Origin of the sequence: Paenibacillus sp. FSL K6-3182, assembly GCF_037976325.1 — a bacterium.
Classification (GTDB): domain Bacteria; phylum Bacillota; class Bacilli; order Paenibacillales; family Paenibacillaceae; genus Pristimantibacillus.
On record NZ_CP150265.1, the window covers coordinates 5,180,011 to 5,237,681 of the forward strand.

The following is a 57,671-nucleotide window of genomic DNA, read 5'->3' on the forward strand; positions in this document are numbered from 1 at the left end:
ATTTCAAGTCCTGCGGAGGCATATGCCGTTTCAAATGCGCCTAACGCCGACATATCCTTTAATCTGAATTCAATCAGATACTCTATGTTTCCAAGGCTTTTTATTTCCGCATAGTCATTGCTGCTTACAAGAAATCGCTTTGATGCGGAAAGCGAAGAATTCATTGTCGAATCGCGGAGAAATCCCTTAACGGTAAATTCTTTTCCACTTATTACGGCCTTGTCACTAATCTTTGCAGTGTTATCCTTCAAATAGCTTACCGGAACATAAATCTCACCGTCAGATACGTTGATGACGTTCCCGTCCAGATCTAGAAGATAATCGAATTTTCCGCTCTGTACGCTTAAACCGTTGTCCTGAACGCTGTTCGCAAGCGAATTATCGCCCAATATAATCTCCGCTCCGTCAATGTTCAGAAATTCCGCCACTTGAAATTCATCGACGCTGCTGTTTTGTTCCGCAAAAGCCGTAAGCCTCGCAGTATCAATCTCACCCGAATGCATCTGCATAAAATGTGGAGTTTTAGCTTGTGTCATTAGCGTATCCAGCGCGCCAGAGAGATTGACAACGAGTATCGCCGCGAGTGAAACAAGCATAGCTGAGGCAGCGACAAATACCATTGTTGTCACCGTTATCGCTTTGCTCTTAAAAATGTCATTGCGGATTATTCTGCTAAACATAAGTCACCTCTGTATTATTTCCCTAGGGATTTTCCAGATTTATTCGTCGCTTCCTCTATCCACCGTCAAACATCTGCATTACATCTATAAGGCCTCCGCTTTTGACACCAAGCAGCCTTTCTACATTAAAAACAAAGGCTTGTATGCGTGAAGCACGCTCCTCGTTCGTCATTTGAACCATATCATCATCAAAAACGGTATTCGCATAAATCACGACCATTTCCATGCATTCATACGGGTATGGCGTGTGGAACAGTCCCTGCTGGATGCCCTCGTGGATGATTCCCGTCAGTATCGGCGTAACGCCATTGATAATGACCTTTTCTATTTTCTGATGCATAAGCGCGTTCTGCGGCTTGTGAATATGCTCCATAATTTCCTTGCTGCTTCCGCCGCTTAAGTTCAGTGCCATAACAACGCGAATAATGCGCTCGACTACAGGTATGCTATTGTCTGTTGCAATTTCCTGCGCCGTGCCTAAAAGACGGACACTATACCGCTCAATCAGCGCGTCCATAATATCCACCTTCGACTTAAAGTGATGATATAATGTTCCTCGCGCAATGCCGACCTTTTCGAGAATATCGTTTGTACTTGTGCCGTCAAAGCCCTTCTGGCCGAAAAGCTCATCAGCTGCGTCAATGATTTCGTTCCTGCGTTCCTGAGCTTCTTTTACAACTCTCATCTTTACATCTCCTCAACAAACCGACCGACTGCCTGTCTATAAATCTTTCTTTTAAAGAATAACATATTATTCTATGATGTTGTCAAGCAGATTCATTAAATAAGGCACGGACTGAACCCCTGACAAAAGCGATCCCGTGTCTCGTCTCTACACAACGCAAAAAAGACACCTAACACGGTGTCTTCTCTGATGGTATTGGTGGAGACGAGGGGATTTGAACTCTCATCGCCTCCACTATGCTGAATTCTTCACATGTGTCGAGGCAATAACATTACTGAATCTGTCACTTTTCATTCTTTCATTTTCGTACCATCAATCATTCCACATGTCTGGTGTGTTGCAACAAAATCAAATCAATACAAAAAAAAAAAAAACGGCATCTCTGCCGTTTAAGTTTAAAGTGTTGGTGGAGAATAGGGGGCTCGAACCCCTGACCTCTTCGCTGCCAGCGAAGCGCTCTCCCAGACTGAGCTAATTCCCCGTGATCATTCTTATGCAGTTCTTTATGGTAGTGTAACCAACCATAAGTGGACTCCCAGCTGAGCTAAGGCCCCAAATGACGACAAGATAGATCTTAGCACAGGGTCGTCAAAACTGTCAATCTTTATCTATCATACCATTGAGCGGGTGTTTGGACAGCAAGTTATTGAGCTCCTTCATGAACATATCGATGTCCTTGAATTGGCGATAAACAGATGCGAACCTGACATAAGCTACCTCATCAACAGGATAAAGCTCGTTCATAACGATTCCACCAATATCGCTGCTATCAACCTCGGCATGTGCCGTTGTGCGCAGCTCCTTCTCAACCTCGGATACGATTACCTCTAGGCGCTCCACTGGTACCGGACGCTTCTCGCAGGCGCGGATAAGACCCCGCAATATTTTGTCACGGCTGAACTCTTCACGGCTGCCATCTTTTTTGATGACGATCAGAGGCGTCTCTTCAATCATTTCGAATGTCGTGAAGCGGCGGCTGCACTTTTCGCATTCACGGCGGCGACGAATGGATTTGTTTTCGTTGGCCGGTCTGGAATCTAATACTTTCGTTCCGGCATAGTCGCAGTATGGGCATTTCATGATGCGTATTGCCTCCTTTCTTAGTCGCTTGAGCCTCAAAAATGGACTCTTCGAAAAAAAATTTTAATTTCCATGTAATTCCTGTAATGAAGTTCAGATTTTTGCACATAATACTTTTACCAACCGCAAGGAGGTGAACATACATGAGCGCATCCCGCAGCAGTAACCAATTGGTAGTGCCACAAGCGACAGCTGCCCTTGACCAAATGAAATATGAAGTTGCTCAAGAGCTAGGCATCGCAATTCCGCAAGACGGATACTACGGCAACATGGCTACAAAAGACGCAGGCTCCATCGGGGGATACATTACCCGTCGCCTAGTGCAAATTGCCGAGCAATCCCTTGCTGGTCAATACAAATAATGATTCATTAAAAGTTGTATGAATAACCGAAGCTTTGGCAGGGCTTGTCCATGAAGAGACGAGCCTCCAAGGCTTCATTTATTTTCGTTATCGTTAAGGATCATCCATTAAAGACTCGGATATAGGTCCTTATACTTATTATAATAGTAAATGACTCGCTGCACATAGTGTCTAGTTTCTCCAAACGGAATTTCTTTAACCGATTCGATCGTTCCATCCCAAGTCCCCGAGTCAAGCCACTTGCGAACATTTCCTGGACCTGCGTTGTATGCAGCAATTGCAGCTATCTTATTTTGATCAAATTGTTGACTAAGAGATCTTAAATACCACGCGCCAACCTCAATGCTAACGTCTGCACGATTCATAAGCATATCATCCGTTACGGCTTGAAATCCTGCTTTTTGAACGACCCATGCAGCCGTATCAGGCATAATTTGCATTAAGCCCAGTGCACCCTTCTTCGATTCCTTGCCTGTCTGAAAATTGCTTTCACTGCGAATAATCGCGGCCACTAAATGCGACTCAACGCCATAGTTAGAAGCACTTGCACGAATGTCTTCTTTGTAATGAACCGGATACATCCACTCCGCAAGCCAATCTGATTTGAGAAATAAAATCGTCAATAAACCAAGCAGCAGGACGAGCAGCACCCTTTTCTTTTGGAATACCCTCATGACAAACACTTACTTTTCCAAAATTCATCCAGCTGACGCTTCGTCTCCTCCAGCGATCCGCTGTTATCGATGACCCAATCCGCTTTCAGTCTCTTTTGCTCAATATCCATTTGCAATGCGATGCGCCGGCTTGCTTCTTCTTCAGGCAATTGGTTTCGTTCCATTAAGCGTTTTTTCTGAAGCTCAGCGGGTACATATACGACCAAAATACCTTCGTACAGATTCTCCTGCTTCGTCTCGTATAGCAGCGGCACGTCAGCTACTACTAATCGTTCTGGATACTGCTCTGCGTAAGTATGTATGGTTTGCTGCATCCGCGCCCGTATAGCTGGATGGGTTATGGATTCAAGCTTTGCTAGTGATTGTTTATCGCGAAACACAATTTCGCCGAGAGCTTTGCGGTTAAGAGAACCGTCCGTTTCAAGGACAGCTTGTCCAAACGTAGAGGCGATTGCCTCTAATGCTGGTTCCCCGGGAAGTACAACCTCCCTTGCGACTTGATCGGCATCGACCAGCAGCGCACCGCGTTCGACGAGCATGTTTGCGATTGTGCTTTTGCCGCTGGCAATACCGCCGGTTAATCCGATTATCATCCTTTTCACCTCAAATTATAACAGCTTCATGATTCCGATTATGATTAATAATATGCCTGGCAGCATAGCTAATGTCTGCATGCCTTTCCAAGCGGAGAAACGAAAGCCAAAACGGATGCCGCCTACAAGAAAAAGCGCACTCGCCGCCGCTATGGTTAAAGCCGTAAGTAAGGAAGGCAATCCGATCAACGCAGCCCCAAGTCCTGCTCCAAATGCATCAAGTGATAATGCAAAGCCAAGCATGACGGCCTCCGATGCAGAGATGGTGCCTGATTTATCGACGTCAGCCGACTGTGGCGTGCGCAAAATCTGAATAACGAGCCCTAGACGCTTCAGCTCTACCATAACGACAAGCGCAGCGCTCGCGATCTCACCGGCATGTGTTTTTGCGCCAGCTTCTGCCGAAGCAGCACTTTCTTGTACTGCGGTTTCTACGTGCTCATGCCTCACATCATCCTGCTGCTGTTTGTTTCGTCTAAGCTGCAATAGCGCCCAGACACCAATCAGCATGAGGACACATGCGCCAATGAGACGCGCAACGAATTCAGACAGGAACGTGGTTATCAATCCGCCAACCTGCATGGACAAATAAATAATAATACCAGAGCAGCAAGCAATAATTAGTATTGACACGATCGGTATGCGGATCCTCCGCAAACCGTAAGTAACGCCAACACCAAAACCGTCTACGCTAACAGCAACAGCAAGAACTAATAGTGAAACTACATGCGCGAACAATGTTTTAGTCCCTCCCCGCACAGCGGCGATCCGGCTTACAAGAAGCTGTAAGTAGACATCCGCCTATTGTTCGTAACACACTTATCATATGCGGGGAGTATTTGACTGTGCATGCTGGTTAACATTTGCTGCGAATCGTATTATTTTGCTGATGCTTGCAGTGTCTGGCATTTATTGCAAATATGTGTACCTCGGCCGCCAACAACAAATTTATGGATCGGTCTTGAACAAGTTGGACAAGGCTCATCCTTCTTGCCGTATACAAGCAGCTGATGCTGAAACATTCCCATCTCGCCTTGTCCATTAACGTACGATTTAATGGACGAACCGCCTGCTTCAACCGCATTTCCCAGTGTCGAGCGTATCGCTTCATAAAGTCGCTTCCATTCGGCCGGCTTCAATGTGTTAGGTGTTCGCTCCGGATGTATGCGTGCTTGAAATAAAGCTTCGTCTACATAAATGTTGCCCAAACCGACAATATGCTCTTGATTAAGCAATAGCGGCTTAATCTTAGTCGCGCGTTTCTCGAGTATTCCGCGAAGCGCTTCAAGCGTAAAGGCTGGCTCAAGCGGCTCTATACCAAGCTTGTTTAGCGGCGGAAGCTCAAGCTCCTGCCCTTCTTGGAATAAATGCATCGTACCGAACTGGCGAACGTCCTTATAACGCAAATCCGTGCCATCTTCGAAATGAAAGATGACATGGGTATGCAGCTCAATCGGCTCTTCAGATGGGAAAACCCCATATCGGCCTTCCATTCGCAAATGCGATACAAGTACGAGCCCGTCCAAGATGATCCGCAAAAACTTGCCGCGTCTCTCAACCGTCTGGATCGTATGTCCGACAAGCGCATCCGCGAACTGTTCAGGTTCTGCTGGACGCTGTATAATACGCGGGAGTCTAACGGTTACTGATTGGATTCGTTTTCCCGCTACAAGTTCAATTAATGTTCTTCTAACTGTTTCTACCTCTGGCAATTCAGGCATTTCTCCTCACCTCAACAACCATTATACCCGAAACTGCCCGCCAGTGGGTTACTTTGCTTCATACCAATTGTCACCGAAACTCATATCGGCCTTCAAAGGAACATCAAGTTTGAGCGCTCCAGCCATCACTTCAGGCACAAGCGTCTTCATCAGCTCCAGCTCCTCTTGCGGCACTTCGAACACGAGCTCATCGTGCACCTGCAGCAGCATGCGGCTCTTCAGCTTGCGTTCGCGCAGCGCAGCGTCCATATGGACCATGGCCAGCTTAATAATATCTGCCGCAGTACCTTGAATCGGTGTATTCATCGCCGTACGTTCAGCAAAGGATCGCAAGTTGAAATTAGAAGCATTGATGTCATTCAGATAACGCCTGCGCTCAAGCAGTGTGGCCACATACCCGTCGCGCTTCGCTTGCTGAACGATATCGTGCATATATTGGCGAACGCCTTTGAAAACCTCCTTGTAATCCGCAATAAACTTTCCAGCTTCATTACGGGAAATGCCAAGGTTTTGCGATAAGCCAAAATCGCTGATGCCATACACGATGCCGAAGTTGACCGCTTTTGCCGAACGACGCATGTTGGAATCAACCTCCTCGGCAGTTACGCCGAATACATCCATCGCTGTTTTGGTGTGAATATCCATGTCCTTAATGAACGCTTCCTTCATATTCTCATCATCAGCAATATGTGCGAGCACACGAAGCTCAATTTGTGAATAGTCCGCTGCTACGATGGACCAGCCCGGCTCGGACGGCACAAAGGCTTTCCTAATTTGGCGTCCTTCCTCAAGACGAATCGGAATGTTCTGCAAGTTAGGGAACTGACTGCTTAGACGACCGGTAGCTGCAATGGTCTGGCGATAATACGTGTGTATTTTGCCTGTTTCCTTGCGCACCTCTTTAAGCAAGCCCTCTACATAAGTAGATTGCAGCTTCGAGAGCTGACGATAATGCAGGATAAGCGGAATTATCTCGTGATAAGGCGCAAGCTCCTCCAGCACCTCAGCATCCGTCGAATAACCTGTTTTCGTCTTTTTCTTAGCAGGCAGACCAAGCTTCTCGAATAAAATCTCACCCAACTGCTTTGGCGATCCGATATTAAATTCCGTACCAGCAAGCTTGTACACGCTGCTAATGATTGTTGTCAGCTTACTCTCCAAATTACGACCAAGCGCCTCCAGCTCCTCGGACTTTACTTTAATGCCCTGAAACTCCATCCCTGCAAGAATGCGGGACAATGGATGCTCCATGTCAAAATAAAGCTTGCTCATGCCCGTATTGCTTAGCTCTTCGGTTAACAAAGGCACGAGCTTCCGAACCGCTTCCGCTTTCAGCGATAAATGGCGGTAAAGCGTATCGGCATCAGGCACTCTGAATTTCGCGCCTTTGCCATAAACAGCTTCATCCGGCGGCAGTGTCGACAGCCCCTGCTTCTCATTAATTCCGCTTAGCGTCTGGCTCGCTTCTGTAGGATCGAGCAAATATGCTGCCAGCTGCACATCAAAAGCAGAGCCCTCAAAGCTGATTCCGCTCCATTTGAGTGCGAGCTCCACCTTATGGAGATCAAAGCCGTATTTCGGCTTGTCCGCTTGTTCGAGCCAGTCGCGAAGCTTCGCTGCAAAAGGCTGCTTAAGCACTGAATATGGCATTACAAACACTGCTTCATCGCTGGCGATAGCAAGGCCAATCAGCTCGGCATGATGCGGATTCTCTCCAATGGCTTCGATATACAAGCCATTTTTGTCCGACTTCTGGAGCAGCTGAATAAGCTTCTCCAGCATCTCTGCGTCTTTTTCTGATTCGATCACATTAATATTCAAATCAGCAGCAGCAGCTTCGGCTTCCTTATCCATATCACCTGCTTCAGCACCTAGCTCCAAGCGATCAATTAATGATTTGAATTCCAGCTTGCGGAACGCCTCAGCCAGCTTCGAACCATCATACCCAGCATAACGAATGTCATCGATAGACTTTTCTATAGGCACTTCTCGGAAGATCGTCGCCAAGCGCTTGCTCATCGTAGCATCATCTTTATGGCTCTCAATGTTTTCCTTCAGCTTGCCCTTCAGCTTGTCCAAGTTATCAAGCACGCTTTCAACCGATCCATGCTCATGAAGCAGCTTAAGCGCCGTTTTCTCGCCTACGCCTGGAACACCAGGGATGTTGTCAGAGGTATCCCCCATGAGCCCCTTAAGATCGATAATTTGCATCGGCACAAGGCCGTATTTCTCTTGAATTGTCTCTGGTGTGTAAAGTTCAACATCACTAACGCCTTTGCGTGTTACCGCAATGGTTACTTTGTCTGAAGCAAGCTGCAGCATATCTTTATCTCCAGTAACGACAAAAGCTTCTACACCTTTCTCGTCAGCTGCCTTCGTTAGTGTACCGATAATATCATCGGCTTCATAACCGGACAGCTCAAACTGCGAAATGCTGAAGGCTTGAAGCAGCTCCTTAAGCACTGGAAATTGCTCTGACAGCTCTGGCGGTGTCTTTTGTCTTCCGCCTTTATATTCCGCATAACCTTCATGGCGAAAAGTGACCTTGCCAGCATCAAATGCAACCAGCACATGAGTCGGCTTTTCTTGTTCAAGCAGCTTAAGCAGCATCGTTGTAAACCCAAAAATCGCATTCGTGTGATTGCCCGCCGAATTCGTAAGCGGCGGCAAAGCAAAAAACGCACGGTAGATTATACTGTTTCCGTCAATTAGCATCCATTTTTCCATAAGGAATCAACACCTTCTTTATGTAACATTCATACCTTTAAGTATACCACAAAAAGGGCTATTCCCAAGCATCGCTGCTATAGGATAGCCCTTTTTTGTATCGGTTACATCATCATGGAATGAAATGGAGCAGGCCTGCCTAATAAATAACCTTGAGCATATTCAATCCCCATCTCACGCACCTTCGCAAGCTCCGCTTCAAGTTCTATGCCTTCGGCAATTATGGAAATATCCATTTTTGCTGCAATCTGAACCAGCGTGTACAAAATATGCTCTTTCATCTCATCCAAGTGGATATTCTGAATAATTGACCGATCCACCTTCAAATAATCAGGACGCAGCTCAGCGATTGATTGCAAGGACGAATAACCCGCTCCAACATCATCAATTGCAATTTGATAACCTTGGCTCCGGTAATGCTCCAGCGCCTTCTTCACAGAGCCAAAATCTGCGATTGAGCTTCGTTCAGTAATTTCAAATACGACATGATGAGGCGATAGCTTATGCTGCTCCAGCAGACTGAGCGTTTGGCCAGGCGAGAAGCTTGGATCCTCCATAATTTGCGCCATCACATTAATGAATAGCTTTTGCCCTGGCATGAGCCGCAGACAGCCATCTATCGCCTTTTCTCTAGCCAGTCTATCCAAGCTATAAGTCAAATTCTCCTGCTCAGCACACTGAAAGAGCTCCATAGGTCCGGCAAACCAAGTTTGATCCTGCGTACGCGATAGCGCTTCGAAGCCAAATACCTCTCCTTCGCGCAGCAGCGATACGATAGGCTGATATACTGGCTGAATAAGCCGCTTGCTAATGACTCGTTCCAGAGCTCGGCGCTTCAAGCTTCGTTCCATCGATCCGGCGGATTGCCCGTGCAAAATTGCTTTTTTCATCGCATCATACCAGACAAGTCCATCCACAGGGTCATTGTCATTGGGTACGACAGATACACCAATATGGAGCTTCCCAAGCACATCAGCTAGCCCCTCATAGCAAATCTCCTCTGCAAATTGTTTCTCCCAATCAGCGGTATGCTTATAAGCCAGCTCAAGCAGCCAGTCCTCCTGCAGCAGTTGATGCCCGGCCGGCAAACGCATATGGATAAATAAATCCTCCTTCATCCATTGCAGCCCTTCAAATAGTAAAGAGCTTCCAAATGCAGCCTTCACCTCATTCTCAGCAAAAACACGCCATTTCTCATGCTGCGCGGATAAGTGATTTTTCCGAACATCCGTAGGAAACTGCCATGATAAATAAATAATACCAAGATGACCCGAGCTCACGTTTTCCGTATCGTTTAGCCGCCATATGTCCCGTAGTTGTCTCAATTTCCGTTCCGTTCCTCTCCATGATGCATTCCTATAATTTGATCCATGACATAGACGCTGCCTTTAAGAGCTTTCGCTTGTTTCTTCAGCTTTGCCGCAATCCTCGGAATATCATCTGCCGCAAGCGCTACTCTGCCATCCCATAACATGAGTGACAAAGAAAGCGTTACACCCTCCTGATCAATGAGATTGCCCTCTCGATCCTCAACCGTCGTTACTTCAACGCCGCCGTAAAATGCTTTAATCCCGCTATCGAAACGCTTTATCATAGCCTGGCATAATTGCTCCGCCGAATCTGCTCTCATCACCACGATGAAATCATCTCCGCCTATATGTCCGACAAAATCGTCGCCTGCTCCGAGCTGATCAAGCTCCATGCGCAGAATATCTCCTAAATAGCGAATCAAATTATCACCGAGCCCAAAACCAAAGGAATCGTTATACCATTTAAAATAGTCCAAGTCCGCATAAACGACAGCAAACGGCTCACCTTGTCCGATCCGCTGGCTCAGTTCAAGCTGAATTTCCTCGTTCCCCGGCAGCCCCGTAAGCGGATTAGCTGTTCGTGCTGCCTCCGTGCGAAGCGCCGTCATGCATTCCAAGATAGACCTGATCGTAGCTGCTCCTGCCATCTGTCCATCCTTCGTAATGAGAACGACATCGTAGAGCTGCGAGAAATCCCTTGCCATTGCCAGCTGAGATACATGCTCGACAGTAAGCTGCTCATCCACAATAAGCGGTTGATTGTTCATAATCCGCTCAATCGGTCTGTTCCAATAAAGAGGCAGCCCGAATTGGCCGGCTAACATTTGATGCAGCTTCTCTTTCATTAAGATGCCAATTGGTCTGCCTTTATCGACAATGACCGCGCCTTGCGCCTTCGCATTCGTATCGAAAAAATAAGCAACTTCGGACACCCTGGCCCGGGCAGGAAATATCGGAAAAGGTGCAGCAAGCCCGCCAATTCGAACGGTTCGGCTATGGTTCCCCGGCAAATGCAGCTGCTGCACTGGCTCGCCTGCTCCGATGATCTGACCGTAGTTTTCTATTTTCGGTTTGCCTTCGGATAGAGATTCTTGGCGGTTCCTTCCGAGAGTAACGTTATATGCGCTTTGCTCCATCGCATCAAGAATCATCCGATAAACAACCGACTCCGAGGAACGGCCGGTTGCTGGAGGGTATGCAGTTGAAAGACCTATGCTTACCTCCAGATCGGTGTCTGAGAAAGCCCCGTCTTCTTTTTTTGCATCAGACTTCCTTAGCCTATCAATAAGCCGCTCCATCGCTTTCTCGACCACTCGAATGATCGGTTCATCCTTCTGCTGCCGATCAAATAAATAAAAGTAATCCCATTCAAGGCGCTGACGCCAGAAAAGCCTTGCCTCCGTGCCCTCCCATAGCTGCAATACTGATTCTGCTGCTGTGTTCCCGAGGCGAAAACGGACGTAAATGACACCAATTCCGCCTTCATGCCAGCGCTCTTTTATGCTGCGGAGCATATCTCGATTGAATAAACCAACCCCGACTCCATTCATGCCAATCCCCTCAATCGACTATCGTCTATTTCAGTTCCTTTATGTATTACTTTACCAGCCAATTGTGAATGGAGATGCATAAAAGGATTAACTTGCGGTAAAATTCGACATTTTTCTTAGTTCTTTTCTCCTAAATAAAAAAACCGTCCAGCAGCTAAGCGTGGGCGGTCTTAAGTATGTTTTAAGTAGGTTATACGTTCAAATCCGGACGATTGCCCGTTACGAGATAAACGACGCTCTCACCGATGTTCGTCGCGTGATCACCGAATCTTTCGAGGTAACGTCCGACGAGAGTAAGAAGCGATGACTGTGTAATGTTGCGAGGATTTTCCATCATAAGGGAATAAAGCTCGCGCGTAATTTGTCCATACAGGGCATCAACCTGATCGTCGTCCTTCGCCATTTTGTAAGCAAGGTCCACGTTTTCTTGAATAAACGATTGAATGGACTCGTATGTCATAAGCTGAACAATTTCTGCCATACGCGGCAAATCGATTAACGGTTTTATTAGCTCCTGACCCTCTAAACGCAATACAACCTTAGCAATATCAACGGAGAGATCGCCCATACGCTCCAAATCGCTTGCAATCTTAAACGAGGACAGAATTCTTCTCAAATCCTTGGCAACAGGCTGCTGCGTAGCGATCAGCTTCGAGCCGATTTCCGTAATCTTTTCTTCCATTTGGTTAAGCGACGGGTCCAGCTTTATGACCTGCTTCGCACGGTCAACATCAACGGTTTTTAATGCTTCCATCGATTCTACGAGCGCTTTTTCAACAAAAGTACCCATATCAATCAGCAAATTATGAAGATGCTCTAGTCCTTGGTCAAACTCTTTACGCGTGGTCATCATGAACGGCATTCCCCCTACAAGGTTTGTAAAACAACATCATTCGCAAGGACAAAATCATATGATTCAACCTCTTGAATAAAAGCTCTCTCCCACGATCCGTTTGGCTTAGCCGAAACGTCCGCTTATATAATCTTCTGTGCGCTGATCGGTTGGATTGGAGAACAGCTTCTCCGTATCCGAGTATTCAACGACCTCGCCATTCAAGAAAAACACCGTTTGATTGGATACGCGGGCTGCCTGATGCATGTTGTGAGTAACCATCACGATTGTGTATTTATCTTTCAATTCTTGAGCAAGCTCTTCAATTTTCAGCGTGGAAATCGGGTCAAGCGCTGATGTAGCCTCATCCATAAGCAAAATATTTGGGTTTACTGCAAGTGCGCGGGCAATACAAAGGCGCTGCTGCTGTCCACCAGATAAACCGAACGCAGAACGTTTCAAGTGATCCTTTACTTCATCCCACAATACCGCGGATTTCAAGCTTGTTTCTACAATTTCATCGAGCTCGCGCTTGCTAGTAATACCATGCAGGCGAGGACCGTATGCCACGTTATCATAGATTGATTTCGGGAATGGGTTCGGCTGTTGGAATACCATGCCGACCTTTTTGCGCAGTGTTTCAACATCCACTTCATTCGAGTAAATTTCAGTACCGCCAATGGCGATACCTCCCTCAATCCGAGTGCCCGGAATCATATCGTTCATACGGTTTAGTGTACGAAGCAAAGTTGACTTTCCGCAGCCGGATGGACCGATGAATGCAGTGATTGCTTTCTCAGGTATCGTTAGTGTTACATCCTTCAAAGCGTGGAAAGCGCCGTAAAACAAATTCAGCTTGTTAATATTAATAAGTGCTTCCATATCGTTTTCCTCCTAAATATTCTTCTGATACTTGTTGCGAAGCAAAATAGCCGAAAAGTTCATTAGCAACAACAGCGCTAGTAAAACGATAATACCGCTGGCCGCAAGCTCCTTGAATTCAAGCTGTGGCTTAGACAACCAGTTGTACACTTGAATAGGAATAACCGTAAACGAATCCTTAAGACCTTCTGGCAAAAAGGCAACATACGTTAATGCTCCGATCATAACTAGCGGTGCCGTTTCTCCAATTGCACGAGACATAGCAAGAATGACGCCAGTTAGTACGCCAGGAAGAGCTGAGGGCATAACAGAGCGAGAAACGGTCTGCCACTTGGTCGCGCCTAGAGCGAACGAAGCATCACGGCGTGATTTCGGAACGGCACGAATCGCTTCTTGTGCAGATACGATAATAATAGGAAGCACAAGCAGCGTCATCGTGAGCGCCCCTGCAATGAGGCTGCGATCAAGAGCGAGCAGTCGTACGAACAAGGTTAAGCCCAAAATACCGTATACGATGGACGGAACGCCCGCTAGTGTACTGATATTAAGCTGAATCATCCGGGTAATCCGGCCCTTTTTCGCATATTCCTCCAAGAAAATCGCAGCTCCTACTCCAAAAATAAAGGAAATAGGCGCCATAATAAGCAGCATGTAAATCGTACCAACCAGCGCCGACTTCATTCCGGAACCGTCCGCTTTGCGAGACGGGAAGTTCGTGAATAGATCAGGCTGGAGCCTTGCAATACCGTCGATCAAAATATCTACGATTAACGCGCAAAGCGCGAGAACGCCGATGGAAGTGGCGGCGACGAATAGGATATGAAGCATCCAATCTTTTTTCCGCCGATTAGCAATTTGTTTGCGGTTTGCATCTAGAAATATGTTCATCTTAGTACTCCTCTCTGAATCTTCTTGCAATGTACTGGGCAAGAATATTGAGTAGGAATGTAATGACGAACAACGTCATGCCGACCGCGAAGATCGATCCATACTCAACCGTTCCATGCGGCGTATCCCCAAGGCTGACCTGAACGATATAAGCGGTCATCGTCTGGATGCTCTCAAGCGGATTAGCCGTCATATTAGGTGTAGAGCCTGCCGCTACCGTAACGATCATCGTCTCGCCGATCGCCCTTGAGAAAGCAAGTACGGCAGAAGCCACGATACCCGAGAAGGCTGCTGGCACAACGATTTTCAAAGCAACCTCGAACCGTGTTGCGCCAAGCGCATAAGCGCCGTCACGCAAGCTGCGCGGTACAGAGGACATCGCATCCTCACTTAGCGAGCAAACCATAGGAATAATCATAATACCGACAACAATACCGGCACTTAATGCATTGAACACGCCGGCGCTATGAAAAATACTTTGAATAAGCGGTGTAACCAAGCTAAGAGCAAAGTAACCATATACGATGGTTGGAACTCCTGCGAGTACCTCCAATATCGGTTTAATTACTTTACGAACCCGCTTCGGTGCATATTCTGATAAGTAAATGGCACTTGCAAGCCCTAGAGGGATAGCGACTAAACAAGCGATAAACGTAATCATGAGCGTGCCTGACAGGAGCGGCAAAACGCCGAAGCTTTTGGGCGGAATTAACGGTGACCATTTGGTCCCAAACAAGAAATCAAAAATCGGTATTTTTTGAAAAAACTGATAGGTCTCTGAGATGAGTGTGACGACAATACCTATTGTAGTTAGAACAGATACGGATGCACACAGGAACAATAGGATTGGCATCAATTTGTTCATGATGCTTACGCGTTTATTTTTGAAATCATAGACTTCCTTGCTGTTTGTTTGAGCCTTACTGACCGTTTGCAGCCCTTGGCTTGGCATTGCAGCGTCCTCCTTCTTGCCTTTACAATTCGTTTACATTTGTGCCGATAAAAAGGTGATGTCCCTCGAGACACCACACATTTTCATCAGGTCGTTTGTTACTTATTTAATTTTTGCTGCTTCTGTTGCGTATTGCTCATCTGGAAGTGATACATAACCAACTTCGCCAGCAAAAGTACCGATGTTGTTGATATAGTATTTAACGAATGCGTTCACTTCTGGACGCTCAAGCTCTTTATTGTTTGCATAGATGAAGAGTGGACGGGACAATGGAGCATAAGTGCCGTCTTTAATTGTGTCATAAGTTGGTGTAATAGCGCCTTTGCCGCCGTCTACAGGAACAACTTTCAATTTATCTTGGTTTTCTTCAAAGTAAGCAAAACCGAAGTAGCCAATGCCGTATTTGCTGCCTGCTACGCCTTGAACAAGTGCGTTGTCGTCTTCAGAGAAGCTGATTGCTTTATCATTGCGAATGCCTGCTTTTTCAAGAATAGCTTCATTAAAGTAGTCATAAGTTCCGGAATCAGCGCCTGGTGAGAACATTACGATCGGCTCAGCAGGGAAAGTGTCGCGAACGTCTTTCCAAGTTGTTACTGTGCTGCCAGTTGTAAAGATTTTGTTCAGCTCTTCAACTGTCAAGTGGTCGATGAAGTCATTGTCTTTGCTTACAACAACAGACAAACCGTCAAATGCTACAGAAAGCTCTGTATATTCGATGCCAGCTGCTTTACAAGCTGCTGCTTCTTCATCCTTGATGTGACGGGAAGCATCTGCAATGGCAATCTCGCCTGCGCAAAATTGTTTAAAGCCGCCGCCTGTGCCAGATACGCCAACCGGTACTCGTACATCTTTGTGCTCTTTGTTGAATTCTTCAGCTGCTGCTTCTGTAAGTGGGAACACTGTGCTTGAACCATCAATTTTAATCTCGCCTGACAATTTCACATCTTCACCAGCTGGTGCGTTAGTTGCAGTGTTATTCTTAGATCCTGTATTTTCAGAACCTTTATTTCCGCTATTATTACCACATGCAGCTGCGAATACGAGCAGCGTCACCATCGACAACATTAGAATTCCTTTAAACCCTTTTTTCTTTAACAACTCTACCACTCCTCTTATTATGTCTGTAAGGGTTCATCCCCGTGCCTCTTATACTACTAGCCGTTTGTAAACCTCGTATTCTGTTTTTGTAAACTCCATGTTAAAAATAAGATTGCTGTAATTTTTTCATTTCGACTGCGATATGAACGGCTTGCTGATGTGCCTGCTCCGATAAAACGCCAATTTGCTTCGCGCTATTGCGATTATCAGCTGCCGCTCGGAAAAGATGATTAAACACCTCCACGGCTTCATTGATATTCGCTTCGCTTGCGATCGTCTCCATTCGTCCCGAATGAGCAAGACTTGTCGTTTGCGTAATGGCATCAACGATCGTTTTCGTTAACGTCGTAATTTCGTTCGCAAATTGCTTCGTTTGGCCTGCCAGCTTCATCACTTCACCAGCTACTACCGCAAACCCGCGCCCATGCTCCCCTGCACGGGCTGCTTCTATAGAAGCATTCAGCGCGAGTAGATTACTCATCTCTGCCAGTTCTTTTATTAATAAAGAAACTTTGCTGATTGACCCCGCCTCAGATTGAAGCTCATTCATCCGTTTCTCCTGAAGCTCAGAATTCAGCGTCATGGCGTTAAAAGCTTTTGTTACTTTATCCAGCTCGTTTTTGCCGGTTAGGGTCAAATCGACCATATCTACAGACATTGACTCGCCATGTTCAGTTGACTTGCGAACGCTGCTGACGGCTTGTTCGATCTCTCTCACCCGCTGCTCTGCTGAGCGAATCGTACTCATTTGCGCATCAACGGCTTCCTGCTGCAGCAGCCGGGAAATCTTGAGCATGTCCGACACAGTCAATATACCTGCAAGCTTATTTTTTAACGTAACGATGACACAATCATAAAGCACACTCTCGTGGCGGCTTAATGCGCTGTCAATGAGCTGCTGCGGTGCATAATCATAATCGACTACGAGCGGACTCGCATCCATAAGCTTTGTAATTGGTTTGTCATCATACAAATCTGCGCTAAAGCGATGGCCCAGCTTCAGGAAGAATCGATTGCGCATCATCAGACCGATAGGAGCCCCTTGCTCCCCAGTTACGATAATGCACTCACTTTCCGGATGCTTCTTAAACACAGCAATCGTCTGCCGGCATGTATGCTCTGCGTCTATTGTTGGAGCCTGACGTAAAAAATGATGCAGTCGCGTTGCTTCTGCTTTTACCGGATGCATTGTTATTTCATCAGCACGCTGCTCCGATTGCTTAACAGTCCTTTCATCGGTTCCTTTTACCTCAATCGGTTGTTGTACGTTTCCGTTAAGTGGTGTGTTTGGAGCAGTACGCTCATTTTTCTCGATAGCTGATTGTTTTTCTTTATCTAGAACAGTCGCTGTCACTTCACCCTCACCCTTCCTTCTTTTTCCTTATGCACTCACTATAGGTCGTAAGCATCAATTGAATTAGGTAGAAATGTTATCGGAATGTTAAATTCGACAATATATTTTTTAATTTCCGTAAAAACATACCTATTGAATTTTCCAATAAGAGAGTCTTTATGACTAAACAACAAAAAAGCTGTGATCCACGTACAGTTTCCTGTACGCTTCACACAGCTTTTCTATAAGACTAGTATTATTTCGAAGCTCGTTTCAAGATCCGGCAGCCGTAAGCCTTCAATTCAACACTGTTGTTTAGAGCCGCACCCGTCAACAAATCTGTATACTGCTGAGCATCTAAAGCAACCGAAGCCTCATTTGCACTGAAATTGGATACAAATACGTAGTCGTTCACACCATCCGTTCTTAATTGTGCAGTTACGCCATGCGGCAGCTCGGAATCAAGAACTCGCTTGATCCCCTCTTGCTCTATAATTCGAGTCAGAAAATCGTTTGTAAAAGCTGCTTCGTTGCGCGATGCAACATAGTAGGCTTTGCCTGCACCCAAATGATTTACCGTTAAGGCAGGGCGACCCGCATAGAAATCCTCTCCATATACAGCAAGTGCCTCCGCACCTTCAAGATGGATAAGATCACACAGCTCGCGTGCTGTATATTGGCCGCTCAGTCCAAGCTTATTTCCGTCCTTCAGCACGACCTGATTGGAATCATGATCATGCAGCGAATCGATCTCCTCGGACCAGATCCCAAGCGTCTTGCGCAGTGGTCCTGGGAAGCCTGTTAGGAAGCATAGGTCATTCTCATCAACGATACCTGTCCAATAAGTAGCGATGAAAGTACCGCCATTTTCAACAAAACGTTCAATGCGCTCGCCTACACCCGGACGCACCATATATAACATAGGAGCAATAAGAAGCTTGTACGAATCAAAGCTGCATTCCGAATCAATAATATCCACTGGAACACCCAGATCCCAGAACGGACGATAATGGCGTTTAGCCGTTTCCTCATAATGAAGACCGCTATTGCGCGGGCCTTGCGAATCCTTTACTGCCCAGCGGTTTTCCCAATCATAGATAAGCGCTACCTCTGGCTTCACAGTTGTACCTACTACTTCAGTGAGTTTCTCCAAAGCTTCGCCAAGCTCAGCCACATCACGGAAAACGCGAGTATGCTCATGGCCGACATGGTCCACTACTGCACCGTGCAGCTTCTCGCTTGAGCCTCTGCTCTTGCGCCACTGGAAATACTGAACAGTATCTGAGCCATGTGCAACCGCTTGAAGCGATGACAGCATATGCATGCCTGGACGCTTTACTTTGCTGATCGGCTGCCAGTTCGTCATACTCGGCGTGCTTTCCATCAGCATGAACGGCTTTCCGCCACCAAGCGAACGAAACACATCATGGTTAAAGCCGATCCATGCCGCTTGCTCGCTGTCGTCTCCACCATTGTCGTGCCAAGTTGGGTAAGCATCCCACGAAATCATATCGAGCAGCTCTGTAAACTTCCAATAGTTAAGCGGCTCAAAATCAAGCATAAAGTTCGTCGTAATCGGTAGCTCACTGTTAGCAGCGCGCAGCGGAGCAATTTCGTTGCGGCAGAAATCAACCGTTTGATCCGTAACGAATCTTCTCCAGTCAACATTCTGGCCGTGAACCGCTTTCTCGCCACGCTCGGTTGGCGACTCGACTTGGCTCCAATCGGTATACGTATGGCTCCAGAACGTCGTCCACCAAGCATCGTTAAGCGCTTCTAGCGTACCGTATTTATTTTTCAGCCAGTCGCGGAAAGCGTCTTCACAATACGAGCAGTGACATTCGCCGCCATATTCATTTGATATATGCCAGCCGATGACCGCAGGATGATCCGAATAACGTTCAGCCAGCTTCGAGTTCATGATCGTTACCTTCTCGCGATATACAGGTGAGCTGAAGCAGTGGTTGTGACGCGCACCATGCAAATTACGAATTCCGTTAGGTGCTACGCGCAGCACTTCCGGATATTTTTGAGACATCCATACCGGGCGTGCACCGCTTGGTGTAGCAAGCAAGGCATAGATGCCGTTAGCAGCAAATTTATCAAGCAACGTGTCCAGCCATTCAAATGTAAATACGCCTTCCTCAGGCTCGATCGCCATCCATGCAAAAATGCCTACAGACATCACATTGCAATGTGCAAGCTTCATGAGGCGGATGTCTTCCTCCAGCACCTCAGGATACTTCTGCCATTGATCTGGATTATAATCTGCACCATGCAGCATTTGCGGAATTTTTGCGCTTATCGGGGGAAATTTCATACTCATCTCATCTGCCTCCATTTTCGTCTTGCTTGCAGCTATTATTGGTTATACTATAATGATATTCATATTATAGCTTGTTCATCGAACCAACTATATAACAGTATTTTCGCATCATTATAAAAATATGAAACAGGAGGCCACCGCTATCAACACGATGGTTTTTCCGATTTTGACAGAGACAGACAAGACACTCCCGGTTTATCTCACGAGTATCGGGCATTGGAGCGATCAAGAGCCGATTGACCGTCCAAACGGCTATCCTCATTTTCAATGGCTGCAAGTCATTAGCGGCTCGGGCGAGCTTCATGTTGGCGATCAACAAATGACCGTTCGAGCTGGGCAAGGGTTCTGCCTGTTTCCGAATGAGCAGCATCAATATTTTTCAATACAAGCGCCTTGGGAAATCATTTGGATGAGCTTTAGAGGCGATTTGTCGGACAAGCTGTTTAGGCAGGCTGGAATTACACAATCCGGTGTCTATTCAACTGCTGATCATGATATGATTGTTACCCACATGAAAAACATTTACGCAATGACGCAATCCGGCCGATCCTTTCTCGGTCTCGAATGCTCTAAGCTGGTTTACATGTTTTTACTTGATTTAATGAAGGTTATTCTTGTAAGCTCACACTCGGTAGAACAAAACTACTTAAAGCTGCAGCCTGTTCTTCATTATATTGAAGCTAATTACAGCAAGCTGATTACGATAAAGGATTTAGCAGGCTGTATCGATGTAACGCCGCAGTACCTATGCTTGCTTTTTAAGAAAGCATTGAAAATGCGACCAATGGCATACGTAAACCGGGAGCGCGTCAATCGGAGCAAGGAGCTTATGTTCCGCGAAAGCGAGATCAAGATGCACGAAATCTCCCAGCGCGTCGGCTTCGACTCCCCCAGCTACTTCAGCTCCGTCTTTAGGCGGCTTGAAGGGTTAAGCCCGGAGCAGTTTAAAAAAATTCACGGCATGCGTTGATGTGGGGGCAGTTGTGTGGATCGGAGTTGGCTCCGTAAGAACACATAGATGCTAACAGCAGACTTTCCGTTGCTGGCAGCACGCCTGACGGGCTACTTAAGAACCTATAGGTTCTTACAGGCACATAGCTAGGTTACTTTGGAGGCTGTAAGAACACATACGTGCTAACAGCAGACTTTCCGCTGTTGGCAGCACGCCTGACAGGCTCCATAAGAACCTATAGGTTCTTACAGACGCTCAGCTAGGTTACTTTGAAGACTGTAAGATACATACGTGCTAAAAGCAGACTTTCCGCTGTTGGCAGCACGCTTGACGAGCTCCATAAGAACCTATAGGTTCTTACAGGCACATAGCTAGGTTACTTTGGAGGCTGTAAGAACACATACGTGCTAACAGCAGACTTTCCGCTGCTGGCAGCACGCCTGACGGGCTCCATAAGAACCTATAGGTTCTTACAGGCACATAGCTAGGTTAATTTGGAGGCTGTAAGAACATATACGTGCTAACAGCAGACTTTCCGATGTTGGCAGCACGCCTGACGGGCTCCATAAGAACCTATAGGTTCTTACAGACGCTCAGCTTGGTTACTTAGGAGGCTGTAAGAACACATACGTGCTGCCAGCAGACTTTCCGCTGCTGGCAGCACGCCTGACGGACTCTGTAAGAACCTATAGGTTCTTACAGACGCTTAGCTAGGTTACTTCGGAGGTTGTAAGAACACATACGTGCTAAAAGCAGACTTTCCGCTGTTAGCAGCCGACCTACTACGAACATACAGCCGAATTCATAGATTTCACTTCATTTCAGGAGGCAAAAAAATATAATGACCGATAAAAATCTTATATTTAATGAAATTGATAAATATGCGGAAGCTTTTCGCACGGTATCACGATCGGTGGGCAGTCGGCCAGAGCTTGGACATGAGGAGTTTTTTGCTTCGGAGCTGCTTTGTACGGAGCTTGCAAAATACGGGTTTGAGGTTGAACGTGGTATTTTAGGCATTGAGACATCTTTTATCGGTGTTTATGATACAGGAAGCCCTGGACCGACAGTTGGCTTCTTATGCGAGTATGATGCTCTGCCAGAAATCGGACATGCTTGTGGACATCATCTCATCTGCGCTATGAGCATGGCAGCAGCTGTCGGACTTAAAGCGGCTTTGATAAACAGCGGCATTGGCGGAAAAATTCGCATCTATGGTACGCCAGCTGAGGAAACACGCGGAGCGAAAGTACCAATGGCAGAGGCAGGTTTATTCGATGACTGCGACTTCGCTTTAATGGCGCATCCATACTATACGTTTGAACGTTCAGGCGAATCACTAGCGCTGGATGCTGTGCAGTTTGAATTTCATGGTCTAGCCGCGCATGCAGCTGCAAGTCCATATGAAGGAATTAATGCGCTGGATGCTGTGCTTCAGCTATTCAACAGCGTTAATGCGCTGCGCCAACAAACACGCAGCGATGCGCGCATTCATGGTATTATTGACAACGGCGGCAAGGCGCCGAACATCATTCCTGATTATGCATCGGCCAAATTTTATGTCCGCTCGGCTTCACGTACTTATACAAACGAGCTCACTGCGAAAGTGCTGCGCTGTGCAGAAGGGGCCGCATTGCAGACGGGCTGCACCGTTACAACAAATCGTTTCGAATACTCTTATGATGAGCTGCTTACTAATGAAGCATTGTCCGAGCAGTTCAATACGAATCTGATCGAGGCAGGCATTCGCCCTGAGGATATGGAAATCGGCAAGGATCATGGCTCGCTTGATTTAGGCAACGTCTCCGTTCGCTGTCCAGCTATTCATCCTTACGTCAAGGTGGTACAAGATCGTTTGCTGCTTCATACGGAGGCGTTTCGTGATGCGGCAATGACCGAATATGCGCTGGACGGCATGTTATTTGGTGCCAAAATGCTAGCTGCAACCGCATACGACGTATTTGCCTATCCTGCGCTGCTCGCACGAATTCGCGCTGAATTCGAGCATCAAACCAAAAGCAGCAAGTAAGAACAGGATAAAGAACAACTTCGCTCGGAATGGGGAGGCAGGCCGCAATGGATAAAAGCATCATCAATAGCCACGAGATTACACAAATTTGTTTATTGGCCGGCAAAATCATTTTGCAAAACGGCGGCGAAACCTATCGTGTCGAAGATACGATGTCCCGAATTGCAGCTGCTTACGGCATAGAGAACTCCCATAGCTTCGTCACGCCGACCGGTATTATATTTGCCATTGACGGTTCATCCCAAATGACGAAGCTCATTCGTATTTCCGAGCGTTCGACGAATTTGCTTAAGGTATCCTTAGTCAACGATATTTCCAGAAAAATTAGCACCGGTACGCTGGCTGCTGGCGATGCACACCGACTTTTACAGGAAATAGACTCTAACGCCTTCGTTTATCCGGTTTGGATGAAAATCATTGCTGCTGCGATAGCGAGCGGCTGTTTTCTTATCATGTTCCAAGGCAGCTGGCGCGACTTCATCCCTGTTGTGCTCATCAGCGGCATTAGTTTCGCTTTTTCAGTTAAGCTGCATCGAATCGTGCCGATCAAGTTTTTCTCCGAGTTCATTACGGCTTTGCTGATCGGCACCTTGTCCGTGCTGTTTGTACATAAAGGATATGGATTTGACCTCGATAAAATTATTATTGGCTCAGTTATGCCTCTTGTGCCCGGCTTGCATATTACAGCAGCAGTCAGAGACCTGATGGCTGGCCACCTTGTATCAGGGCTTTCGAAGGGAGCAGAAGCTTTTCTCACAGCATTCGCTGTGGGTGCAGGAATCGCCGCGGTGCTCTCGTTTTATTAATCAAGCAAAAACGCCTTCGGCGTACTTTAGACGCTGAAGTAGCTTTGACGGTGAAATATAAGATAAGTAATAGAAAATGATATACTTTCTTATATTTCGCAAAATTCGGAGGTGTATTACGTTGTCGATATTAGAACAGCTAGTCACTAGCTTTATAGCTTCAGCAGCCTTCGGCCTCATCTTCAACGTACCGAAGCGAACGCTTGTGCACTGCGGCGTTGTTGGCATGATAGGCTGGTTCATTTATATTTCCTGCACAGAGCTGTCGCTGGATACCATTCCTGCGACGTTAATTGCTGCTTTTATCGTAACCGTAGTGAGCCAGCTATTCTCAAAGCTATACAAAACGCCCATCATCGTCTTCAGCGTATCCGGCATTATTCCATTAGTTCCCGGCGGACTCGCCTACGATGCTATGAGAAACGTCGTGGAAGACAATTATGACATTGCCGTGCAGCTAGCCGTAAAAGCATTCATGCTCTCAGGAGCCATTGCAATTGGCCTTATTTTCTCAGAGGTCGTCAATCAGCTCATCCGTAAAACGGAACGTTAGCATAATTTATTGAGATGGAATCGAATACCTGGAACGCAATATATTAGCCATTTCTATGATTTGTTCTTTTGTCGGCATTACAAGCTTCGACTCTGCTTCTCTCATACCCGCTTCCGTCTGCTGCGAAGCTATGACTCGTTTGACCGCTTTGACAAAAGCATCTCCGGCTCCTGCGCCAAGCGGTGTCAATTGCTCCAAACTAGCCGTGCTTTCAGCAGCCACAAGCGGATAATCGTTTTCGTTTTCCCCCTGCGCAGCTTTATCATAGAAGGATCGAACGAAGCTGGCCCGCTCCTGGCCAGATCCATCCGCTACAATAAAAGCTTGTACAATAAAGGCATGCGTCTGCCGACGCTGTGCGATTCCGCAAAACTTATACCCGCCAATGCTCAAATCAAATTCGCCAGGACAATAAGCGCCTTTGATTTCCCCTTTATCTACCTTGCAGCTCGTCTCCTGTAATGCATGACGAATCAGCCCATACATTTTTTCAAAATCATCATGAAAATGAAAGGAGTCCAACGCCTTTTTCGGCATGATCAGCGATATATTAATGACCCCCAAATCAAGCGGTACCGCAGCTCCTCCCGAATTGCGCACAGCAGTAGACCAGCCTTCCGATTGAAGAGCCATTTCAGCGTTGGCAGCGCCTGGCAATCGGCTGTCGCGCAGTCCCATAACAAATGCTCTTGGGTGTCGCCAAATATGGCAAATGGCTGGACCTCCCTGCCCTGTTTTTCTGCAAAGCAGCTCATCCAGCGCAAATGGATATAACACATCTAATTCATCCAGCTCATTCATGCGGTCGAGCAGCAGCACATTTTCCAAACCATAATCCCTTATTGAATCCCGTTCCATATGTCGTCCAACCCTCTCTGCTAATCCCTTACTCCGTATACTTGCTAAGTTATATCTATTTTAACGATAAATGAGCAATCGCGCATCATTTATACCGCTCCCTTATTGCTAATGGTGAAAGCATTCACTACAATAAGGATATTGTCATGCAGCGCCAAGGGGGTAACATTAGATTTGGAAGCAATAAATGAAAAAGTCGCATACGAAAACCCATTGCTGTCGCTGCGCGTTTTTCGCCCCATTCGCAGTCTGGACGGTTATACAAACTGGCATTATCATAAACAGGTTGAGCTGCTGCTCATTCTTGAGGGTGAGCTGGACGTTTACGTCGATGAAGAAAGCTTTCACCTGACGTCTGGCGACATCGTGCTTATCGGAGCTTCGGAGCTGCACTCCGATCGCAGCCATAACTTGCTCGATTATATTGTGCTTCAATTCGATCTGGAACCGTTTTTTGATCAAAGCACGATTCCCTATATGCGGTACTTCTCAGAAACCCAAACACCGCTCAGTAAAGCGAATTATATTTTCCAAGAAAACAACACGGCAAAGCAGCAAGCTGTCTCTTACATTCATCAGCTATTGCACGAGACGACTCATAAGGAAACTGGCTACGAGCTGGCAGTCAGCGTTTTAGTCAAGCAAATATTGCTGCTTTTGCTTCGCAACGACAGCCGCAAAGTGTTGATTGAGCAAGATAACTTTGAGCGCATTCGCCTGAAACCGGTGCTCGATTATATCGAAAATCATCTGACGGATCGTATCCAAGTTGAAGAGGTTTGCAAGATCGCCAATATGAGCTATTATTACTTCGTAAAATATTTCAAAAAAACGATCGGGCTTTCCTTTACGGAATATGTGAATTATCGCAAGGTGAAATGGGCTGAACGAATATTGCTGACGAAGGATTTGAGCATTTCGGAGGTTGGTGAGCGAATCGGGATGCCGAATATGGCACATTTTTATAAAATGTTTAAAAAATACAACGACTGCTCGCCTAAGCAATTCCAGCGTAAGATGCTTGTGCTTAACCGGCAATAGTCTGCTTATCAAGCAAAAATGCCTTTAGCGTCCTTTGGATGCTGAAGCAGCTTTGAGGGAGAAATATAAGATAAGTAGGAGAAAATGAATACTTCCATTAGAAAAAGCTCGTCCACCCTATAATTTCGGGGTAACGAGCTTTTTTGGCATAACGAGTTTATAACCTACACCACGGATCGATTCGATTTGTACAGATTGCTGACCAAGCTCCAGCTTCTTCCGCAATGAGCTCACATGAACATCAACCGTACGCTGGCCGCCGATATAATCGAAGCCCCACACGACATTCATAAGATCATCCCGCGTAATTACCATGCCTGGACGCTGTACTAAATAAAGCAGAACCTCGAACTCCTTCGGTCTAAGCGGAATCGTATCGCCGTTTAAGATGACCTCATACTTCTCGGGGTAGATGGACAAATCACCAGCTGTGATGACTTTCTCTGAAGACTCGATCGGCTTGCTATCATCAAGCTGTGTCCGACGAAGCACCGCGGATACGCGTGCTAGAAGCTCAGCCACGCCAAACGGCTTCGTAATATAATCATCAGCACCATGCTTCAGTCCTTGCACAACCTCTTCTTCCGCATTGCGAGCTGTTAAAATAATGACCGGTGTTCTTACGCCATTTTGGCGAAGACGGTTTAATATTTCAAAGCCGTTCATGCCAGGAAGCATGATATCTAAGATGACCAAATCGAAATTGCGCTGCAAAGCCGTCTGCAAGCCTTCCCCGCCATGATCGATAACGGTCGTTTCATAGCCCTCTTGGGTCAAATTGTACGACAAAAGCCTTGCTAATGTCGGTTCATCTTCAATGACGAGCACTTTATGCGACATGTTACCTCCAACCTGGCGAATGGCGGCGCCAAAGACGCCGCATCCGCATATTTAGAACGTTTAGCTTTAGTTTATCACGGATTCATGAAGAATAGGTAAATCTTTTTTTCTATTGCAGTACAGGCAGCTCGATCGTGAATGTAGATCCTACACCAACGTCACTTGTTACAGTAATTGTACCTTTATGAAGCTCAACGAGATGCTTAACGATCGATAATCCAAGCCCCGTACCGCCTGAGCTGCGCGAACGTGCTTTGTCTACGCGATAAAACCGTTCAAATATACGCGGCAGATCCTTTTTCGGAATACCGATGCCGGAATCGCTAATTTGAATGCGAATATGATCATCGCCCAAACCTTCAACCTTTAAGGATACTCTGCCCCCTTCAGGCGTATAGTTAATCCCGTTCGATAACAAATTCATAATGATTTGACGCAAACGATCCTCATCGGCTTCAACATAAAGACCCGGCTCGATGTTCATGCTGAGCTCAATTCTTTTGCGTACCGCTTCTGATTCCATCAGCTTAATCGATTTGTGAACGAACGTATCCACTTCTACAGGCGAGAACACAAGCGGCACTCGCCGTGACTCGATTTTGGACAGCTCCAATATATCTCCGATCAATCGGTTAAGCCGATCTGACTCATCAAATATAATTTGCAAGAAAGAACGTGCTGTTTCCTCATCGTTAACCGCGCCGCCAAGCAGCGTCTCAGCAAAACCTTTTACTGCAGTAATCGGCGTTTTCAGCTCATGGGAGACGTTTGCGACAAATTCACTGCGCATCCTCTCCAATCTGCGAATAGCGGAAACGTCCTGCAATACGAGCAGCACTCCAGAGAAATCATTCCCCTCCGGATGAATCGGCACCAGATTAAGCTCCAGCAGCCTCTCCTCTGGAAAATAAAACGTAATTTCCTCACGCAGATGCTGTTTGCTTTTAAGACCCTCTTGAATCATTTGCGACAGCTCGTATTGCTGCTTCGCTTCTGCATAATGACGGCCAACGAGCTCACGAGCGGAGAAGCCGAGCACTTCCTCTGCACGTCTGTTCATCAATACGATTTTTCCATTTAGGTCAATCATGACGATTCCATTAATCATATTATCAAGAACACTCTCAAGCTGATTCTCATTTTGTTGGATACGCGTCATTTGAACTTGCAAGCTGTCTGCCATAGCATTAATAGCATTTCCAAGCTCACCAATTTCATCTTGCTTCATCACTTTTACTCTTGCCAAATAATCCATATTTTTGATGCGTTTAGCAACCTTCGTAATTTGCTCCAGCGGTTTTGTCAGACCAAGTGCCAGGCGGTAGCTAATAAAAGCTGCAATAAGGAAAAGTACAAGCAAGCCTAAGAACAGCATCATCGTCAATTGACGTATGCTTTCATCAACTTCCTTCAAACTCATCGCAAGGCGAATCACATCAGGCGCTTGACCCGGCACCACCGTTACAGGAATAGCAACATACATCATATTTTGTCTAACCGTTTCACTAGCCCGAATCGATCTTCCTGTTCCTGTAGCCAATGCTTCCTTAATTTCGGTACGGTTTAGATGATTGTCCATATCCCGAGGATCTCCATTTGAATCACCTAACACGACACCGTCATTGCGAATAAAGGTTACTCGAGCACCCGCATAACGCTGGAGCTCCTTTGCCTCATTTGTATAATAGTCATATAAGGAGGAAATTTCACCTGATTTCCAATTCATTTTTGCCGAGATGATCTGCATCTCACGAACCATATTGTCTTCAAGCGCTTTGATATGGTTTTCTTTGAACGTTTTGACCATAAATAATCCTGCTGCACTGACCGATAATGCGATCATCGCAATCATGATGAGCGTCAGCCTAGTGCGGAAGCTGTTCATTAACATTCACTCCTTATGTTTAATCATGCACACATCGTTTATGGTACATGCGTCGCAGTACTTTCGCTACCCTTGTGATTATTAAGTTTTTGTAAAACATAATGGTACACTGTTGCTAAAGGCTGCTGAATAAGAATCGACAACACAACAGGCACAACAGCTATTGGACTGAAATAACCGAGCGCCAGCACAATGCCAAGAGAAATGTTGCGCATTCCTGTTGCATAGGAAACGGTCACCTGCTGCTCGTGTTTGCGAAGCGGCGCCGTTCCAATGTAGCCGAAGGCGTAACAAGCACTAACCAGCAGCACAACAATCGGAACGAGCAGCAGCATATCCTGCTTCAGCTCTCCTAAATGAGGCGCAATAGCCGATGCATTTAACGCGACAACACCGACGAAACAAAGCTTGGAAAGCGGTGCTGTAAAGGGCTGCACGATACTTTGAATACGTCCTCGACTCATTTGATTAAGGGCGACGCCAATGATCGTAGGAAGTACAATAATAACGAGTAAATCAACAATAATAGGTCCTGCCTTCACTTCAACAGCGGAGTCAAAAAACAGATGGATACCCGCCGGCACTACCAGTGGACTAAGCGCTGAATCGAGCACAACCATGGCTAGCATAAGCGGAACGCTGCCTCCTGACATGCCAACCCATAGCACGGTAGACACTCCGATTGGTATAAGCGTAAACAAAACGAGGCCCACCACATAGGGCGAATCTGCACCAAATGCGAGTGCCCCAAGTCCATAGGCTACCAGCGGAGATACGACATGAGCAATCAAAAAGGTAAGCCCCATAATGCCCGGCCGCTTCAATACCTCTCGCAATTGTCCTAATCCGCAGCCAATAGCCATCGTTAGCGTGACATAGGCAAATAAGTAAGGAACCATTTCAATTAAAGGCTGAAGCTGTGTTGCAAATAGAAAGCCAAGTATCAACGATCCTGGAATAATGATGAACATCCATCTCTCAAATTGCTGGTTAAAAGCTAAACCCCATTCACGCATGATCTTTCCCTCATTTACCTCTTCTAGTCGATTTTGTACATAAGCTATATAATAACATAGACACTCCGCACATGAACGGAAACTCTTGAACTTCGACAAAAAAGGAGCCCGATTTATGAAAAACGGTAAATTCACCAATACAATTATTCGGATGCAATATGTACCAAGATGGAGCGAATATGCTCCACGATTTGAGGATAACGCCTCCGCTCATAGCTTTAGATGCGCTGCATTGTCTATTTTGATTGGTATTATTGAAGAAAAAATATTCAAGCAGCCGTTAGATAAGCTGAAGCTTGTAGGAAGATGCTTATGGGGTGATCTCAAAAACACGGGCACCGGCTCCATTAAACATGTCACCAAAAAAGAATCGCTCGTTATGAATCATATCCGAGACTTCGAGATGGAACTTAGCAAGGAGATTGTCTCGTACCTATCCAAGTCTCTACAGGCAAAAGCTTTCGATTTTATCGTCCATGCACAAGATGATTCACCTATTGGACGATTAGTTGATGCCATCGATACGCTGGATGCCTATTTGTATTGCCACAGAGAATCCCGGTATGACACGAATCCTTTCTTTCATGCCAAATATAAGGAGCTCGAACAAGTGCTGCGAAGCACAGAGCTTCCATCCATACACTGGCTGCTCGATGAATACGATAAACATGATGGCTTTTATGAATTTATCCAATACATTATGAATCTCGATACCGTAAAAAGATGGAACGGCAGCTATAATCTCGTTCCTGACAATGATGCGACACATTCCTTCCGAGTCGCTTCACTTGCTTTGTTTAATGGGCTGCTTGAAATCGAGCGCTTCGGCAATAAAAATATCGATCTCTTTAAGCTGCTCGCCAAAGCTGCCCTTCATGATTTGCCTGAAGCTTTATCCGGCGATGTCGTATCAAATTTCAAGCACAATAATCCAGACATCAAACACGCTTTCGAGCAATACGAGAAAGAAACCGCTCAGTTCATGATTAATAAGCTTCCATCGTTTTTTCATGAAGATATGACCGAATTCATAGTACACAGCAAGTCAGCAGATGCAAATGGCGAGCTCGTTGATATTTCCGACAAGCTGGACGCCTTAATCAAAGCAAGCCTTGAGATGCGAAATAACCCTCATTACGCTGATACTTATTATAACCAGCTGGTGAAGGTTCAGCATCGCTATGAGAATGACTGTGTTGTTTTTTTCCTGGCTTATATTTTGCATGATTTAACCTATTCCAATTTAATTGGACAATAAATGTTCCATACAAAATGGCCGCGAGATATATCTCGCGGCCCAGCTTTGGTTTATATTAGCTATGAATAGCAGCACTCCAGCCGAATGGGTACGCAGCCGAAATTTCTAACGGCAGCTTGCCTTGCGGCTTAAGATCACCTAACAATACTCTCGCAGCAGCAGCTAGCGCGAGTGGACGACACTCATACACTGCCATGTACGTTTTTACTTCCGGGTATAGCAATAGATCAAGCGGGTTCCGAACCGACACAGCTATCGTACGCTCCGGTGCCAATTTTACGACCTCGCGTGCAATATCGCGCTCTACGGGATGCTTGGAAGCGTCGTAAGTGACAACGACGATTTGTGAGAATGTTTCCAAATCAGCGAGTGGATGATCATCATCCATTTGACGCTCGACGATATTAGCTCCATACTCTCCAAGAAAGTGACCTAATGAGCCGTCACCTGAAAGCATTTCGTCAGCCACCGAAACAGGGACAATTTTGGGCCACAATACGAGCGTGCTTTTCTCGCGGCTTAATGGCAGCAATGGCCCATCGTCTTTTACTAATGTAACTGAAGCCTCGCTCCATTTAATTGCAACAGCTCGATTTACTTCCGTACCAATTTCCCACTCCACTTGTGACCACGGCAGCAATGGCTCCTCAAGCACAAGCTTCTCCTTAAGTGTCATGATCCGATTAAGCGCCTCGTTAATACGAGCTTCTGCAAGCTCACCGTTCTCAACAGCACGCACAACGGCTTCAAGGGCAGCCCATTGTTTATCAAATGTATGGCTGATCAGCACCATATCGGCTCCCGCTTGCAGCGCTTTAATAGCGCCCTGCTCTGGACCATAGGTTTTATCAATCGCATCCATCTCTAAACAATCTGTCACAACAATCCCGTCATAACCAAGCTCTTTGCGCAGTAAACCCGTGATGACAGGCTCAGACAAAGTCGATGGCACGCCTGATGGATCAAGCGCCGGCAAGCAAACATGTGCTGTCATAATGCAATCCGTGCCTGCTTCAATTGCAGCCAGGAACGGCTTCAACTCAATCGCGTCTAACCGATCACGCCCATGCAGCAATATCGGCAGCGCATGATGGGAATCCACCGCCGTATCGCCATGCCCTGGAAAATGTTTAACAGTCGCTGCAACTCGTGCAGCTTGATAGCCTGCTACTGCGGCTGCTCCGAGTTCCGCAACGACATCAGAGCGGTCGCTATACGAACGTACATTAATAACAGGATTATCCGGATTATTATTAACATCAATACAAGGCGCATAATTCATCGTAACACCCAATTGACGAAGCTCTTCACCACATACAAATGCTGTCTCTCTAGCGCTCTCCTTATCGCCGGTTGCACCAAGTGCCATGTTGCCCGGCATAAGTGTTACACCGTCAACTAGTCTTGCAACCATGCCGCCTTCTTGATCAATCGCTACGAATAGAGGCGGATTGCCAGCTTTTCTTGCGATGCTTTGAAGCTCGCCGCTAAGCTTGTGCACCTGCTTAGCATCCTTCACATTGCGGGAAAAATAGATCGTTCCGCCAATGCCGCTCGTTTCAATTAACTGCTTAATTTGCGCCGTTGGCTCAAAGCCATGAAAGCCAAATACAAATAATTGTCCAACCTTCTTCTTCAAGCTCCAGTTATCCCACTCACGCGTTGTCGTCAATGCTTCCCCATCCCTTCACTTATCAACCCTATTACGACGGCTCATTCAAAGCCTCGTTATGTTGTCCACCCTCTTGCCGTCTCGTACGATAATCGGTAGGATTCTCACCTGTATATTTCATAAATACTTTTGTAAAATATCGCCGCTCCGCATAACCGACTTCCTTCGCGATTTGTGCAACGCTCTTGAGTGATTCCCCAAGCATTGCCTTCGCGCGCTCCATCCGTTGCCGCGTTACATATTCGATAAACGTTTCGCCAAAAGTCTGCTTGAACAATAAACTAAAATAAGAGGTGCTTAAACCGACATGAGTTGCCGTTTCTTCAACACTTAGATCGCGATAAAGATTGCGGTCCAAAAAGGCTTTCGCTTCAGCCATTGAACGTTCCGATTGCTTTTTCTTATCCATAGATTTCTCCGAAACCGTATTCGTAACTTGACGAATAACTGATAATAAATCCTTAATGCCAAAGCGGCGATCCAATCTGCGCCAAAGCATATCCTCTTGCTCGCGAGTAAATACGCCCATTTCTTTCATCTCACGCATAAGATGCAGGACAAAGAAATGAAGCAGCGGCTTCACACGATTTAATGAAGGCTCATTCATTCGCTGCAAGAGCAGCGTAATACTTTGAAGCTCGCTGTCTACGCTTATCGTATCCCCGCGTTTAACCGCTCCAATTAATTTCTCCGCGGTATCCCAAAACGCTTGATCTGCTTGTGATGATTTTTGCTGAGCGGATGGATAAATAGCGATAATGTCATGGACAGGCGTAAGCTGCATCCCTTGCTGTACAAGCTTATAGGCTTGGGATAAGTCAGCAACCGCTGCAAACTTATGATAAATACCTGCAAATAAATTCAGCTTTACATGGCTCTTAATCGCAGACAATAACATGTCTGCCCAGTTTTTAATGAAGGCAATATCAAATTCAGCTGTTTTCTCCGTTTCAATGAGCACACACCACTCACCATCTCGAATTTGAATGACCGCATGATGCAGCCCATTTTGCTGCAGCTTCTCACGCAGTACATTACATACAGCAAAATTCCACAGCTTTCTTTCCTTATCGGACCAGTCACGCCAATCCTTCGTCTTCTCCGAGCTTACATCAAGATCAAGCACAATTAAGACGAACTGCTGCCGCTTGAGCTGCTGTTCATCTCCGGTCAAGAGCCAATTATCTGCAGTAACATCGGTATAATCCATAATAATATCGTACAAAATTTTCTCGCTAGCGAGATCGATCATCCGGCCGAGCTTCTGCTTCTCTTCCTGCTGCAGCTTCTGCTTACTGCGCTGAGTAGACATTACTCTAGCAATAACACCAGTCAATTCATCATAAGGTATCGGCTTTAACACATAATCATTGACGCCAAATTGAATTGCTGTTCGCGTATAAGCGAAATCCTGATATCCCGACAGCATAATAATATCGCAAGCCATTGCTTTATCACGGATATGCCGAACAAGCTCCAAACCATCCATAACCGGCATGCGAATATCGCACAGCAATAAGTCAAAGTGTTGCTGCTCCATAAGCTCTAACGCTTCAACACCATTTTTAGCTGTACCGCCAACAGTAAGCCCTAGCATTTCCCAGGGAATAACTTTTTCTAAATTTCTCGTAATATGTGCCTCATCGTCAACTAGGAGTACTTTACCCGTCATAGCTGATCACCTCTGCTCTTCGGAATTACACAGCGAATAACGGTCCCGCTGCCTTCTTGACTACAAATCCACAAACCGAACGCAGGACCATAATGTATGCGCAAGCGATCTGCAACATTTCGTAATCCAAGTCCTCTTCTCTCACCCATTTGCGCAGCATCGGTCTGCTTGCTTTCAGAGTCTGACTCTGCTGACAGCTTAGTCAGCACTCTGGAGCTCATGCCTAATCCGTTGTCACGAACCATAATGACGATCTGATGAGGCTCAGCAGTTACATCAATTGATATCCTGCCTTGTCCGTCTTCATAACCATCAAACCCATGCTGAATGCTATTTTCTACGAGCGGTTGAAGCGAAAGCTTTAGTATGGAGAAATCAAGTGCTTCTGCCGGGACATTCAATTCGTATGAGAAAAGCTCCTCGAAGCGGTATTTCTGTATTTCCAAATAACTGCGGACATGCTCAATTTCTTGGCTGATCCTTATTTCTTCGGATTGATGCATGCTTGTGCGAAGCAAATTGCTTAATCTGCGCACCATCAACATAATTTTCGCGCCTTCATTTTGTGCTGCAAGAGCATTAATCGATTCGAGCGTATTAAATAGGAAATGCGGTTTAATCTGTGCCTGCATAAGCATCATTTCCGCATGCTGCTTACGTGCCTGCTCTCTGCGCACTTCACTAAGCAAATTGCCGATTCGCTCAACCATACTATTGAAGCTGTTGGCCAGTAGAACGGTTTCATCCTTACCTTGAGCTGTTACTCGAATATCAAGCAACCCCTGCTCAACCAATCTCATTTTACGAACAACTTTAATGATCGTTTTCGCTACTCGGTTAACAAAAAAGACGTTGAACAATACCGCCGATAGCAAACCAAGGACCGTAATCATCCCAATCCACTGAACAAACCGAACATTTTCGTTAGTAAGTGAATCCCAAGGCTTTATGGACACAAGGATCCAACCATTGCGATCCAATTGATAGGAAGAAACAAGACTGTCTATACCTTCAAACTTTTCTCGCGAGCTGTTGTAGTTATTCGTGTGCTGCGGCAATGAATCGGTCTGTTCGTTTATATTATGACCATCCATCTTTTTTTTGCTGTCTAGCATAATAAGGCCTGCTTTATTGACAATGAGGTATCTTGTTTCGGCTGCATTGGATTGCGGGTTTTGAAAGGTTTTGAGCATGCTCGATATTTCTTCCGTTTTGTACTGCGTAATCATTACGCCCAAATCATTAAATGACTCAATATCCTTAACAACACGAATTTGTGTAAATAGAGGCGGTTCAACACCTGTCAGCTCACGCTGTTCATAAGGTCCAATCCAAAGCGGACGTCCGCCAAGATTCATAACATCCTTATAGACGGAATGCTGCTTGAGCATATCAAAGGAAATAGGCTTGAACGTCGTCGGATCGTTGCGGTAAGAGCGGAACATCGTCCCATCCTTCGCATACAGCACAACAAAGCTGACAGCAGGGTGTTGGAACAAAATCCGTTTCATTTCTTTCTCTGCTTGGTTAATTTGAATGAGCGTGCCGGCATCATTGGAATTATACGAGCTGTATTTCAGTGTTTCCTGCACCTCTGTGCTCGTTAAATTACCATCGGATAGCTGATCAAGCTCTCGAAAGAAATAATGAATATTGCCTCCTACAGCCCTGAGCGAAATTTCGGTTTGCTCGCTATACTTTTTCTCCAGCAGCGTCTCAGAATTAATAAATGAGAATATGCCGAGGCCAATCATCGGAATGACGATTAGAAATATGAATGCAAGCATCAATTTCGGTCTCAAGTTCATCTAGGAGGCTCCTTCTTTCTTATCCCTTCACACTGCCTGCAGTCATACCTTCAATGATTTGACGCTGCAAGAACACATACACAACCAGGACCGGAATAATGCTTATGATTACCGCAGCAGACAGCGATGCAAAGTTTGTGCGGTAGCCATCATTAAAGGTTGCCATACCCGTTGGCAGTGTTTTGAGTGATTCAGATGTTATAAATAGTTGGGACAAAATATATTCGTTCCAGTTGCCAATGAAATTCAAAATAAATACAGTAACTAGTGCCGGCATCGAAATCGGAATAATAATTCTAAAGAACAGGCCGCTTGCGCCTAGCCCGTCCATAATGCCAGCTTCCTCAAGCTCATTTGGAATCGAAAGCATAAATGCATAAATAATAAACACGGTTATCGGCAAAGCATATGTGGTGTATACCAAAATTAATGACCAATGCGTATCATATAATGGCTGTCCAAACAAATGGATCTTTTGAATTAAACGGTACAACGGGATAAACAATGCACCTGCTGGGACGATTAAGCCAAGTAAAATGAAATTATAAACAGCTTTATTCATCTTCGTGTATTTCATCCGCGCAATCGCAAATGAAGTCATCGCTGCAAATAGGAGCGTCAATACACAAGCTGCAACGGTTACAATTGTACTATTCAGCGCATATTTACCAATATTAGCCGTTTCCCAAGCAGCGATATAGTTATCAAAGTTAAAGCTAGTTGGCAAAGACCATGTATTTACTGTTATTTCACGGTTTGTTTTGAATGATGACATGAATAACCATAACAGAGGGAAGAGCACTACTGCAACATACCCCATTAAAAATGTATGCATCCACCATTGTGTGCCTCGGGAACGTTCCATTAGTACTGCACCTCCTCGCTTTTTGTGATGCGCTGTAAAATACCCGTAAGAATCAAAATAATAATGAACATCGCAACACCGATCGCGCTGCCATATCCAAGTTCAAGAGAGCGGAAGCCAACTTTAAGCATATAAGTCGCCATAACTTCTGTGGATTGGAAAGGACCGCCGTTCGTCATGATTTGTACGATATCAAGCACCTTCATCGTTCCCGAAACAGAAAGAAGCAGCATTACAAATAGGATTGGTCTTACAAGCGGCAATGTGATCATCCATGTTTCTTGCCAGCCGGTTACGCCATCCAGCTTAGAAGCTTCGATAATTTCTTTCGGAATGTTTAGAATTGCTGCCAAACAAAGTACTATGAAGAAGCCGATATTTTGCCATGCATTCGCGATAAGAATCGAGAGCATTGCAAGCTTGGGATCCGACAACCATTCGCGCGCCCAGCTTTCTGGTGCAACAAGACGAATTAATTGATTGATCATTCCTGAATCATAGTTGTACAAAACGCCGAACAAAATGGCTACAGTAGCCGTCGATATAACAACCGGCACAAACACGGCCGATTTGTAAAAGTCACGCATCCGTCTAACTTTACTAATAATGATCGAAATCAAGAAGACGAGCGGAATGTTCACGATTAGGGAAAACGCCATGAAATAAAAGTTGTTTAAAAGTGCTTTTCTAAAAATTTCATCCTGCCACAATCTCGTAAAGTTATCAAATCCGATAAACACCTTCTCAGTAATGCCATCCCAACGAAAGAAACCGTAAAAAAAAGATACGATAACGGGATAAACAAAAAACAAAGCATATAAAGCAAGCGTCGGAATAATGAACGCCACGTAAGTAATCGGATTTTTGAGCGCTCTGTTCATAATGTCCTCCTTTTGTCCTAGCGTTAAAAGAGGGTGCCCTCCAGGAAGGAAGCACACCCTCTTGCATAGCAGGATCGAATGTAATGTGTTGCGATTACTTAGCTGCGTTCGCTTTATCTTGTGATGCTTGAATTTTTGCAGCTACTTTTTCTGGTGTGCTTACTTTACCAATAAGCTCTTGAATACCAACGTTAATGTCAGCGCCTACTGCTGGTTGAACGATTGCATCATAAGCTTTCCATGAGCTGGAAGCGTTAGCCATAACCGTCAAGATTTCAGTTGTAAGCGGATCAACACCAGATAGATCGCTTAGTTTCAAAGAAGGAAGCAATTTGTCTTCTACCAAAGTACGTTTTTGAACCTCTTCAGAATAGAAGTTAGCGATAAATTTCTTAACTGCTGCAATTTGATCTTCAGTTAGCGTAGCAGAGAAACCAAAGCCGTTTGAGTATGATGCATTGATTGATGTTTGGTCGCCAGCGCCGCCTTCGATTGAAGGGAACGCGAAGTAACCGATTTGACCTTTAAGGTCGCCTGCTTCGTCGCCTGAGAAGCGGTTAGCATCCCAAGTTCCTGTGAATACCATTGCTGCTTTACCGGAAAGCAATTGCGCGCCTTGATCTGCGTATGCAAGACCTAGAGCACCTTTAGTGAAGAAATCTTTGTTAACAAGCTCAGCATAAGAAGCTAGACCTTTAACGAAGTTAGGATCAGTCCATTTTGCAGTACCAGCAACAACATCGCTGAATGCTTGGATACCAACGTTACGCTCCATAACTGTGTTCCAAAGCATACCGTTTACCCAGCCGTCTTTAGCAGCCAAACCAAGTGGTGTGTAGCCAGCTGTTTTGATTTTTTCGGAGATTTCAACCAATTGCGTCCAAGTTGTAGGAATTTCCAAGCCTAGCTCAGAGAAAATTTTCTTGTTGTAGAAAATCGCTTCGCTATAGCCGCCGAAAGGAAGGCCATATACTTTGCCATCTACAGTGAACTCGTCCAAGCTTGCAAATTTGTCTGTCAGACCAAGTTCTGCAATGATTGGTGTCAAGTCAAGCATGCGGTTAGCTTTTACATAAAGGTTAAGGTCTGCTCCACCGAATACTTCAAAAATATCAGGAGGGTTGCCAGCAGCCATTTCAGCTTTCAGCTTTTGATCGCGGTTAACGATCTCGTCGATACCTTCAAGCTTGAAAGTAAGACCTTTATTTTCGTCTTGTGTTTTTGCAACAACATCTTCAAGAATTTTCAAACGAGTTTTGCTTGTTTCTTTAATTTGAGTGTGGCGAAGGGACAATGTTACGTCCTTTGCTGGTGCATCGGTTGCTGGAGCATCCGTTGCTGCATTCGTTGGAGCATTTGTTGCAGCGCCTTCATTTCCTTTACCAGCATTGTTACCGCCGCACGCCGATGCGACAATCATAAGGGAAAGCAGCGTAGTGGCAATTAGTGTAGATCTCTTTTTCATTGGGAAGACCTCCTCGTTTATGGTGTTGCTTGTTTGCCTCGCACATTTATTATAGTCCTGCAGAACCAATTCAAAGGAGGTCAAAAAAACGACGAGTTAGGGAGACAATTCTCTCATTTTTCAAAAGAGGGATAAAATCTTATAGCCCGTCGGGTTACTTTTCCCGACGGGCTATGTAAATTAATCTTACGTTTTAGTAACGCATATCCTTCGTTATCCCTCTAACAACCTCATAAAATCGCTGCCACTCTGGAATAGAACCTTGTATATGGTTATTTTCCACTATAATATTGTTTTCATTATGTGATATTTTATCTTCACTATTCGTTTTTTGACCTTCAAGCTGCAATTTTTCTTGCTTTGCACGTAAACTGCCATCCGACAATTATATCCCTCATCCCTTTAGCCAGCCTTTTCGCAGTGCAAAAAGCTCCCTAAGATCCTCAGTAGACATTTCCGTAATCCACTGCTCCGATTGACCGACCACTTGATCGTTAAGCGACTGCTTTCGTTCAATCATCTCGTCGATCTTCTCTTCAAGCGTTCCGAGTGTAATAAACTTATGCACTTGAACCTTCTTCGTCTGGCCGATTCGGAATGCCCGGTCGGTCGCTTGGTTCTCAACGGCAGGATTCCACCACCGGTCAAAATGGAAAACATGGTTTGCAGCGGTCAGATTAAGACCCGTTCCCCCTGCTTTTAGTGAAAGGACAAATGCAGAGCACGGCTCCTCCGCATTTTGAAACTGCTCAATCATTTGATCCCGCTTCACCTTAGGCACGCCGCCATGCAAATAAGGAACCGGCAAACCTATTCGTTCCTCAAGCAGCTGCTTCAGTTGGTGCCCCATATCGATATATTGGGTAAAGATAAGGCAGCGTTCACCTTCGGCAGCTATTTCCTCGCACATTTCAAGCAGCCTTGCTACTTTATTCGAACGTTCTATTTCCCATAAAGCAGCGCTATCCTCATGATTAAGCAGGGAAGGATGATCACATAATTGTTTCAGCTTGGTTAAAGCTGCAAGAATGAGGCCTCTGCGCTGCATTGGACCTAGTTTATCCAAATTCTCAAGGAGGTCTGCGACTAAATTTTCATACATCGCGCCTTGTTCAGCTGTCAACGTCATATACAGCTTCGTTTCATTTTTATCCGGCAAAGACAGCTGAATCGAAGGGTCCTTCTTAATTCTTCGCAGCATGAATGGTTTAACCCAGCTTTGAAGGCCAGCAATAAGCTTCTCATCTCGTGTTTTCTCTATCGGTGTAACGATCTCCTTGCGGAACTCGGTCATATTGCCAAGATAACCTGGATTTATAAAATCATAGATCGACCAGAGCTCTGTCAATCGATTTTCCATCGGCGTTCCTGTCAGTGCCAGGCGATGATTCGAAGGGAGCCTCCTTATTGCTGTAGATTGTTTTGTATATACGTTTTTAATATTTTGCGCTTCGTCGAGGCAAAGAGCATCCCAATCCACTAAACACAAATCATCTTCATCCAGCTGTGCCAAGGAGTAAGAAGTTATGACCAAATCTGCCCCTGAAACGGAATCGCGGAATGATTCGCCTTTCTCCCGTTTGTTGCCGTAATGCAGCATGACATTAAGCGAAGGCGCAAAACGCTCGAGCTCCTTCTCCCAGTTGCCTATTACTGAAGTTGGGCAAATAAGCAGCGAAGGCCCTCCCATTTGAAGTTTCTTCTCCTTAATATAGACAAGGTAAGCCATAAATTGAATCGTTTTTCCGAGTCCCATATCATCTGCAAGCACACCGCCAAGCCCGAATTTCCTAAGAAAAAGCAGCCACGATACGCCTTCATGCTGGTATGGTCGAAGCTCTCCCAAAAACGTCGCTGGAATTTCCGCCTGCGGTATTTCCTTAATTTGCTGCAGCTGCGTGAGCCATGCCGTTAAATGGTCATTCAGCTCAACTTCCGTGTCCATAGACGAATCAAGCTCACCGCTGTCATCGAGCGGGATGCCACCTCTTAAATGCATTTCCAGCACATCACGGAAAGATAGTCCTTTTCGCTTACCCATCCGCTTCAGCCACTGTTTAATTTGCGTCACATCCTGTGGGTCCAAATGAACCCATTCGCCGCCGACATTGAAGAGACGACGGTTTTGCTCTGCCAACTGTAGAAATTCGGCTTCGGTCAAATTCACATCACCAAGAGCCAGCTTCCAATCAAATTGTACGATTTGATCAAGTCCAAACATGGGCTGAGCCGCTGAGCCAACTGAAGATTTCATCTTCGCCTTCAAACGAAGCTTGCGATTGCGAACCGCTTCCCACCAGCTAGGCAATAAGACCGGACAACCTGCCTCCAGCAGTTGAACGCTTGCATGCTCAAGAAACTTCCATGCTTCATTATCCGATAAGGTGTATCTTAGCTTGCCGTCGTTTTCCACTTCTGTTAGATCAGGAAGAGCATTCATCCATTTCTGCTGCTCCTTAGCCAGCTTGCCATCTAGAAGCGGAAGCCATTCTTGCGGAATGATTTGTCCATCATCCGTATCCGCTTCCCAGCCATCCTCACTGATATTCTGGCGAATAGGCAGCCACGGTCCACCATCACGATTTTGCAGAGCGGGTCGAAGCCTCCAAATGGAAGACTCCTGCGGCTCCACTAGCTGAAGCGCAATTCGGAATGGGAGGACATCTTTCATAAGCCCAATGGCAATGAGCCAATCTTCCTCATCAACTGCTTTTCTCCTCAGCACCGCTTCTCCAGAAGCATTGCCTATTTCCCTCCAAGCCTGTGCAGCCTGTTCGTTTTCTTCAATCATTTGCTCAATTGCTCCGCTAATCCACTGTTCAATTCCTTTATCGCCGTTCTGATTAGCAGCTGCTACAATAGCACTCCATTGCTGGTTGCGCTCGGTATCCTGCTCAGGAATAGCCATTCTCCAGCTTCGCTTCTCTTCCGTCCAACGCTCCCAATCAGGCATATACCAACCATTAAGAAGCGCAATTCTTATTAACTCTGCCATTTGCATCAAGACCGTCAAACGCTCCGTCCACTCTACTTGAAGCAGGCGAACATGCTGAGGCGAGGATAAATAATCAATGGCAAGGAGCGGCGGAACCTTCAGCATCTTACGCTCACCAACACTGACTTCCTCTACATCCGCTCCATACCAAGATGCCTTGTGCCATGCGAACAATAAGGATCGCAGCTTGCCATCCGCGGAATCCTTGCGATCGACAGCGCTTAACCAAATGGACGTACCCTCTTCTTCGTTCCAAAATCCGTCTATCGTCAACTTGCGCGCGCCAATGTAAGTTCTCATGTAACTATTTTCCCTTTCCACAGCTCTTCCTGAAATGCTCGCAATCGCTGATGCTTACTTACAAGTCCAGAAATATATTGATTCCATCTCACTTCATCTTTATCTGCTTTATATAACCGCTCCAGCTTCTTAAGCTGCTTAACCGCAATACGGTAGCCTTGACGGTTCCGTGATTGGATGGACGATTCAACCAATTGATGATACATGGGCATTAGCGCGCGAGGCGCAAGCTTAGCAATTTCTCGAAGCGCATGAGCGCCGACATCCTCAGGGCTTGATCCAATCAGCATTTGCAAATCAGCCCATTCATCATAACGCTTCTGGTCGAGCCAATGGTCAGATAATTCTGAATAAGAATGGGGCAGCAATTGCTTCATATAATCGGTCCATATCGGCATTTCAGGCCGGTCAAGATCTGCTCTTCGGCATAATGTAACGAACGGTCCCACCGAACGGCCATTTTTCGATTTATTGATTCGCTCGAACAAGAAGCTCATCCACTGCTCTACAAGCTCCCATTTCCCTTCTTCCATCCGCTGTGCGGCGCAAGGATACATCACTTTCTGAGAACGCTCAAAGCTTGTTAATGCAAAATGAGCAATTGCCTTCTCATCCTGTTTGTCAAAAAAATACATGATGCCAATCGCAGTATGCAAAAATGCCTTATTGACGTCTTCGACATCTTCATTCATCGACAGCTCAACCATTGACGCTAACTCACGTTCAAACCAGCTGCGGCTCTCTGAAAGCTTCTCGCATAAAACTAAATAGATATACTCCCAGTCAAAAAGCTGCTTTTCGGTACTCGATGCCCATACTTTCACTCGAGCGATTAATGCATCCGCCCAAGCTTCTTCCCGCAGCTCCATTGCTTCGGGAGTTAGCTCGGATACCAATGTATATAAATGCTCCACCCAAGGCTCTGCCATCCGGATGAACGACATTTCATGATAATATCTGCTGAACGAGTCCACCGTATTAATCGCTCGCTCTGCTTGCTCCAGCACAAAGATGATGGCTGTTGACCAATGCAAACGCTGCATCCTTTTTTCCCAATCCTTAGCAAGCCCCTTTAATGAGGACAATAATGGTTGAAGGGCATGGAGAGAGTGCCGGCATTTCCGCCAAACGTCGCCATGTGTCGCTTCCATCCATTCCAGCCATTCCTCAGCTGAAGCTTGTTCACCGGGCTCGCGAGGCAAAGCAGGCGCTGCTTCGGGCGGCGGTGCTGCAGCCTGTGTATTTTTGAGCAGCGCACTCGCGGAAGACAACCCCAGCAAGCGAAAATAAGATCGCTCCGCCAGTGTATGTCCCCCTTCCTGCTGACTGCAATATTGAAAGTAAACAGCAGCCATATGCTTGCAAAATCCTGTATAGGGACAAGTACATGAGCTATAACGCAGCTGACCAGCATCAAGGATGACCGCATAAAGATCCGATCCTTGCACGACCCCATAAAGATGATCATGGCTCCCCTCATTCGCGCTGTTCACTTTACCTTCCATGTAATAATGCCAGCCCCGCTTCATAATCGTTGTCTCAACATGGACGTTCAGTTGTTGCTCAATTAGCGCGTGCAGCTTTTCATTGAGGTGCATCATAGACATTCACCCGCTTCCTTTCCGTTCACTTGCATTCTTACTATTATACCAAGCCAATAAGGCTGGTGCCATCATTTGACGTTAAAAGCTGGATTACAATTGCAAATGAAATAAGCTACAGCATAAAAAAAGCCTTGCCGGCGAAGATCTCCGCTCGGCAAGGCACAAAACAATATTATAATGGCATCTTCACAGTAAACGTTAATTTCCCAGCCGGCTCTGCAGCCACATAAACATCACCTTTATATTGCTTCGCAATCGTTTTTACAATCGATAAGCCTAAGCCTTGATGATCCTGCTGCTTAGTGGAATAACCCGCTTCAAATATAGGATTCGAAATGGCAAACTCCGCATCGTCACAATTATTTGTTACCGTAAACTCCAGCATAACCGCCGTTTGTTTGCCGATAAGTGTAACATGGCGTCGATCCTCCGAGTATTTCAATACCTCATCAAAAGCATTATCGATCAAATTGCCAAGCATACGATTGACATCAAGCGTTCTAACGCCCATTTCCTGCATATTCAATCCGGTAAAGGAGCAGCTGAATTGAATTTTGTTGCTTTCCGCTTGTGAAATTTTGGAACGAACCAAAGCTGCTATGGCCGGATTGCCAATATTGATAATATCGTTCATTAATCGAATATCACCGGTCAGCTCCTTCGTATAAGCAACGAGCTCATGCGATTTGTTAAGCTCTGCGAGAGAGTGAATGGTCTGGACATGATTCAAGAAATCATGCCTCTGCGCTCGAATAGACTGGAACATTTGATTAATCTCTTCCACATAGGTTTCCTGCGTGACGCGAACAACCTTATCGCGAGAATGCCTATAATATCTCATCGCAAATACAGCTATCAACAAACTGAAAAAGGTAACAATTAAAATGATAATGCCTAAATTCAGAAACTGAGAGTCCAGCTTATCCTGAATGACGTGATAATCAGAGGTCATCATTAGCACATAGCTATTCATAGGCTGACCGTCACGATCCGTAATATTAATACCATGCTCATTAACAAATACCGGAATATACATTTTGAAAATCTCTTTGCCGCCGATATTCTCTCTTAAGGTGACCGTCTTCTTAGAAAAGTAAGCTTTGCGGACTAAATTCGTATCCTGCTTTGATTTAATATTATACGTGCCGTAAAAGATCGGTTCCTGCACTTTATGGCCTTGAACCTCGCCTTGCGGATTAATCGTATTTTTCCCATCAGGAAATGTCTCCGGATTAATAAAAGCAATTTCAAGCAATGAATCGCTGCTTTGAATTGAATTTTCAATCATGCGGTGAACACCTGTCGCATTCTCATACTTTTGTTGTCGCTCATAATCTACATAAGGATCAATAATATAGTTTGTAGCTCCGTCGTAGTAGTAACCCCATTTGTTAAGCTTATCAACATTTGTTGCAGATACCTCATAAGGTCCGCTCCAGAAGTTCGGAAGGGATTGTCCAAGCCAGTTTACCGATGCATTTTTGTTTTCGAATAGCTGGTTGAACACCTCGTACCATGGCTTCCATTCTTTTGTACTAATATTGGTTTGCTTAGCATTGGATGATTTGTATAAAACAATGTCATCAGGCAATTTTTTGAGAAGGGTAATGTGGCTTAGGTCCAGCTTATCGCGCAGCTCCATGAGCTGCTCCGTCGTTACTTTCTCAATATCGGGATCAAGCGCATATTGAATTGCAATCGAGGCGGCACGAAGTTCACGGCCAATCTGGTTTTGAAACTGTTCCGAGCCTTCGCGGGATTGCTCGAGCGAAATCTCCAGCCGCTTGGCATGTGTTAGAAGCTCTTCATTAAAGGAATCTTCCAGCGTTTTTTTTGTGAGAAAATAATAAGCCGTATTATTTAATAAAACTAAAACGACGATAATACTAATCGCCACAAGCCAAATGTTGCGTTGCATCTCAAGCATCTTGCCCTTCTATTTATTATAGCTTCCATTATGGATCATCCTAAACTAAACGACAATATGACAATCACTAACAAATGATTACAAATACATGAATATCAACCAAAGCGCTAGTATTTCGTTCTAGGTTAAACCGTCCATTTTTTGAAAAACAATCGAACGGCCCACTTGCGCTCCTGCCGCTTTTTGTAACGAGGAAGCATACGATAAATACGAAGTCCTTCTTCAATGGCATTTTTAGCTTCAGCCGTATTGCCTAATTTCTTATATATCGTAGTAAGTTGATCATATGCCTCGCAAGATGAGGAATTTATCGATTGAAAGGATTGGATATGCTTAAGCGCTTGCTCTGTTTGGCCATTCGAGAAATGAGCCGCTAGATTCAAGTATGGTGCACCGTATTTGACGCGTGGATTAAGCTCTAGCCCCCGAAGTATGCTTGCTACCCCATTTTCCTCATCACCGGTATATAAATAACTAGTCCCTAAGTCATCCCAAAATTCAGCTGATTCATCAAGCATTGGCTGCAGCGGGACAAGCCATGTCAAAGCCTCTTTATACTTCTTTCTCTCAATTAAAAGACGAGCCAACTCATGCTTGGAGGACACATCATTTGGCGACCGATCAATTTGCTGTTTCAATTTTTTTATTCTTGATATTCTTTTTAGTGGTTTAAATATGCTTGGCATTAACCCGACAAACCGACGATCAAGCACATACAGCAGGAGAAGCATGACAAGAATGGCTATAAACGGATTGCCAAACAACCAAAATAAAAATATTAAAAGACTAAATTTTAACATATGGTCCTCCTGCACGCTTTGTAATTAAACATTCAATTCGTAAGCAAATCCATCATTTATTGTACAAATATGGTTCTATCATACCATAATCTTCACATTTTTCGAGCAAAAATAGCATTTCATTACTATATCTAATGTATGAATAATAAAAACTTGTATGACTTAAACTACACGCTAGAAATATCAATTGCATTAAATTGGAGGATGAGAACATCATGGCGACGAATGAGACACCAGATTCGACATTAACTGATCGGCAAGGTCACCCTATCTCAGACAATCAAAATATTCGTACCGTTGGCAATCGTGGTCCGTCGACACTGGAGAACTATCATTTCATAGAGAAAATATCTCATTTTGACAGAGAACGTATTCCAGAACGTGTTGTGCACGGCCGCGGCGCAGGTGCGCACGGTTATTTCGAGGCTTACGGCAAGCTTGGCGAAGAGCCCATTGCAAAATATACGAGAGCCAAGCTATTTCAAGAGCCGGGCAAGCGTACGCCCGTATTCGTTCGTTTTTCCAGCGTTATTCACGGAGGCCATTCACCAGAAACGCTGCGCGATCCGCGCGGGTTCGCTACCAAGTTTTATACTGAAGATGGCAACTGGGATCTTGTCGGCAACAATCTGAAAATATTTTTCATACGGGATGCGATGAAATTTCCTGACATGGTTCATGCATTCAAGCCCGACCCAGTCACCAATGTACAAAGTATGGAACGTTTTTTTGATTTTGTATCTCAATCGCCGGAAGCTACCCATATGATTACCTTTTTGTTCTCGCCTTGGGGAATACCCGCAAACTATAGGCAAATGCAGGGCTCCGGCGTCAATACATACAAATGGATTAATGCCGCAGGCGAAGGCGTACTCGTCAAATACCATTGGGAGCCGCTTCAAGGCATTCGCAACCTAAAACAAAGCGAAGCAGAGCAAATTCAAGGGAAAAATTTCAATCACGGAACCCAAGATTTATATGAAGCCATCGAACGTGGTGAATATCCAGCTTGGGAATTACAAGTGCAGTGGATGAGCGATGACGAGCATGAAGAGCTTGACTTTGACCCGCTGGACGACACAAAGCTTTGGGACCCTGAATTATTCCCGATGCTGCCTGTTGGGAAGATGGTCTTAAACAAAAACCCGGAAAACTACTTTGCAGAAGTCGAGCAAGCGGCCTTTGGCACAGGCGTACTCGTTGATGGTCTAGATTTCTCTGACGATAAGATGCTGCAGGGCCGGACGTTTTCCTATTCCGATACTCAGCGCCACCGCGTCGGCTCCAACTACCTTCAATTGCCGATCAACGCACCGAAGAAACGTGTCGCCACCAATCAGCGTGACGGGCAAATGGCTTTCTATATCGACATTGCACCCGGCCAAAATCCGCATGTCAATTATGAGCCTTCTACAATGGGCGGATTAACGGAAGCTCCAAAGCCGGGTGAGCCTCATGAGCCCTCCTATTCCGCAAAACTTGTAAAACAGCCTATCGATCGCCAAAACAATTTCAAACAAGCTGGGGAGACCTATCGTAAATTCGAGGACTGGGAGAAGGATGAGCTCATCGAAAATTTGGTAGATGCACTCAGCACATGCAGCACAGTTATTCGTGATCAAATGATTCAGCATTTTACAGAAGCAGATCCCGAATATGGCAAACGTGTGAAGGAAGGGCTACAGACAAACGATAAGCTCGGCAACAGCACAAAACACGTTGGAACCACGCCTGCAAACGAAGGAATGGAGCTTTCTGAGGAGCTCGGTCACTCCACTGACGGTTATTGAAAATGATGAAAGTGATATTTTTCAAGTGAATACCCTCTTGACGAAAGCGTTTTACATTCTTATGATGTTAATATTCAAATGAATGGTGTTCAACATCATTTTATCGATTAAAACGATCAATCATATGAAATTGGCGTGTTACTCACTAAAAGAGGCATGAGCCAAGAACAGATTACCTTCTAATTTCCTTTTAGAACGGTTTTCTTTTCTTGGCTCTTTTTTTTGCCAGATGGGCACCTTAATGACAAAGGAGGGATTTCAAGTATGGCTCGCGCCTTTCGGGTTGAACGCGCAATCGGCAACAATGTGTTATTAACAATTGATGTGCAAACGGAGAAAGAATACGTCATTTTTGGCAAAGGATTAGGGTTCAGTCTTAAAGCCGGACAAATCATTGATCGAACTGATAACCGCATAGAAAAACGATTTCGTTTGGATGATTCCGAACAAATGAAGAAATATCACACGTATCTTGAAGAAATCGACCCAACCATCATTGATATGACAGAGCGAATTGCCGATTACATCAAACAGAAAACGGGTGTCGAAGTAAACCCGAAACTATATTTCACACTGCCGAGCCACATCCAATTTGCTGTTTATCGGCTTCACAATGGCATGGATATTGTAAATCCCTTTCTGAACGAGACGAAACAGAGCTTTCCTTTAGAGTTCGAAATTGCCGCCAAATTGGCTGAGTGGATTAGTGAGCAATTCCACGTTGGCATCCCGGAAGAAGAGATAGGGTTTTTGTCGTTTCATGTTTATTCTGGAATTCACAATGTACCGGTAGGGCAACTTATTAAACAAGCAGACCAACACTAGGAGGATATTATTATGCTATCTAAACTTTTTGGAAAGTCAAAACAAAAAACAATTGAAGTATCAGCCCCCTTGTCAGGAAAGGTCGTACCGTTAACCGCTGTTCCTGATGAAGCTTTCGCAGGCAAACATATGGGTGACGGACTTGCGATTGAGCCGTCTGAAGGGACTATCGTCGCACCTTTCGATGGTACTGTATCTCATCTTATTCATACCAATCATGCCATTATTATTGAGCATGCATCAGGCCTGCAGCTTCTCATTCACATCGGTATCAATACTGTAGCACTAAATGGCGATGGTTTTGAGGCTCATGTAGCTTCCGGTGACACCTTTCAAGCCGGTGATGCACTTATAACATTTGATCGCGCCAAAATCGAAGCCGCAGGTTATCCATCCATCACACCTATCGTTGTCGCAAACGAGGATGATGTGAAGCAATTGGAACACTTGCTTACCAGCGGTTCTGTTACAGCTGGCAAGGAGCTTCTGCTTAAGGCAACTATGAACGGCTAAAGAAGCACCCCTACACTTGGATAAGAAAAGAGGACGAATAACTATGCTAGCCTTCCTACAAAAAATAGGTAAAGCATTAATGCTTCCAGTCGCCGCTCTTCCAGCGGCTTCCATCCTGCTTCGTTTCGGTAATATTGACTATGTGAAAGACTTTCACATGGGCAGCGCAGGAGAGTTTATTAATCAATACATCGCACCGTTTCTTGCTGCTGGCGGCGCCGCAATTTTCGATAACTTACCGCTCATATTTGCCGTCGGTGTTGCCATCGGACTTGCTGGTGATGCAGTTGCCGCACTGGCTGCCGTTATCGCGTACCAAGTGCTTGTAACCGTTCAAATTAAAGTGCCGCTCGTCTTTACCAACATTGTTGGAAAAGATGTTGAACTCAACATGGGCGTCCTTGGCGGTATTATTGCTGGTTTGATATCAGCGTACTTATATAAAAGATTCCATACGATCAAGCTGCCCGACTGGCTTGGCTTCTTCAGCGGCAAACGATTTGTCCCTATCATAACCTCGCTCGTTATGGTTATCGTTGCTCTCTTACTCGGTCTTGTTTGGGGTCCTATTCAAATGGCGCTGGATACTTTTGGCCGCTGGGTCGTTGGTTTTGGCGGAATCGGCTCCTTCGTTTTTCTTACAGCAAACCGACTGCTTATTCCTACCGGCTTGCATCATGTTATTAATTCCATCGCTTGGTTCCAAATCGGTGACTATACAGATGCAACAGGCAAAGTAGTACACGGTGACTTGTATCGCTTTTTCGCTGGAGACAAAACAGCGGGCATGTTTATGACTGGCTTCTTCCCGATTATGATGTTTGCACTGCCAGCAGGCGCGCTTGCAATTATCCACACAGCTCGCAAAGAGAAGCGCAAACTCGTTGCTTCCATATTTATTGGTACGGCATTCGCTTCATTCCTGACAGGGATCACAGAACCGCTTGAATTTGCTTTTATGTTCGCAGCACCGTTTCTATTTGTCATTCATGCCATCTTAACGGGGTTATCCGGCTTCATCCTCTATCAGCTGGAGGTTAGGCATGGGTTTGGCTTCTCAGCAGGCTTTATCGATTATGCGATCAATTATCAGCTCGCGACGAATCCGCTGCTCATTATTCCGGTGGGTCTTGCCTTTGCCGTCGTGTATTATTTCTTATTTCGCTTTATCATCGTCAAATTCAATATTAAGACGCCAGGTCGTGAAGATGAGACGGCCGAGGACAAAGCCGATAACAAAGAAAAGACTGCAGCCGCATCTGGCAGTAAAGCAGAAAATGTGCTGCATGCGCTCGGCGGATCTTCAAATATCGTCGGTCTAGATGCTTGTATTACACGTCTTCGCTTAGTCGTGAAGGATGAATCGATTGTCAATGATACACAGCTCAAGGGCATGGGCGCAGCAGGCATTATCCGTTTAGGCAAAGGCGCAGTGCAAGTTATATTCGGCACGCAGTCCGAGCAGTTGAAAGACGAAATTAAAAAAATAATGTAACAACAAACCTATTAGGAGTGAAAAATGATGAAAAACAGCTTTGTTATACAAAATCCATTTGGCATACATGCAAGACCAGCACGCAAGATCGTTGAAGCAGCAAAGGCATTCACAGGAACAGTTACACTAGAGAAGGATGGCAAAAGCTTCAATGCCAAAAGTCTAGTTCATGTCATTTCCGTTGGGGCAAAACTTGGAGACAGCATTTCCGTTTCTGCTGAGGGTGAGCACGCTGAGGCTGTTGTAGCTGCTATTGGAGAGATTCTTGTCTCTATTGAGGCGCATGCAGAAAAGGGGCAATAAGAGATGATGCTTCAAGGAATTGCCGCATCTCCTGGATATGCGATCGGCGTAGCTAAAGTATTGTCTACAAAACCTATCCAGATCGAGAAGGTTCACTTGGAAGACAATCGATTGGACGATGAAATTAAACGTTTTGAAGCTGCAATTGCTTCAACTCATGAAGAGCTTGAAGCCATCCACGCCAAGCTGATTGCTCAGAACAAAGAGCATGAGGCAGAAATATTTGAAGCGCATCTGATGCTACTCGAGGATGAAGAGCTCATCGACCGCTCGAAAGAGATCGTGAGATCCGAACGGATCAATGTTGAATTCGCCTTTTTCAACACCTCTGAAGAGATTGCAGAAATGATTGGCGGGCTGGATGATCCCTACTTGAAGGAAAGAGCAGCCGATATTCGTGACGTAAGTCGGCGTGTATTAAACAAGCTGCAAGGCATTTCATCAACATCCTTGAATGATGAGTCAGGTTCTATCATTCTGTTTGCAGAAGATTTAACACCTTCGGATACGGCTCAGCTCGATCCAAGCAAAGTAATTGGCTTCGCAACGCAAGCAGGCGGGCGTACTTCCCACTCTGCCATTATTGCAAGGTCTATCGGCATTCCTGCCATTGTCGGAATCGGCAGCTCCATGGAGCAGGCAGTGAAAAACGGCCAAACCGTCATCATTGACGGGACAGATGGGCATATTTACGTGGACCCCGATAATGAAACGTTAACTCGATATTCACAATTGCAGAAGCAGCAGCTTGAGAGCAAGCAATTTTATCAAACCTTTATAAATCAGCCTTCCGTAAGCAGCGATGGCGTACAGGTTGAACTTGTAGCAAATATCGGCTTAGTTAAGGATGCCGAGCTTGCCGCTGCGGCAGGAGCTGAAGGCATCGGACTATTTCGAACCGAGTTTCTATATATGGACGCAGCTGGGCTGCCCTCCGAGGATACACAGTTTGAAGCTTATCGCAAAGCAGCAGAAGCGTTTGGAAACGATGCGCCTATCGTCATTCGAACGATAGATATTGGCGGAGACAAGGAAATTGCATACCTCAACCTGCCTAAAGAAGACAACCCTTTCCTTGGTTACCGTGCCATTCGTATCTGCTTGGATCGACCGGATATGTTCAAGACACAACTTCGGGCGATTTTGCGGGCCAGCGCATACGGCAACTTAAAAATTATGTTCCCTATGATTGCTACACTGGGTGAATGGCGCCAAGCTAAAGCTATGCTGGAAGAAACAAAGCAGGAACTGACCGAAGCAGGTATTCCCTTTAACTCTGGGATCGAAGCCGGCATCATGATCGAAATTCCAGCAGCGGCTCTGCTAGCGGATTTATTCGCCAAGGAAGTTGATTTCTTCAGTATCGGAACAAACGATTTAGTTCAGTACACATTTGCTGCAGATCGTATGAATCCTAAGCTTTCCTATCTAAACGATCCGCTTCATCCAGCTATTTTACAGCTCATTAATCGTGTTATTACAGCCGCTCATGCTCATGGCAAATGGGTGGGGATGTGCGGTGAAATGGCGGGCTCGAAGCATGCACTGCCGATCCTGCTCGGTCTAGGTTTAGACGAGTTTAGTATGAGCGCAAGTGCAATACTTCCTGCTCGCGCTTTGCTCGCAAATCTATCTCAGCAGGAAATGAAGCAGATAGCTCAGGCCGTTCTGGCACTAAGCTCAGCTGAAGAGGTTAAAGGCTATGTGGAGCAGCATGTTTCTGGATTAACATAAAATTTCAGCAAAAGAGGCTGTACTGCATCAGAATGCGGTACAGCCTCTTTTATTTAGATTCGGATTTGAATACGAACCTTGCCTTCTTCATATTGAAATTTAAGCTCACCCTTATATTTCTCCACGGTTCTCCTTACTATAGAGAGACCGTTTCCTCGTAAAACAGAACCCTTTGCTTTCGTAGTAAAACCATATTGGAAGAAGCACTTTTGCTCCTCATCCGTAAGCACGGCTGGATTCTCGATTATAAATATATATTTTCCATGTTCCACTTTACATTGCACTTGAATCTCCTGCGATATATACCCAGCATTTGATTCCACCGCTTCAATCGCATTATCCAACAAATTAGAAAATAATTTGACTAAGTCCATCGACTCTATTTTATCGAATGCATCATAATCTGTAGCGAAGCTGATGATTATATTTTTCGAATGCGCCAGCTCCCTCTTGCTCTGGAACAGCACCATTAAAATCGGATTTTTTATATGCAGCGATAGGTTTAACGTTTTGGATTCCTCGGTTAGCTGTTTTAAATAATCATGTGCTTTATCATACCTTCGGATGTCCATTAATCCATTCAACACCTGGAGATGATTCATGAGATCATGACGACTTGATTTGATGGTCTCTACAATTTTGCCCAACTCGGAAATGTATACCTTCTCAGATTCACGCATGTCCTGATGAAGCCTGGCTTTGTACCATTTGTTAAGCACATAGACACCAGCGAGCAGCAATAAAGCAAACAGGACATCCACTCCGAAAATAAACATATTATTTTGGACAACATACTTGCCCACATGGCCTAAATCCTTCGCAGCGATATCGATCCCCACAACACCAAGCACCGTGCCATCCTCATCAAAGAATGGAACCCCGACGGACATATAGGATTCGCTTATCCTATCATGTAACACTCCTGTGGAATATTTTAGCCCTTTTTTAGCCATCTCCACTTGATTAGAAGGAACGGTACAAGGAAAACCAATCGGTATATCTTTTATATGATTTGGAAATGCGCTAATCATTACTTTGGAAACATCGGTATCATCTAAAAGCAGAATATAAATATAGAGCGCATTTATACGTTTCCGATACTCCTCCAAATACAATTTTATTTTTTTACGATTCTCATCATCCGTTTTGGTTAGTAGAAATTGCTTATAAGCAACTTTATCTAAACCATTTGCTGCATCCGTAGCGATTTCCGTATACTGCTTCGCCAGCGTGATCTCCGCTGACTTCGTTGTGTAGTGATAGGTGGAGATGAGTTTAAGTCCGACAAGCATACTTATTATTGCGATGGATAAAACGATAAAATAAATCATTCTTTTTTTTGTATACACTAGGTCTGGTTTCATTAGCTTAATCCTTTTCAGTACATCAATAATTGATAATAATCAGAAATTTCAGAGGCGGCATACTAGTCAGCCATTACCGTCTTGTTTCTTCCAGCGTGCTTGGCCTTATAGAGAGCTTGATCTGCAAGTAAAAATAATTCATCTGCTGTTTGTGCATGGGAAGGAAACTGAGCTACGCCAAGGGAAACGGTAACCATCTGCTTGAGATGATTTTCGCTGCTCGCCATTGTTGTACGAATTCGCTCAGCAGTTTCAAAGGCAACATTCGGCGCGGCATTCGGCAGCAGGACAACGAACTCTTCCCCTCCGTAACGGCTGCAAAGGTCATCAGGTGATACAGAAAACCTGACAATATCAGCCAAATGCTGAAGCACTCTGTCGCCTTCCTGATGCCCATATGTATCATTAATGGTTTTAAAGCGATCAATATCCAAGACGACGATGGAGTAAGGTTTCTTTTCTTCTATCCATTTTTTCATAATCGTTTCTAACGTTCTTCTATTATTTAATCCGGTCAAAGCATCCGTCATAGCCGCTTGTGTCAACCGATCAGTTTCCGTTTTAATACCGTTCATAGCAAGTATGACCGTGCTCGTTAATAAATCGGCTTCTCTGTTCCAATGATGCTTCATGGCGGGTATGGGAACTTCTTCTTTTCCCATTTTGCTGACGATATTCGCAAGCGTTACAAAAGGTTTAGCCAATCGGCGGGCAAAAAAGGTCGTCACGAGCATCAAAAGAATAAAGGGTATGAGCGTGTATAATAGGATCGCTTGTATATGATTGTTCAACTGCTCCTTCACTATGCTTATTGGTGAAAGCACAACAACCCCCCATTGATTCTCTGGGACGTAGGAGTAACCGGCAAGCCATTTCACACCAACTTCATCTACGGCGAGCTCTTGTCCGCTCTGCCCCTTAATCAACTTCTGAACGATCAGATTCGAGGTACTATCCTTTCCAATCTGACTTTTATCAGGATCGTACATTAAGTGGCCATCTGAACCTACTACATAGAAATAGGAACCGTTATGGTCAAGGTTATCATTACCGAATATCATATTTAGAACGTTATTTTGTTGCAAATAGAGGCTTCCACCGATATAGCCCCGGTATACACCCTTTTGATCAAACAAAGGCTCACTAATAAACACCATGAGATTTTTCGTAGTCGCGCTAGTATAAGGCTTTGACAAATATGGCTTTCGTGACGCCAATGCTTCCTTCGCAGCGGCTGTTTTTATAGGCTCGCCTGCCTTGCCAATCGACGAAGGGGACAGTGTACGCATGACACCATTCTCATCAACTACGACAATCGAATTAAAATAGTTGCTGCTATTGCGAATGAGATCAAGATATTTTCCTGAATCTGATTGCTTCATATCACTATTCAAAGAATAAAAGTCTGCCGCGTTTTTAAGACTGCTTCGCATCGACTCAAATAATGAATCCATTGTCATGCTCATTTTTGATGCGGTTGAAAGATTAAGTGTAAGTGTTGTTTCATACAACGCTTGTTTCTTGGACTGGTAGGATGCAATAAGCAAAATGGTTAACATGAGTAAAACCGAAGCAGAGACTAAACCAATCATTAGCGTCGTCAGGCTCACTTTTCTCTTTTGAATAGCTTGTTTTACATGTAAAAGCGACACAGCGATACCTTCTTTGATTTATGATATTACTAATTATTCGACGAGATTCGACAAATACCTCTTTCCTAGCTGGTTTATTTTCCATAATTAGATAATCAATTTCAATAATTGCCCATTAATCGATTTAAAAAAATAAGACAGCACCTTGTCACAGTGCCGTCCGATTAGGTTGCTATGTTAGATTTGTAATTCACCAAGCTTGATTAGCTCGACAACCGCTTGTGAACGACCTTTTACGTTCAGCTTTTGCATGACATTAGAAATATGGTTGCGGACGGTCTTCTCGCTGATGAATAGTTGTTGTGCAATATCTCTTGTTGTCTTGTCCTGTACTAACAGCTCGAATACCTCGCGTTCACGATGCGTCAATAAAAACTTGCTCTTATGGTCGCTACCCTTCAATGTTTGTCACCCCTCCTTGCGCGGGTTTTTATGGTTTAACAAGGTTAAGGGATACAGTCAACTTATACTATGAAGGGGCGATACCATTGGTGCTGTTATGAAGGGAAAATGGGCTCTGCTGCCCATTATATTTTTGCATGAATGATGAGCCGATGCGTGGGGTTTACTATGGGATCACAGGTGATCAAAGTCAGCAGCTTATCTTTATTGTTGTAATTTAGAACAGATACATCTGTCGGATCTACAATGGATACTTTATAAACGGTGTATGTGAAGCTTTCATCTTTTGTATCCACGACGATTTTATCTCCGACCTCAACTTCCCCAAGCCGATTAAACAGCCTTCCCTTAGAGCGCATCCGATGGCCGGCTATAGCTGTGTTGCCGACTTTGCCTATTGCTGTTGTTTCCTTTAAGTGAGCTGTAGCCGATTTCATATTCTTCTGGGTGGCTCCCTCAACGACAGGCAGCTTAAGCTTTATTTTATCAATCTTAATCGTTGCAATGGGGGCAATCTTCTGTGCTTTTGGCGCCTCTGTAGGAGTTGCTTCTGGTGTAGCTGCTTCCGTCGGCGATTGAATCGGCGTCTCGGTCGCTGCGGATTGCTCGTTGAAGAGATCCGTCAATTGCTCATATTGCTGCTGCGCTTGCTGCTCTGCGCTCACATCAAAGC

General features: G+C 45.3%; 48 protein-coding genes, 1 tRNA gene and 1 pseudogene (2 of these 50 only partly in view). 13 read left to right on the forward strand and 37 right to left on the reverse strand.

The window, feature by feature from the left end:
* The 4 genes from MHH56_RS22915 to nrdR all read right to left on the reverse strand — a co-directional run.
* Positions 1 to 680 carry the 5' end (the start) of an ABC transporter permease gene (locus tag MHH56_RS22915; RefSeq protein WP_339203996.1) on the reverse strand. It extends 1,642 nt beyond the left edge of the window, so the window shows 680 of its 2,322 coding nt (coding positions 1–680); it begins with the start codon at positions 678 to 680; its stop codon lies beyond the left edge, outside the window.
* A gap of 55 nt (positions 681 to 735) precedes the next feature.
* Positions 736 to 1,365: a TetR/AcrR family transcriptional regulator gene (locus MHH56_RS22920; RefSeq protein ID WP_339203997.1), complete on the reverse strand. Its 630-nt coding sequence runs from the start codon at positions 1,363 to 1,365 to the stop codon at positions 736 to 738.
* Between the two features lie 404 nt (positions 1,366 to 1,769).
* Positions 1,770 to 1,846: transfer RNA gene (locus MHH56_RS22925), tRNA-Ala, on the reverse strand.
* A 116-nt stretch (positions 1,847 to 1,962) separates the two neighbouring features.
* On the reverse strand, positions 1,963 to 2,445 hold the full coding sequence (nrdR, locus tag MHH56_RS22930) for a transcriptional regulator NrdR (protein ID WP_053377232.1): 483 nt from the start codon (positions 2,443 to 2,445) through the stop codon (positions 1,963 to 1,965).
* A 143-nt stretch (positions 2,446 to 2,588) separates the two neighbouring features.
* On the opposite strand from nrdR, the gene MHH56_RS22935 reads away from it, so the two are divergent.
* The gene (locus MHH56_RS22935) at positions 2,589 to 2,807 is read left to right on the forward strand and encodes an alpha/beta-type small acid-soluble spore protein (protein ID WP_053377233.1); all 219 of its coding nucleotides are present in this window, start codon (positions 2,589 to 2,591) and stop codon (positions 2,805 to 2,807) included.
* Between the two features lie 107 nt (positions 2,808 to 2,914).
* Here the strand turns inward: MHH56_RS22935 and MHH56_RS22940 are convergent, their stop codons facing one another.
* From MHH56_RS22940 to MHH56_RS23005, 14 genes are all read right to left on the reverse strand, one after another.
* The gene (locus MHH56_RS22940; protein ID WP_076270304.1) at positions 2,915 to 3,481 is read right to left on the reverse strand and encodes a lytic transglycosylase domain-containing protein; all 567 of its coding nucleotides are present in this window, start codon (positions 3,479 to 3,481) and stop codon (positions 2,915 to 2,917) included.
* A complete protein-coding gene (gene coaE, locus MHH56_RS22945; RefSeq protein ID WP_339203999.1) occupies positions 3,478 to 4,074 on the reverse strand; it encodes a dephospho-CoA kinase in 597 nt (198 codons plus the stop codon). Before coaE ends, MHH56_RS22940 begins: the two co-directional genes overlap by 4 nt.
* 15 nt (positions 4,075 to 4,089) lie before the next feature.
* Positions 4,090 to 4,812 (reverse strand): MntP/YtaF family protein, encoded by a 723-nt coding sequence (locus MHH56_RS22950; protein ID WP_076270184.1) that lies wholly within the window; start codon positions 4,810 to 4,812, stop codon positions 4,090 to 4,092.
* A 140-nt stretch (positions 4,813 to 4,952) separates the two neighbouring features.
* Entirely contained in the window at positions 4,953 to 5,795 is an 843-nt protein-coding gene (gene mutM / locus MHH56_RS22955; RefSeq protein WP_339204000.1) for a DNA-formamidopyrimidine glycosylase, read from the reverse strand.
* A 48-nt stretch (positions 5,796 to 5,843) separates the two neighbouring features.
* The gene (gene polA, locus MHH56_RS22960) at positions 5,844 to 8,522 is read right to left on the reverse strand and encodes a DNA polymerase I (protein ID WP_339204001.1); all 2,679 of its coding nucleotides are present in this window, start codon (positions 8,520 to 8,522) and stop codon (positions 5,844 to 5,846) included.
* Positions 8,523 to 8,626: 104 nt separating this feature from the next.
* Positions 8,627 to 9,847, reverse strand: a complete 1,221-nt coding sequence (locus tag MHH56_RS22965; protein WP_339204002.1) for an EAL domain-containing protein — start codon at positions 9,845 to 9,847, stop codon at positions 8,627 to 8,629.
* Positions 9,844 to 11,382: a GGDEF domain-containing protein gene (locus tag MHH56_RS22970; protein ID WP_339204003.1), complete on the reverse strand. Its 1,539-nt coding sequence runs from the start codon at positions 11,380 to 11,382 to the stop codon at positions 9,844 to 9,846. Before MHH56_RS22970 ends, MHH56_RS22965 begins: the two co-directional genes overlap by 4 nt.
* A 190-nt stretch (positions 11,383 to 11,572) precedes the next feature.
* On the reverse strand, positions 11,573 to 12,232 hold the full coding sequence (phoU, locus tag MHH56_RS22975; RefSeq protein ID WP_076270305.1) for a phosphate signaling complex protein PhoU: 660 nt from the start codon (positions 12,230 to 12,232) through the stop codon (positions 11,573 to 11,575).
* 108 nt (positions 12,233 to 12,340) lie between these two features.
* A complete protein-coding gene (pstB, locus tag MHH56_RS22980; protein WP_308999341.1) occupies positions 12,341 to 13,096 on the reverse strand; it encodes a phosphate ABC transporter ATP-binding protein PstB in 756 nt (251 codons plus the stop codon).
* Between the two features lie 12 nt (positions 13,097 to 13,108).
* A complete protein-coding gene (pstA, locus tag MHH56_RS22985) occupies positions 13,109 to 13,984 on the reverse strand; it encodes a phosphate ABC transporter permease PstA (protein WP_076270190.1) in 876 nt (291 codons plus the stop codon).
* A 1-nt stretch (position 13,985) separates the two neighbouring features.
* Positions 13,986 to 14,849, reverse strand: a complete 864-nt coding sequence (gene pstC / locus MHH56_RS22990; protein ID WP_256711019.1) for a phosphate ABC transporter permease subunit PstC — start codon at positions 14,847 to 14,849, stop codon at positions 13,986 to 13,988.
* A gap of 189 nt (positions 14,850 to 15,038) precedes the next feature.
* Positions 15,039 to 16,034, reverse strand: coding sequence for a PstS family phosphate ABC transporter substrate-binding protein (locus MHH56_RS22995; protein WP_339204004.1), 996 nt, complete (start codon positions 16,032 to 16,034; stop codon positions 15,039 to 15,041).
* A gap of 100 nt (positions 16,035 to 16,134) precedes the next feature.
* On the reverse strand, positions 16,135 to 17,388 hold the full coding sequence (locus MHH56_RS23000; RefSeq protein WP_339204005.1) for a methyl-accepting chemotaxis protein: 1,254 nt from the start codon (positions 17,386 to 17,388) through the stop codon (positions 16,135 to 16,137).
* A 235-nt stretch (positions 17,389 to 17,623) separates the two neighbouring features.
* On the reverse strand, positions 17,624 to 19,693 hold the full coding sequence (locus tag MHH56_RS23005) for a beta-galactosidase (protein WP_339204007.1): 2,070 nt from the start codon (positions 19,691 to 19,693) through the stop codon (positions 17,624 to 17,626).
* Between the two features lie 151 nt (positions 19,694 to 19,844).
* Between MHH56_RS23005 and MHH56_RS23010 the strand changes: the two genes are divergently transcribed.
* The 4 genes from MHH56_RS23010 (at position 19,845) to MHH56_RS23025 (ending at position 24,033) form a co-directional block, all read left to right on the forward strand.
* Positions 19,845 to 20,663, forward strand: a complete 819-nt coding sequence (locus MHH56_RS23010; protein WP_076270194.1) for an AraC family transcriptional regulator — start codon at positions 19,845 to 19,847, stop codon at positions 20,661 to 20,663.
* A gap of 823 nt (positions 20,664 to 21,486) precedes the next feature.
* Positions 21,487 to 22,674 carry a M20 family metallopeptidase gene (locus MHH56_RS23015; RefSeq protein ID WP_339204008.1) on the forward strand — a complete coding sequence of 396 codons (1,188 nt, stop codon included), beginning with the start codon at positions 21,487 to 21,489 and terminating at the stop codon, positions 22,672 to 22,674.
* 47 nt (positions 22,675 to 22,721) lie between these two features.
* The gene (locus MHH56_RS23020) at positions 22,722 to 23,480 is read left to right on the forward strand and encodes a threonine/serine exporter family protein (protein WP_339204010.1); all 759 of its coding nucleotides are present in this window, start codon (positions 22,722 to 22,724) and stop codon (positions 23,478 to 23,480) included.
* 76 nt (positions 23,481 to 23,556) lie between these two features.
* The gene (locus tag MHH56_RS23025) at positions 23,557 to 24,033 is read left to right on the forward strand and encodes a threonine/serine exporter family protein (protein WP_339204011.1); all 477 of its coding nucleotides are present in this window, start codon (positions 23,557 to 23,559) and stop codon (positions 24,031 to 24,033) included.
* 6 nt (positions 24,034 to 24,039) lie between these two features.
* Here MHH56_RS23025 and MHH56_RS23030 read toward each other — a convergent pair whose 3' ends face one another.
* Positions 24,040 to 24,891, reverse strand: a complete 852-nt coding sequence (locus MHH56_RS23030) for a lipoate--protein ligase family protein (protein ID WP_339204012.1) — start codon at positions 24,889 to 24,891, stop codon at positions 24,040 to 24,042.
* 174 nt (positions 24,892 to 25,065) lie between these two features.
* On the opposite strand from MHH56_RS23030, the gene MHH56_RS23035 reads away from it, so the two are divergent.
* Entirely contained in the window at positions 25,066 to 25,932 is an 867-nt protein-coding gene (locus MHH56_RS23035) for an AraC family transcriptional regulator (protein WP_339204013.1), read from the forward strand.
* 117 nt (positions 25,933 to 26,049) lie between these two features.
* Here the strand turns inward: MHH56_RS23035 and MHH56_RS23040 are convergent, their stop codons facing one another.
* The 3 genes from MHH56_RS23040 to MHH56_RS23050 all read right to left on the reverse strand — a co-directional run bounded on the left by MHH56_RS23040 (position 26,050) and on the right by MHH56_RS23050 (position 29,673).
* Positions 26,050 to 26,772, reverse strand: coding sequence for a response regulator transcription factor (locus MHH56_RS23040; RefSeq protein ID WP_076270199.1), 723 nt, complete (start codon positions 26,770 to 26,772; stop codon positions 26,050 to 26,052).
* A gap of 109 nt (positions 26,773 to 26,881) precedes the next feature.
* A complete protein-coding gene (locus MHH56_RS23045; protein WP_339204014.1) occupies positions 26,882 to 28,657 on the reverse strand; it encodes an ATP-binding protein in 1,776 nt (591 codons plus the stop codon).
* Between the two features lie 38 nt (positions 28,658 to 28,695).
* Entirely contained in the window at positions 28,696 to 29,673 is a 978-nt protein-coding gene (locus MHH56_RS23050) for a bile acid:sodium symporter family protein (RefSeq protein ID WP_339204015.1), read from the reverse strand.
* A 115-nt stretch (positions 29,674 to 29,788) separates the two neighbouring features.
* Here MHH56_RS23050 and MHH56_RS23055 point away from each other — a divergent pair, with 115 nt between their 5' ends.
* Positions 29,789 to 30,931, forward strand: a complete 1,143-nt coding sequence (locus MHH56_RS23055; RefSeq protein WP_339204016.1) for a YfbR-like 5'-deoxynucleotidase — start codon at positions 29,789 to 29,791, stop codon at positions 30,929 to 30,931.
* Between the two features lie 55 nt (positions 30,932 to 30,986).
* On the opposite strand, the gene MHH56_RS23060 is transcribed toward MHH56_RS23055, so the two are convergent.
* The 11 genes from MHH56_RS23060 to MHH56_RS23110 all read right to left on the reverse strand — a co-directional run bounded on the left by MHH56_RS23060 (position 30,987) and on the right by MHH56_RS23110 (position 46,920).
* Positions 30,987 to 32,603 carry a glycoside hydrolase family 3 protein gene (locus MHH56_RS23060; RefSeq protein ID WP_339204017.1) on the reverse strand — a complete coding sequence of 539 codons (1,617 nt, stop codon included), beginning with the start codon at positions 32,601 to 32,603 and terminating at the stop codon, positions 30,987 to 30,989.
* Between the two features lie 31 nt (positions 32,604 to 32,634).
* Entirely contained in the window at positions 32,635 to 34,275 is a 1,641-nt protein-coding gene (locus MHH56_RS23065; protein ID WP_076270203.1) for a response regulator, read from the reverse strand.
* A complete protein-coding gene (locus MHH56_RS23070; protein ID WP_339204018.1) occupies positions 34,272 to 36,083 on the reverse strand; it encodes a sensor histidine kinase in 1,812 nt (603 codons plus the stop codon). The genes MHH56_RS23065 and MHH56_RS23070 overlap by 4 nt, the downstream gene beginning before the upstream one ends.
* 19 nt (positions 36,084 to 36,102) lie before the next feature.
* On the reverse strand, positions 36,103 to 36,948 hold the full coding sequence (locus MHH56_RS23075; RefSeq protein ID WP_076270205.1) for a carbohydrate ABC transporter permease: 846 nt from the start codon (positions 36,946 to 36,948) through the stop codon (positions 36,103 to 36,105).
* Positions 36,948 to 37,829: a sugar ABC transporter permease gene (locus MHH56_RS23080; protein ID WP_076270206.1), complete on the reverse strand. Its 882-nt coding sequence runs from the start codon at positions 37,827 to 37,829 to the stop codon at positions 36,948 to 36,950. Before MHH56_RS23080 ends, MHH56_RS23075 begins: the two co-directional genes overlap by 1 nt.
* 94 nt (positions 37,830 to 37,923) lie before the next feature.
* Positions 37,924 to 39,294, reverse strand: a complete 1,371-nt coding sequence (locus MHH56_RS23085) for an extracellular solute-binding protein (protein WP_339204019.1) — start codon at positions 39,292 to 39,294, stop codon at positions 37,924 to 37,926.
* Positions 39,295 to 39,487: 193 nt separating this feature from the next.
* Positions 39,488 to 39,679, reverse strand: a complete 192-nt coding sequence (locus MHH56_RS23090) for a hypothetical protein (RefSeq protein WP_339204020.1) — start codon at positions 39,677 to 39,679, stop codon at positions 39,488 to 39,490.
* 9 nt (positions 39,680 to 39,688) lie between these two features.
* Positions 39,689 to 42,589, reverse strand: coding sequence for a DEAD/DEAH box helicase (locus MHH56_RS23095; protein ID WP_339204021.1), 2,901 nt, complete (start codon positions 42,587 to 42,589; stop codon positions 39,689 to 39,691).
* Complete coding sequence (locus MHH56_RS23100) at positions 42,586 to 44,196, reverse strand: hypothetical protein (RefSeq protein WP_339204022.1); 1,611 nt, start codon at positions 44,194 to 44,196, stop codon at positions 42,586 to 42,588. Before MHH56_RS23100 ends, MHH56_RS23095 begins: the two co-directional genes overlap by 4 nt.
* A 169-nt stretch (positions 44,197 to 44,365) precedes the next feature.
* The gene (locus tag MHH56_RS23105) at positions 44,366 to 46,120 is read right to left on the reverse strand and encodes a GHKL domain-containing protein (RefSeq protein ID WP_339204023.1); all 1,755 of its coding nucleotides are present in this window, start codon (positions 46,118 to 46,120) and stop codon (positions 44,366 to 44,368) included.
* 125 nt (positions 46,121 to 46,245) lie between these two features.
* Entirely contained in the window at positions 46,246 to 46,920 is a 675-nt protein-coding gene (locus MHH56_RS23110) for a hypothetical protein (protein WP_339204024.1), read from the reverse strand.
* 242 nt (positions 46,921 to 47,162) lie between these two features.
* Between MHH56_RS23110 and MHH56_RS23115 the strand changes: the two are divergent.
* The 6 genes and pseudogenes from MHH56_RS23115 to ptsP form a co-directional block, all read left to right on the forward strand.
* Positions 47,163 to 48,710: pseudogene (locus MHH56_RS23115) on the forward strand (catalase); the annotation flags it as partial.
* A 264-nt stretch (positions 48,711 to 48,974) separates the two neighbouring features.
* A complete protein-coding gene (locus MHH56_RS23120; RefSeq protein ID WP_076270213.1) occupies positions 48,975 to 49,535 on the forward strand; it encodes a PRD domain-containing protein in 561 nt (186 codons plus the stop codon).
* 12 nt (positions 49,536 to 49,547) lie between these two features.
* The gene (locus MHH56_RS23125) at positions 49,548 to 50,048 is read left to right on the forward strand and encodes a PTS glucose transporter subunit IIA (RefSeq protein ID WP_339204025.1); all 501 of its coding nucleotides are present in this window, start codon (positions 49,548 to 49,550) and stop codon (positions 50,046 to 50,048) included.
* 43 nt (positions 50,049 to 50,091) lie between these two features.
* Positions 50,092 to 51,543: an N-acetylglucosamine-specific PTS transporter subunit IIBC gene (nagE, locus tag MHH56_RS23130; protein ID WP_339204026.1), complete on the forward strand. Its 1,452-nt coding sequence runs from the start codon at positions 50,092 to 50,094 to the stop codon at positions 51,541 to 51,543.
* A gap of 24 nt (positions 51,544 to 51,567) precedes the next feature.
* A complete protein-coding gene (locus MHH56_RS23135; protein WP_339204027.1) occupies positions 51,568 to 51,846 on the forward strand; it encodes an HPr family phosphocarrier protein in 279 nt (92 codons plus the stop codon).
* 3 nt (positions 51,847 to 51,849) lie between these two features.
* A complete protein-coding gene (ptsP, locus tag MHH56_RS23140) occupies positions 51,850 to 53,580 on the forward strand; it encodes a phosphoenolpyruvate--protein phosphotransferase (protein ID WP_339204028.1) in 1,731 nt (576 codons plus the stop codon).
* A 53-nt stretch (positions 53,581 to 53,633) separates the two neighbouring features.
* On the opposite strand, the gene MHH56_RS23145 is transcribed toward ptsP, so the two are convergent.
* The 4 genes from MHH56_RS23145 to MHH56_RS23160 all read right to left on the reverse strand — a co-directional run.
* Positions 53,634 to 54,929, reverse strand: a complete 1,296-nt coding sequence (locus MHH56_RS23145) for a GHKL domain-containing protein (protein ID WP_339204029.1) — start codon at positions 54,927 to 54,929, stop codon at positions 53,634 to 53,636.
* Positions 54,930 to 55,006: 77 nt separating this feature from the next.
* A complete protein-coding gene (locus MHH56_RS23150; protein WP_339204030.1) occupies positions 55,007 to 56,596 on the reverse strand; it encodes a sensor domain-containing diguanylate cyclase in 1,590 nt (529 codons plus the stop codon).
* A 177-nt stretch (positions 56,597 to 56,773) separates the two neighbouring features.
* Complete coding sequence (locus tag MHH56_RS23155; protein WP_006040330.1) at positions 56,774 to 56,998, reverse strand: LuxR C-terminal-related transcriptional regulator; 225 nt, start codon at positions 56,996 to 56,998, stop codon at positions 56,774 to 56,776.
* Between the two features lie 125 nt (positions 56,999 to 57,123).
* On the reverse strand, positions 57,124 to 57,671 hold the 3' portion of the coding sequence (locus MHH56_RS23160; RefSeq protein WP_339204031.1) for a class D sortase. It continues 124 nt past the right edge of the window; 548 of the gene's 672 nt are visible here — the last part of the coding sequence; its start codon lies beyond the right edge, outside the window — the gene reads right to left on this strand; it ends in the stop codon at positions 57,124 to 57,126.

What these genes read in the sequence shown, in the direction of transcription:
- MHH56_RS22920 (WP_339203997.1), bottom strand. Translation starts at nt 1,365, where the DNA reads ATGAGAGTTGTAAAAGAAGCTCAGGAACGCAGGAACGAAATCATTGAC.
- nrdR (WP_053377232.1), bottom strand. Translation starts at nt 2,445, where the DNA reads ATGAAATGCCCATACTGCGACTATGCCGGAACGAAAGTATTAGATTCC.
- MHH56_RS22935 (WP_053377233.1), top strand. Translation starts at nt 2,589, where the DNA reads ATGAGCGCATCCCGCAGCAGTAACCAATTGGTAGTGCCACAAGCGACA.
- MHH56_RS22940 (WP_076270304.1), bottom strand. Translation starts at nt 3,481, where the DNA reads ATGAGGGTATTCCAAAAGAAAAGGGTGCTGCTCGTCCTGCTGCTTGGT.
- coaE (WP_339203999.1), bottom strand. Translation starts at nt 4,074, where the DNA reads ATGATAATCGGATTAACCGGCGGTATTGCCAGCGGCAAAAGCACAATC.
- mutM (WP_339204000.1), bottom strand. Translation starts at nt 5,795, where the DNA reads ATGCCTGAATTGCCAGAGGTAGAAACAGTTAGAAGAACATTAATTGAA.
- polA (WP_339204001.1), bottom strand. Translation starts at nt 8,522, where the DNA reads ATGGAAAAATGGATGCTAATTGACGGAAACAGTATAATCTACCGTGCG.
- MHH56_RS22970 (WP_339204003.1), bottom strand. Translation starts at nt 11,382, where the DNA reads ATGAATGGAGTCGGGGTTGGTTTATTCAATCGAGATATGCTCCGCAGC.
- phoU (WP_076270305.1), bottom strand. Translation starts at nt 12,232, where the DNA reads ATGACCACGCGTAAAGAGTTTGACCAAGGACTAGAGCATCTTCATAAT.
- pstB (WP_308999341.1), bottom strand. Translation starts at nt 13,096, where the DNA reads ATGGAAGCACTTATTAATATTAACAAGCTGAATTTGTTTTACGGCGCT.
- pstA (WP_076270190.1), bottom strand. Translation starts at nt 13,984, where the DNA reads ATGAACATATTTCTAGATGCAAACCGCAAACAAATTGCTAATCGGCGG.
- pstC (WP_256711019.1), bottom strand. Translation starts at nt 14,849, where the DNA reads ATGAACAAATTGATGCCAATCCTATTGTTCCTGTGTGCATCCGTATCT.
- MHH56_RS23005 (WP_339204007.1), bottom strand. Translation starts at nt 19,693, where the DNA reads ATGAGTATGAAATTTCCCCCGATAAGCGCAAAAATTCCGCAAATGCTG.
- MHH56_RS23010 (WP_076270194.1), top strand. Translation starts at nt 19,845, where the DNA reads ATGGTTTTTCCGATTTTGACAGAGACAGACAAGACACTCCCGGTTTAT.
- MHH56_RS23015 (WP_339204008.1), top strand. Translation starts at nt 21,487, where the DNA reads ATGACCGATAAAAATCTTATATTTAATGAAATTGATAAATATGCGGAA.
- MHH56_RS23020 (WP_339204010.1), top strand. Translation starts at nt 22,722, where the DNA reads ATGGATAAAAGCATCATCAATAGCCACGAGATTACACAAATTTGTTTA.
- MHH56_RS23025 (WP_339204011.1), top strand. Translation starts at nt 23,557, where the DNA reads ATGATATACTTTCTTATATTTCGCAAAATTCGGAGGTGTATTACGTTG.
- MHH56_RS23030 (WP_339204012.1), bottom strand. Translation starts at nt 24,891, where the DNA reads ATGGAACGGGATTCAATAAGGGATTATGGTTTGGAAAATGTGCTGCTG.
- MHH56_RS23040 (WP_076270199.1), bottom strand. Translation starts at nt 26,772, where the DNA reads ATGTCGCATAAAGTGCTCGTCATTGAAGATGAACCGACATTAGCAAGG.
- MHH56_RS23045 (WP_339204014.1), bottom strand. Translation starts at nt 28,657, where the DNA reads ATGAACAGCTTCCGCACTAGGCTGACGCTCATCATGATTGCGATGATC.
- MHH56_RS23050 (WP_339204015.1), bottom strand. Translation starts at nt 29,673, where the DNA reads ATGCGTGAATGGGGTTTAGCTTTTAACCAGCAATTTGAGAGATGGATG.
- MHH56_RS23055 (WP_339204016.1), top strand. Translation starts at nt 29,789, where the DNA reads ATGAAAAACGGTAAATTCACCAATACAATTATTCGGATGCAATATGTA.
- MHH56_RS23065 (WP_076270203.1), bottom strand. Translation starts at nt 34,275, where the DNA reads ATGACGGGTAAAGTACTCCTAGTTGACGATGAGGCACATATTACGAGA.
- MHH56_RS23070 (WP_339204018.1), bottom strand. Translation starts at nt 36,083, where the DNA reads ATGAACTTGAGACCGAAATTGATGCTTGCATTCATATTTCTAATCGTC.
- MHH56_RS23075 (WP_076270205.1), bottom strand. Translation starts at nt 36,948, where the DNA reads ATGGAACGTTCCCGAGGCACACAATGGTGGATGCATACATTTTTAATG.
- MHH56_RS23080 (WP_076270206.1), bottom strand. Translation starts at nt 37,829, where the DNA reads ATGAACAGAGCGCTCAAAAATCCGATTACTTACGTGGCGTTCATTATT.
- MHH56_RS23085 (WP_339204019.1), bottom strand. Translation starts at nt 39,294, where the DNA reads ATGAAAAAGAGATCTACACTAATTGCCACTACGCTGCTTTCCCTTATG.
- MHH56_RS23095 (WP_339204021.1), bottom strand. Translation starts at nt 42,589, where the DNA reads ATGAGAACTTACATTGGCGCGCGCAAGTTGACGATAGACGGATTTTGG.
- MHH56_RS23100 (WP_339204022.1), bottom strand. Translation starts at nt 44,196, where the DNA reads ATGTCTATGATGCACCTCAATGAAAAGCTGCACGCGCTAATTGAGCAA.
- MHH56_RS23105 (WP_339204023.1), bottom strand. Translation starts at nt 46,120, where the DNA reads ATGCTTGAGATGCAACGCAACATTTGGCTTGTGGCGATTAGTATTATC.
- MHH56_RS23110 (WP_339204024.1), bottom strand. Translation starts at nt 46,920, where the DNA reads ATGTTAAAATTTAGTCTTTTAATATTTTTATTTTGGTTGTTTGGCAAT.
- MHH56_RS23120 (WP_076270213.1), top strand. Translation starts at nt 48,975, where the DNA reads ATGGCTCGCGCCTTTCGGGTTGAACGCGCAATCGGCAACAATGTGTTA.
- MHH56_RS23125 (WP_339204025.1), top strand. Translation starts at nt 49,548, where the DNA reads ATGCTATCTAAACTTTTTGGAAAGTCAAAACAAAAAACAATTGAAGTA.
- nagE (WP_339204026.1), top strand. Translation starts at nt 50,092, where the DNA reads ATGCTAGCCTTCCTACAAAAAATAGGTAAAGCATTAATGCTTCCAGTC.
- MHH56_RS23135 (WP_339204027.1), top strand. Translation starts at nt 51,568, where the DNA reads ATGATGAAAAACAGCTTTGTTATACAAAATCCATTTGGCATACATGCA.
- ptsP (WP_339204028.1), top strand. Translation starts at nt 51,850, where the DNA reads ATGATGCTTCAAGGAATTGCCGCATCTCCTGGATATGCGATCGGCGTA.